Origin of the sequence: Actinoplanes sp. NPDC049316, assembly GCF_040677315.1 — a bacterium.
GTDB lineage: Bacteria > Actinomycetota > Actinomycetes > Mycobacteriales > Micromonosporaceae > Actinoplanes.
In genome coordinates, this window is sequence record NZ_JBFAQM010000041.1 from 1 (window position 1) to 55,798 (window position 55,798).

The 55,798-nt window shown below is 71.8% G+C and carries 51 protein-coding genes, 1 pseudogene and 2 riboswitches; of the genes and pseudogenes, 27 read left to right on the forward strand and 25 right to left on the reverse strand.

What is annotated here, in order from left to right:
• The 6 genes and pseudogenes from AB0K03_RS37475 to AB0K03_RS37500 form a co-directional block, all read right to left on the reverse strand.
• Nucleotides 1-212, reverse strand: a pseudogene (locus AB0K03_RS37475) (RNA polymerase sigma factor SigF); the annotation flags it as partial.
• Nucleotides 213-459: 247 nt separating this feature from the next.
• Nucleotides 460-999 carry a copper resistance CopC family protein gene (locus AB0K03_RS37480; protein WP_364695665.1) on the reverse strand — a complete coding sequence of 180 codons (540 nt, stop codon included), beginning with the start codon at nt 997-999 and terminating at the stop codon, nt 460-462.
• 20 nt (nt 1,000-1,019) lie between these two features.
• A complete protein-coding gene (locus AB0K03_RS37485) occupies nt 1,020-2,183 on the reverse strand; it encodes a Dyp-type peroxidase (RefSeq protein ID WP_364695833.1) in 1,164 nt (387 codons plus the stop codon).
• 2 nt (nt 2,184-2,185) lie between these two features.
• Nucleotides 2,186-2,695, reverse strand: a complete 510-nt coding sequence (locus AB0K03_RS37490; protein WP_364695668.1) for a copper chaperone PCu(A)C — start codon at nt 2,693-2,695, stop codon at nt 2,186-2,188.
• A 68-nt stretch (nt 2,696-2,763) separates the two neighbouring features.
• Nucleotides 2,764-3,261: an LURP-one-related family protein gene (locus AB0K03_RS37495; RefSeq protein ID WP_364695671.1), complete on the reverse strand. Its 498-nt coding sequence runs from the start codon at nt 3,259-3,261 to the stop codon at nt 2,764-2,766.
• A 61-nt stretch (nt 3,262-3,322) separates the two neighbouring features.
• On the reverse strand, nt 3,323-4,507 hold the full coding sequence (locus AB0K03_RS37500) for a zinc-dependent alcohol dehydrogenase (protein ID WP_364695674.1): 1,185 nt from the start codon (nt 4,505-4,507) through the stop codon (nt 3,323-3,325).
• A 125-nt stretch (nt 4,508-4,632) separates the two neighbouring features.
• On the opposite strand from AB0K03_RS37500, the gene AB0K03_RS37505 reads away from it, so the two are divergent.
• The gene (locus tag AB0K03_RS37505; protein WP_364695677.1) at nt 4,633-5,436 is read left to right on the forward strand and encodes an SDR family NAD(P)-dependent oxidoreductase; all 804 of its coding nucleotides are present in this window, start codon (nt 4,633-4,635) and stop codon (nt 5,434-5,436) included.
• Here the strand turns inward: AB0K03_RS37505 and AB0K03_RS37510 are convergent.
• Nucleotides 5,433-6,260 carry a helix-turn-helix transcriptional regulator gene (locus tag AB0K03_RS37510; RefSeq protein ID WP_364695680.1) on the reverse strand — a complete coding sequence of 276 codons (828 nt, stop codon included), beginning with the start codon at nt 6,258-6,260 and terminating at the stop codon, nt 5,433-5,435. The two genes, AB0K03_RS37505 and AB0K03_RS37510, sit on opposite strands and share 4 nt — an antisense overlap.
• 15 nt (nt 6,261-6,275) lie before the next feature.
• Complete coding sequence (locus AB0K03_RS37515) at nt 6,276-7,187, reverse strand: SDR family oxidoreductase (RefSeq protein WP_364695683.1); 912 nt, start codon at nt 7,185-7,187, stop codon at nt 6,276-6,278.
• 226 nt (nt 7,188-7,413) lie between these two features.
• Between AB0K03_RS37515 and AB0K03_RS37520 the strand changes: the two genes are divergently transcribed.
• Nucleotides 7,414-8,370 carry an aldo/keto reductase gene (locus AB0K03_RS37520; RefSeq protein WP_364695836.1) on the forward strand — a complete coding sequence of 319 codons (957 nt, stop codon included), beginning with the start codon at nt 7,414-7,416 and terminating at the stop codon, nt 8,368-8,370.
• 124 nt (nt 8,371-8,494) lie between these two features.
• Entirely contained in the window at nt 8,495-11,461 is a 2,967-nt protein-coding gene (locus tag AB0K03_RS37525; RefSeq protein ID WP_364695686.1) for a discoidin domain-containing protein, read from the forward strand.
• 12 nt (nt 11,462-11,473) lie between these two features.
• Here the strand turns inward: AB0K03_RS37525 and erm are convergent, their stop codons facing one another.
• Both erm and AB0K03_RS37535 read right to left on the reverse strand, forming a co-directional pair.
• Entirely contained in the window at nt 11,474-12,244 is a 771-nt protein-coding gene (gene erm, locus AB0K03_RS37530; protein ID WP_364695689.1) for an ErmE/ErmH/ErmO/ErmR family 23S rRNA (adenine(2058)-N(6))-methyltransferase, read from the reverse strand.
• Between the two features lie 325 nt (nt 12,245-12,569).
• Nucleotides 12,570-12,752, reverse strand: coding sequence for a hypothetical protein (locus AB0K03_RS37535; protein ID WP_364695692.1), 183 nt, complete (start codon nt 12,750-12,752; stop codon nt 12,570-12,572).
• Between the two features lie 77 nt (nt 12,753-12,829).
• Nucleotides 12,830-12,922, forward strand: a riboswitch (ZMP/ZTP riboswitch).
• Nucleotides 12,923-12,941: 19 nt separating this feature from the next.
• Between AB0K03_RS37535 and AB0K03_RS37540 the strand changes: the two genes are divergently transcribed.
• Nucleotides 12,942-14,366, forward strand: a complete 1,425-nt coding sequence (locus AB0K03_RS37540; RefSeq protein WP_364695695.1) for a glycine hydroxymethyltransferase — start codon at nt 12,942-12,944, stop codon at nt 14,364-14,366.
• A gap of 101 nt (nt 14,367-14,467) precedes the next feature.
• On the opposite strand, the gene AB0K03_RS37545 is transcribed toward AB0K03_RS37540, so the two are convergent.
• Nucleotides 14,468-15,487, reverse strand: coding sequence for an NAD(P)-dependent alcohol dehydrogenase (locus AB0K03_RS37545; RefSeq protein ID WP_364695698.1), 1,020 nt, complete (start codon nt 15,485-15,487; stop codon nt 14,468-14,470).
• Nucleotides 15,488-15,593: 106 nt separating this feature from the next.
• Here AB0K03_RS37545 and AB0K03_RS37550 point away from each other — a divergent pair, with 106 nt between their 5' ends.
• Together AB0K03_RS37550 and AB0K03_RS37555 are read left to right on the forward strand one after the other, a co-directional pair.
• A complete protein-coding gene (locus tag AB0K03_RS37550; RefSeq protein ID WP_364695701.1) occupies nt 15,594-16,307 on the forward strand; it encodes a TetR/AcrR family transcriptional regulator C-terminal domain-containing protein in 714 nt (237 codons plus the stop codon).
• Nucleotides 16,308-16,345: 38 nt separating this feature from the next.
• On the forward strand, nt 16,346-17,440 hold the full coding sequence (locus AB0K03_RS37555) for an L-dopachrome tautomerase-related protein (protein WP_364695704.1): 1,095 nt from the start codon (nt 16,346-16,348) through the stop codon (nt 17,438-17,440).
• A 152-nt stretch (nt 17,441-17,592) separates the two neighbouring features.
• On the opposite strand, the gene AB0K03_RS37560 is transcribed toward AB0K03_RS37555, so the two are convergent.
• Entirely contained in the window at nt 17,593-18,315 is a 723-nt protein-coding gene (locus AB0K03_RS37560) for a hypothetical protein (protein WP_364695707.1), read from the reverse strand.
• 93 nt (nt 18,316-18,408) lie between these two features.
• On the reverse strand, nt 18,409-18,909 hold the full coding sequence (locus AB0K03_RS37565; RefSeq protein ID WP_364695709.1) for a metallophosphoesterase: 501 nt from the start codon (nt 18,907-18,909) through the stop codon (nt 18,409-18,411).
• 478 nt (nt 18,910-19,387) lie between these two features.
• On the opposite strand from AB0K03_RS37565, the gene AB0K03_RS37570 reads away from it, so the two are divergent.
• Nucleotides 19,388-21,595, forward strand: a complete 2,208-nt coding sequence (locus AB0K03_RS37570) for a discoidin domain-containing protein (RefSeq protein WP_364695711.1) — start codon at nt 19,388-19,390, stop codon at nt 21,593-21,595.
• Here the strand turns inward: AB0K03_RS37570 and AB0K03_RS37575 are convergent.
• Nucleotides 21,592-22,608, reverse strand: a complete 1,017-nt coding sequence (locus AB0K03_RS37575; protein WP_364695714.1) for a LacI family DNA-binding transcriptional regulator — start codon at nt 22,606-22,608, stop codon at nt 21,592-21,594. The genes AB0K03_RS37570 and AB0K03_RS37575 overlap by 4 nt on opposite strands.
• A 105-nt stretch (nt 22,609-22,713) precedes the next feature.
• On the opposite strand from AB0K03_RS37575, the gene AB0K03_RS37580 reads away from it, so the two are divergent.
• From AB0K03_RS37580 to AB0K03_RS37590, 3 genes are read left to right on the forward strand one after another with little or no spacing between them, the layout of a single operon-like run.
• Nucleotides 22,714-23,772, forward strand: a complete 1,059-nt coding sequence (locus tag AB0K03_RS37580; RefSeq protein ID WP_364695716.1) for a sugar ABC transporter substrate-binding protein — start codon at nt 22,714-22,716, stop codon at nt 23,770-23,772.
• Nucleotides 23,745-24,797 carry an ABC transporter permease gene (locus tag AB0K03_RS37585; RefSeq protein ID WP_364695718.1) on the forward strand — a complete coding sequence of 351 codons (1,053 nt, stop codon included), beginning with the start codon at nt 23,745-23,747 and terminating at the stop codon, nt 24,795-24,797. The genes AB0K03_RS37580 and AB0K03_RS37585 overlap by 28 nt, the downstream gene beginning before the upstream one ends.
• A 55-nt stretch (nt 24,798-24,852) precedes the next feature.
• Entirely contained in the window at nt 24,853-25,629 is a 777-nt protein-coding gene (locus tag AB0K03_RS37590) for an ATP-binding cassette domain-containing protein (RefSeq protein WP_364695720.1), read from the forward strand.
• An 18-nt stretch (nt 25,630-25,647) separates the two neighbouring features.
• Here the strand turns inward: AB0K03_RS37590 and rhaI are convergent, their stop codons facing one another.
• The 6 genes from rhaI to AB0K03_RS37620 are packed head-to-tail and all read right to left on the reverse strand — an operon-like array spanning nt 25,648 to nt 31,726.
• Nucleotides 25,648-26,814 carry an L-rhamnose isomerase gene (gene rhaI / locus AB0K03_RS37595; protein WP_364695722.1) on the reverse strand — a complete coding sequence of 389 codons (1,167 nt, stop codon included), beginning with the start codon at nt 26,812-26,814 and terminating at the stop codon, nt 25,648-25,650.
• Nucleotides 26,811-27,125, reverse strand: a complete 315-nt coding sequence (locus AB0K03_RS37600; protein ID WP_364695725.1) for an L-rhamnose mutarotase — start codon at nt 27,123-27,125, stop codon at nt 26,811-26,813. The genes rhaI and AB0K03_RS37600 overlap by 4 nt, the downstream gene beginning before the upstream one ends.
• A 5-nt stretch (nt 27,126-27,130) precedes the next feature.
• Nucleotides 27,131-28,207, reverse strand: coding sequence for a rhamnose ABC transporter substrate-binding protein (rhaS, locus tag AB0K03_RS37605; protein WP_364695728.1), 1,077 nt, complete (start codon nt 28,205-28,207; stop codon nt 27,131-27,133).
• 27 nt (nt 28,208-28,234) lie between these two features.
• Entirely contained in the window at nt 28,235-29,224 is a 990-nt protein-coding gene (locus AB0K03_RS37610) for an ABC transporter permease (RefSeq protein WP_364695730.1), read from the reverse strand.
• Nucleotides 29,217-30,239, reverse strand: a complete 1,023-nt coding sequence (locus AB0K03_RS37615; protein WP_364695733.1) for an ABC transporter permease — start codon at nt 30,237-30,239, stop codon at nt 29,217-29,219. Before AB0K03_RS37615 ends, AB0K03_RS37610 begins: the two co-directional genes overlap by 8 nt.
• Nucleotides 30,236-31,726, reverse strand: coding sequence for a sugar ABC transporter ATP-binding protein (locus AB0K03_RS37620; RefSeq protein WP_364695735.1), 1,491 nt, complete (start codon nt 31,724-31,726; stop codon nt 30,236-30,238). Before AB0K03_RS37620 ends, AB0K03_RS37615 begins: the two co-directional genes overlap by 4 nt.
• Before the next feature lie 143 nt (nt 31,727-31,869).
• On the opposite strand from AB0K03_RS37620, the gene AB0K03_RS37625 reads away from it, so the two are divergent.
• The 11 genes from AB0K03_RS37625 to AB0K03_RS37675 all read left to right on the forward strand — a co-directional run bounded on the left by AB0K03_RS37625 (nt 31,870) and on the right by AB0K03_RS37675 (nt 43,397).
• Entirely contained in the window at nt 31,870-32,907 is a 1,038-nt protein-coding gene (locus AB0K03_RS37625; RefSeq protein ID WP_364695738.1) for a LacI family DNA-binding transcriptional regulator, read from the forward strand.
• A 105-nt stretch (nt 32,908-33,012) separates the two neighbouring features.
• A complete protein-coding gene (locus tag AB0K03_RS37630; protein WP_364695741.1) occupies nt 33,013-35,043 on the forward strand; it encodes a bifunctional aldolase/short-chain dehydrogenase in 2,031 nt (676 codons plus the stop codon).
• Nucleotides 35,040-36,446: a rhamnulokinase family protein gene (locus tag AB0K03_RS37635; RefSeq protein WP_364695744.1), complete on the forward strand. Its 1,407-nt coding sequence runs from the start codon at nt 35,040-35,042 to the stop codon at nt 36,444-36,446. The genes AB0K03_RS37630 and AB0K03_RS37635 overlap by 4 nt, the downstream gene beginning before the upstream one ends.
• Nucleotide 36,447: 1 nt before the next feature.
• Nucleotides 36,448-37,182, forward strand: a complete 735-nt coding sequence (locus tag AB0K03_RS37640) for a (Fe-S)-binding protein (protein WP_364695747.1) — start codon at nt 36,448-36,450, stop codon at nt 37,180-37,182.
• Nucleotides 37,179-38,594, forward strand: a complete 1,416-nt coding sequence (locus AB0K03_RS37645; protein ID WP_364695750.1) for a LutB/LldF family L-lactate oxidation iron-sulfur protein — start codon at nt 37,179-37,181, stop codon at nt 38,592-38,594. Before AB0K03_RS37640 ends, AB0K03_RS37645 begins: the two co-directional genes overlap by 4 nt.
• A complete protein-coding gene (locus AB0K03_RS37650) occupies nt 38,591-39,160 on the forward strand; it encodes a lactate utilization protein C (RefSeq protein WP_364695753.1) in 570 nt (189 codons plus the stop codon). The genes AB0K03_RS37645 and AB0K03_RS37650 overlap by 4 nt, the downstream gene beginning before the upstream one ends.
• A 101-nt stretch (nt 39,161-39,261) precedes the next feature.
• Nucleotides 39,262-39,597 (forward strand): STAS domain-containing protein, encoded by a 336-nt coding sequence (locus AB0K03_RS37655; protein ID WP_364695756.1) that lies wholly within the window; start codon nt 39,262-39,264, stop codon nt 39,595-39,597.
• Nucleotides 39,598-39,625: 28 nt separating this feature from the next.
• Nucleotides 39,626-40,264, forward strand: coding sequence for an aspartate/glutamate racemase family protein (locus tag AB0K03_RS37660; protein WP_364695759.1), 639 nt, complete (start codon nt 39,626-39,628; stop codon nt 40,262-40,264).
• A gap of 12 nt (nt 40,265-40,276) precedes the next feature.
• The gene (locus AB0K03_RS37665) at nt 40,277-40,906 is read left to right on the forward strand and encodes a TetR family transcriptional regulator (RefSeq protein WP_364695762.1); all 630 of its coding nucleotides are present in this window, start codon (nt 40,277-40,279) and stop codon (nt 40,904-40,906) included.
• Nucleotides 40,906-41,802: an ABC transporter ATP-binding protein gene (locus AB0K03_RS37670; protein ID WP_364695765.1), complete on the forward strand. Its 897-nt coding sequence runs from the start codon at nt 40,906-40,908 to the stop codon at nt 41,800-41,802. The genes AB0K03_RS37665 and AB0K03_RS37670 overlap by 1 nt, the downstream gene beginning before the upstream one ends.
• On the forward strand, nt 41,799-43,397 hold the full coding sequence (locus tag AB0K03_RS37675) for an ABC transporter permease (RefSeq protein ID WP_364695768.1): 1,599 nt from the start codon (nt 41,799-41,801) through the stop codon (nt 43,395-43,397). Before AB0K03_RS37670 ends, AB0K03_RS37675 begins: the two co-directional genes overlap by 4 nt.
• A 3-nt stretch (nt 43,398-43,400) precedes the next feature.
• On the opposite strand, the gene AB0K03_RS37680 is transcribed toward AB0K03_RS37675, so the two are convergent.
• Nucleotides 43,401-45,041 carry a Na+/H+ antiporter gene (locus AB0K03_RS37680; protein ID WP_364695771.1) on the reverse strand — a complete coding sequence of 547 codons (1,641 nt, stop codon included), beginning with the start codon at nt 45,039-45,041 and terminating at the stop codon, nt 43,401-43,403.
• 97 nt (nt 45,042-45,138) lie between these two features.
• Here AB0K03_RS37680 and AB0K03_RS37685 point away from each other — a divergent pair, with 97 nt between their 5' ends.
• Nucleotides 45,139-47,628 carry a glycoside hydrolase family 3 C-terminal domain-containing protein gene (locus AB0K03_RS37685; RefSeq protein WP_364695774.1) on the forward strand — a complete coding sequence of 830 codons (2,490 nt, stop codon included), beginning with the start codon at nt 45,139-45,141 and terminating at the stop codon, nt 47,626-47,628.
• Between the two features lie 10 nt (nt 47,629-47,638).
• Entirely contained in the window at nt 47,639-48,460 is an 822-nt protein-coding gene (locus tag AB0K03_RS37690) for an alpha/beta hydrolase (protein ID WP_364695777.1), read from the forward strand.
• A 19-nt stretch (nt 48,461-48,479) separates the two neighbouring features.
• Here the strand turns inward: AB0K03_RS37690 and ahcY are convergent, their stop codons facing one another.
• Nucleotides 48,480-49,940, reverse strand: a complete 1,461-nt coding sequence (gene ahcY, locus AB0K03_RS37695) for an adenosylhomocysteinase (RefSeq protein ID WP_364695780.1) — start codon at nt 49,938-49,940, stop codon at nt 48,480-48,482.
• A gap of 17 nt (nt 49,941-49,957) precedes the next feature.
• Nucleotides 49,958-50,038, reverse strand: a riboswitch (S-adenosyl-L-homocysteine riboswitch).
• A gap of 61 nt (nt 50,039-50,099) precedes the next feature.
• Nucleotides 50,100-50,543: a phytanoyl-CoA dioxygenase family protein gene (locus tag AB0K03_RS37700; RefSeq protein ID WP_364695783.1), complete on the reverse strand. Its 444-nt coding sequence runs from the start codon at nt 50,541-50,543 to the stop codon at nt 50,100-50,102.
• Between the two features lie 73 nt (nt 50,544-50,616).
• Between AB0K03_RS37700 and AB0K03_RS37705 the strand changes: the two genes are divergently transcribed.
• The 4 genes from AB0K03_RS37705 (at nt 50,617) to AB0K03_RS37720 (ending at nt 53,808) form a co-directional block, all read left to right on the forward strand.
• Complete coding sequence (locus AB0K03_RS37705) at nt 50,617-51,654, forward strand: LacI family DNA-binding transcriptional regulator (RefSeq protein ID WP_364695786.1); 1,038 nt, start codon at nt 50,617-50,619, stop codon at nt 51,652-51,654.
• A gap of 80 nt (nt 51,655-51,734) precedes the next feature.
• Nucleotides 51,735-52,064 (forward strand): YciI family protein, encoded by a 330-nt coding sequence (locus tag AB0K03_RS37710; RefSeq protein WP_364695789.1) that lies wholly within the window; start codon nt 51,735-51,737, stop codon nt 52,062-52,064.
• On the forward strand, nt 52,064-53,311 hold the full coding sequence (locus AB0K03_RS37715) for a sigma-70 family RNA polymerase sigma factor (RefSeq protein ID WP_364695791.1): 1,248 nt from the start codon (nt 52,064-52,066) through the stop codon (nt 53,309-53,311). The genes AB0K03_RS37710 and AB0K03_RS37715 overlap by 1 nt, the downstream gene beginning before the upstream one ends.
• On the forward strand, nt 53,311-53,808 hold the full coding sequence (locus tag AB0K03_RS37720) for a pyridoxamine 5'-phosphate oxidase family protein (RefSeq protein ID WP_364695794.1): 498 nt from the start codon (nt 53,311-53,313) through the stop codon (nt 53,806-53,808). The genes AB0K03_RS37715 and AB0K03_RS37720 overlap by 1 nt, the downstream gene beginning before the upstream one ends.
• Here the strand turns inward: AB0K03_RS37720 and AB0K03_RS37725 are convergent.
• Nucleotides 53,801-54,631, reverse strand: coding sequence for a TIM barrel protein (locus AB0K03_RS37725; RefSeq protein WP_364695797.1), 831 nt, complete (start codon nt 54,629-54,631; stop codon nt 53,801-53,803). The two genes, AB0K03_RS37720 and AB0K03_RS37725, sit on opposite strands and share 8 nt — an antisense overlap.
• Entirely contained in the window at nt 54,628-55,626 is a 999-nt protein-coding gene (locus AB0K03_RS37730; protein ID WP_364695800.1) for a Gfo/Idh/MocA family oxidoreductase, read from the reverse strand. The genes AB0K03_RS37725 and AB0K03_RS37730 overlap by 4 nt, the downstream gene beginning before the upstream one ends.
• Nucleotides 55,627-55,798 lie beyond the last annotated feature (172 nt).

Sequence of the window (55,798 nt, forward strand, 5' to 3'; positions counted from 1 at the left end):
TCGTCGGTGGGTTCGCCGCGGCCGGAGTAGCGGTGCGCGAGGTGGCGGGCCAGCGGCAGCCAGGCCTCGATCGCCCGGTCCCGCAGCGCGGCGCGGGACGGGTGGCCGGCCGGCATCGCGGCCATCGCGTTGAGCAGGTCGGCGGCGCTGTCCGCCGGCGCGGCACTGATCGTGCTCGACGTGTGGGTCGCGGTCGACTGGGTAACAGTCATGTCGTGGTCCTCCCTGGCCCCTGTCCGGAGAGCCGGCCCGGCGGTCGCCGGGCCCGATCGGGTGGGGGGTGTCGCTGTATCGGGTCGACGATGATCGATGAGACCACCGTTGTCCAGGCACGCTTGGCCCGTTCGGTTACAACGACCTTAGCCGAGTGGTCGACTCCTGACTAGCCGAAAGTATGAGTCACTTTAAGTAGCCGTACGACCGCTATCGATGATGCACCGAGCGTGCGGGCATGATCACTCAGTGGCGACGGCGGGCCGCGAGTACCCCTCCCGCCGCCACCAGGACCACCCCGGCGACGGTCGCCGCGACCGGCCACCAGGGCGTACTTTCCTTCTCCTCTTCCGCGAGCGCGGCCGGCACGACAGACGACGGTGACGGTGACGGCGACGAGGGTGACGCGACGGGGGCGGGGTTCTTCACCGAGAAGGCGTACGAGCCCTGGACCGGATGGCCGTCGCGTGACACCACCCGGTAGGCGACGGTGTACTCCCCGTTCGGCAGAGGGCCGGTGAACGCCACCGAACCCATCTGACCGTCGGCTTCCGGCGTACCCGTCGCGATCTTCTGTTTCTCCGGCCCGGTGACGACGATCGTGAGGAACCGGTCGTCCAGCTTCTGCAGGAACCGCAGCTCGACGCCCTTCGGCGGCTTCGTGAGGACGGCGTTCTTCGCCGGCGTGGCCTCGACCAGGGCGTTGTGTGCCCAGGCCGGACCGGCGGCGGTGACGGCGGCGACGGCCGCGGCCAGGCCGGCCGCGAGGAAGCGGAGAAACCGCATGACTGTCCTTTCTGGATTCTTCACGAGAGCACTTCTTCGCCCACCCAGCCGCCGGGCGCGCACCCGGGCGGCACGGCGAAGACGGCCGAGCCCACCGGGGTGATCCACTCGTTGAGCAGGTCCCGTTCGGCGAGCCGGCGCTGGATCGGGACGAACTGCCGGTCCACGTCCGCCTGGTACGACACGAAGATCAGCCCGCTGTCCGCCCGCCCGTCGGCCCCCGGCGCGCCGTCGTAGTTGTACGGCCGGCGCAGGATCCGCAGCGCCTCGTCGCTCACGTGGGCCCGGGTGACGTGCGCGAAGTCCGGCATCACCGGCAGCCCGGCCGCGTCCACCGCGGTGAAGTCCGGCTCGTCCCGCTCGTGCACGCCGGTCAGCGGCGCGCCCGAGTCCAGCCGCCGGCCCACCGCCAGCTCCTTGTCGCGCCGGCCCAGCCGGTCCCAGCGCTCCATCTCGGCGCGGATGCGGCGTACCACCACCGTGCTGCTCCCGTCCGGCCGCCACACCGCGGCGGCGAAGGCGGGGCTGCCGATCTCGGGGTTGCGCGTACCGTCCAGCTGGCCGAGCAGGTTGCGCTGGGTCTGCGTGTCGTCCTGGATGCCGCGTCCGCGGCGGAACCCCTGCTGGACCCACCGGACCGCGGCGAACGGCACGGCATCCTTGATCAGTACGCGCTGAGCATGCGCGACGGTCACCGGATCGTCGGCGCAGATCTGCAGCAGGAGATCCCCGCCCGTCCACCGGGGCAGGAGCCGGTCGATCGAGAACCCCGGCAAGTCCCGCACGGGCGCGGCCAGCCCCGCCGCCCGGTACAGCCCCGGCCCGAACCCGAACGTGACGGTCAGCCGCGCGGGCAGCAGGGAAAGCTCCGCCTCGGTGTCGGCGAGCGCAGGTTCGCCCCGGGTCAGCCGGGCGGCATCGTCGCTGAGCAGGCGCAGGAGCCGGCCGAGCGCCGCGCGGTCGGTGCCCCGGTGCAGGCCGAACGCGACGAACGCGGCGTGCGCCTGCGCGTGCGTCTCGACCCCGGCCTGCCGCGGGCCGTGGAAGGGTTCTGCCGCCGTACCGTCGTGGGGTGGTGCGGCCGCGACGCCGGGAGGCGCGCTGTCCTTCATGGCCGCTGCCGTCGCGAGAGCGCCGGCGGCCGCGGCGGCAGCGCCCACCGAAAGCGCGGCCCGGCGGCCCATCCTCACCGGGGTGCCATGCTCGGGGCGTAGCTCTCCCCGGCGCCGGTGAAGGGCTTCGCGACGGCGCGGACGTCCGTGGTCCTGCCGTCGGCGAACGTCAGCGTGAACGTCACCTCGTCACCGGCGCGTACGGGCCGGGTCAGGTTCATCAGCATGAGGTGGTCGCCGCCGGGCTCGAGCACATGGCTGCCGCCTGCCTTGACGACGAGCCCGCCCTGCTTGGGCCGCATGACCATGGCGCCGTCCTGCATCGCCATCTCGTGCAGCTCCATCGGCGACACCGGCGAGCTCGCGGCCACGACCGTGACATCGGCCGATCCGTCGTTGACGAGCGTGCCGAACGCGGCGGTCATGCCCTTGTCGGCCGCCTTCACCCAGGGGTCCCGGACGGAGAAGCCGCCGCTCGCCGAGGGTTGCGGCGCGTCCGCAGCCTCGGTGGCCGATCCGCAGGCGGCCGGACTCACCGCGAGGACGCCTGCCGCCGCCAGTGCCAGAAACCTCGGTGCCCTCATCGCATCTCCGTCCGCGTTCCGGTATCGGAAGCGTTGGTCGGACGGAGACGTGCGCTGGTTCCGGTGACTTACTCGTCCGCCTTCTTCTTCTCCTCGCGCTCGAGGGCGAGGTCGAGCGCCAGCACCGCGGCGATGATCAGCAGGGCGTCCTCGCCGGCGGCGACCTGGACGGCGTACGTGTCGCGGATGGTCAGCCAGCGCTTGGAGACCGCGGCCACGTCGCGGCCGCCGCGCTCGATGACGTACTCGTGGTCGAGCAGGTCGCCCTTCATCGTGAGGTCGTCCGGGCCCGGCACGTCGATCGTGAACCGGTCCCGGAACGGCGTGAACAGCTTCTTGCGCACCTCGGCGGCCTTCTCGCCGCCGATGCGGATCTCGTAAGTGGGCCGCAACGCCACCAGATGCCGGTGGACGCTGGCGACCTCGACGCCGGCCGGGTCCTCGATCACCATCTTGTCCCGGGCGCTGAACACCTTGCCGTCGACGCGGAACAGCTTGGTGCCGTGCTCGTCCAGCACGTCGAAGTCGTCGCCGAACGCGAAGAACCGCTCCCTGATCACATACATGCGCCGATTCTGCGCGCGAGGGCCGCCCGCCGCACCCTCATCCGGCGGGCGGCCCGGAGCGTCAGGGCTTGAGGACGACCTTGATGCAGCCGTCCTCCTTCTTCTTGAAGATGTCGTACCCGTGCGGCGCCTCCTCGAGCGGCAGCCGGTGGGTGACCAGGTCGTCCACGCCCAGCGGGTCGCCGTCGCCGGTGAGCAGCGGCAGGATGTCGTCGACCCAGTGCTTCACGTGGGCCTGGCCCATGCGCATCGTGATGCCCTTGTCGAACAGGTCGAACATCGGCATGGGGTCGGCCTGGCCGCCGTACACGCCGATGATGGACACCGTGCCGGCCCGCCGAACCGCCGCGAACGCCGTCCGCAGCGCGGCCATCCGGTCCACGCCGGCCTTGTCGATCGCCTTGCGAGCCACCGCGTCCGGCAGCAGGCCCGCGGCCTTCTGGGCGAACTCCTGGAACGGCGTGCCGTGCGCCTCCATGCCGACCGCCTCGACCACGCTGTCGGCGCCACGGCCGTGCGTGAGCTCGAGCACGGCGCCCGGGATGTCGTCGACCTCGTCGAAGTTCAGCGCCTCGATGCCGTTGCGGCGGGCCATCTCGAGGCGCTCCGGCACGTTGTCGGTGGCGATGACGCGTTCCGCGCCGAGGTGCCGGGCGATCCGGGCGGTCATCTGCCCGATCGGGCCGAGACCGGTCACGAAGACCGTGCTGCCGGGCGCGATGTCGGCCCACTTCGCGGCCTGCCAGGAGGTCGTGAGCACGTCGGAGAGGAACAGGTACCGCTCGTCGGGGTGCTGCTCCGGGACCTTGATCGGGCCGAAGTGCGCCTGCGGCACCCGCAGGTACTCGGCCTGGCCGCCGGGGACCTGGCCGTACAGCTTGGTGTAGCCGAACAGAGACGCGCCCTTGCCGTGCTCCTTGACCTGCGTGGTCTCGCACTGGGCGTAGTACCCGCGGCTGCAGAAGAAGCAGTAGCCGCAGGAGATGTTGAACGGGATGACCACCCGGTCGCCGGGGCGGATGTGGGTGACCTCCGGGCCCACCTCCTCCACGATGCCCATGGGTTCGTGGCCGAGCACGTCGCCCTTGTCGAGGTACATGCCGAGCACGTCGTACAGGTGCAGGTCGGAGCCGCAGATCGCGGTGGAGGTGACCTTGATGATCGCGTCCGTGGGTTCCTGGATCTTGGGGTCGGGAACGGTCTCGACGGACACCTTCTCGGTGCCCTGCCAGGTGAGTGCGCGCATGCGGTCCTCCGCGTCTCGGCTGTGGTCGTCACCTTCTGTGGTGCCCGCTGTCCGGGCGGATATGCGTGGGTTAACCGTCCGGTGGGCGGGCACCCCGGACGAAGACAACGAGGAGGGCTGAATCCATGACGACTCCCACCGAGCGGCCGTTCGCGGTGGTCACCGGCGCGTCCAGCGGCATCGGCTACGAGCTGGCCCGGCAGTTCGCCGACCACGGGTACGACCTGCTGCTCGCCGCGGAGGACGCGGACATCGAGCAGGCCGCCGTCGACCTGCGGCGGGACGGGCAGAACCAGGTCACGGCCGTACGCGCCGACCTGGCCACGTACGACGGCGTGGAGAAGCTGTACGCCGAGATCGCCGCGGCCGGCCGGCCGGTCGACGCCGTCGCCCTGAACGCCGGGCGAGGTATGGGCGGCGACTTCACCCGCGAGACCGACCTGGCCCAGGAGCTGAACATCATCGACGTGAACGTCACCTCGACGGTGCACCTGGCGAAGCGGGTACTGCCCGACATGGTGGCCCGCGGCGAGGGCCGGGTTCTGTTCACGTCCTCGATCGCGTCGATGATGCCGGGCACGTACCAGGCGGTCTACAACGCGTCGAAGTCGTTCGTGCAGTCCCTCGCCGAGGCGCTGCGCGAGGAGCTGAAGGACACCGGCGTCACCGTCACCTCACTGATGCCCGGTCCGACCGACACGAACTTCTTCCACCGGGCCGAGATGGACGACACCCGGGTCGGCTCGAGCAAGAAGGACGACCCGGCGCAGGTGGCCGAGCAGGCGTACGAGGCCCTGATGAAGGGCGAGGAGAAGGTGGTGGCCGGGTCCGTCATGACCAAGGTCCAGGCGGCCGCCTCGAAGGTCATGCCGGACAGCGCCAAGGCCAAGATGCACCGCAAGATGGCGGAGCCGGGCTCGGGCGACTAACCCGCCGCCACCGCCGACAGCATCTGGAGCTTCTCGTAGCTCTCCGTGCCCGGTACGGCGGTGAAGACCAGGAGCACCTGCGACACGTCGGCGTCGACCAGCGTCTGGCAGTGCACCTGGATGAGCCCGAGCTCGGGGTGCACGATGCGTTTGAGGTCCGTGTGGGTGGAGCTGATGTCGTGCTCCGCCCACACCGACCGGAACTCGGCGCTGCGCTCGTGCAGTGCGTCGACCACGGCGGCGGCCCGGGAGCCCTTGCCCTCCCGCGTGTACGCGACCCGCAGTTGAGCCGTGAAGATCCGCCCGTGCAGCGGGTGGTCCTCCTCCGGGTAGATCAACCGGGCCGACGGGTCGGTGTACCAGCGGTAGACCATGCTGCGCGCCATTCCGGTCCAGCGCGAGTCGTCACCCAGCAGCGCGATCGCCGGCCGGGTCTGCCGCAGCGTCTCGCCGAGGCTGCTCATCACCTGCGCCGGCGTGTCCTCCAGCCGGTCGAGGATGCGCATGATCCCCGGGTTGAGGTGGTCCGAGCGCAGCACCCGCTGCGGCGCGGCGTGCCCGCCGAGCCGGAACAGGTGGTCGCGCTCGTCGAGGGACAGGTGCAGGCCGCGGGCGATGGCGGCGAGCATCTGCTCGGACGGGTTCGGGCCGCGCTGCTGCTCGATCCGGCTGTAGTAGTCGGCCGACATGCCGCAGAGCGCGGCGACCTCCTCGCGGCGCAGCCCGCCGGTGCGCCGGCGCTGCCCCCGGGGCAGTCCGACGTCCTCCGGCTGCAGCGCTTCCCGGCGCGTACGCAAGAAGTCGGCGAGCTGAGCGCGATCCACGGCACCCATCCTCTCTCAGCCCCGGGCCGGTACGCGGCTCGTGAGCTCCTCCGACACGCGCCAGAGCCGCTCGGCGTCGTCCCGGCTGCGCGCCGACGGATAGATCGCCTGCTCGGCGGGCGCGCCGGTGAAGTGCCCGAACCCGCCCGGCCCGTAGAAGCGGCCACCCTGGGCTTCGGGCCCGGTGGCGGCGTGCAGGGCGGGACGCAGGCCCTGCTCGGCGGTCTGGACGAGCACGCCGAGCCGCGCGAGTCGCCGGAACAGCGCCTTCATCGGCTTGGGCCCGTTGCCCTGCAGGTTCGTCGAGGCGAGGCCGGGGTGCGCGACGTTGCTGCTCACGCCCCACCCGCCGGCCCTGCTGCGCCGGTCCAGCTCCAGCGCGAACAGCATGACGGCCAGCTTCGAGCGGTTGTACGCGCGCATGGGCCCGTACCGTTTCTCGCTCTGCAGGTCGGTCCAGTCGAAGCGGCCGGAGCGCGCGCCGAAGCTGGTCTGCGTGGTGACCCGGGCGTGGCCCGCGCGCAGCAGCGGCAGGAGCCGCGTGACCAGCAGGAAGTGGCTCAGGTAGTTGGTCGCGAACTGCAGTTCGAGGCCGTCCGGCGTGCCGATCCGGGCCGGCGGGGCCATCACCGCCGCGTTGTTGATCAGGATGTGGATCGGCCGTCCCTCGGTGAGCAGGGTGTCGGCCAGCGCCGCGGCGGAGCCCAGCGAGGCGAGATCGACGGTACGGGTGGAGACCGCCGCGCGCGGCGCAGTGGCGCGGATGCGGTCGAGTGCGGCGCGGCCCTTGGCGGCGTTGCGGACCGGGAGGACCACCTCGGCGCCGGCCGCGGCCAGGCGGGCCGCCAACCCCAGGCCCAGGCCGTCGCTGCCGCCGGTGACCACGGCCAGCCGGCCGGTCAGATCGGGTACGGGAACGTCTGTCATGCCCTGAAGCGTGGCCCGCGCCGGCGCCCGGAGGAATGCCACGTCGATCCCCGGACGATCGGTCCCTGGATACGCCGGGGCGCCGGCCTCGAGAGTGTCGGCCGGCGCCTCGGAACGGGGGACGTGCAGGTGCTGGGGACGGTCCAGACAGTCTCATCGATGCATTAGTTAACAAGCAAGTAATCCTGGTTCCGGAATCGCGGAGGGGGCACACACGTCCGTCAGGATCATCCACCGGGCCCTCGACGCCGGCATCAACTTCATCGACACCGCCGACGTCTACTCGCAGGGCGAGAGCGAAATCATCGTCGGCAAGGCGCTTGCGGACGGCCGCCGCGACGACGTCATCCTCGCCACCAAGTTCCACGGCCAGATGGGCGTCCCGGCGGACGCCCCCGCCGGAACGAAGGGCGACCCCAACAGCCAGGGCAACTCCCGCCGCTGGATCATCCGCGAGGTCGAGAACAGCCTGCGCCGGCTCGGCACCGACTGGATCGACCTCTACCAGGTGCACCGGCCGTCGCCCGGCACCGACGTCGAGGAGACCCTGTCGGCCCTGACCGACCTGCAGCGCCAGGGCAAGATCCGCGCGTTCGGCTCCTCGACCTTCCCGCCGCACGAGATCGTCGAGGCGCAGTGGGTGGCCCAGCGACGCGGCCTCGGACGGTTCGTCACCGAGCAGCCCCCGTACTCGATGCTCGTCCGCGGCATCGAGGCCGACCTCCTGCCGGTGGCGCAGCAGTACGGCATGGGCGTCATCCCGTGGAGCCCGCTCGCGGGCGGCTGGCTGAGCGGCAAGTACCGCAAGGGCCAGGACGCGCCGGGCTCGACCCGCGCCAACCGGCTCCCGCAGCGCTACGACCTGTCCCTGCCGGAGAACCAGCGCAAGCTGGACGCGGCCGACCAACTGGGGCAGCTCGCGGACGAGGCCGGCATCCCGCTGGTGCACATGGCGATCGCCTTCGTGCTGCAGCACCCGGCGGTGACCTCACCCATCATCGGCCCGCGCACGATGGAGCACCTGGAGTCGCAGATCGGCGCCCTGGACGTGACCTTGAGCACGGACATCCTGGACCGCATCGACGAGATCGTCCCGCCGGGCACCACCTTCAGCCGCGCGGACGCGGGCTACGTCCCACCCGCCCTGACCGACCCCTTCGCCCGCCGCCGCCGTACCGCCTGAGGACCGTCCACCGTGGAAATCCGCCCCATCGGGCACGCTGATGGTGGCCGAAGTGTGATTTGACAGTCTTTGGGGCTGAAGCGAAGGGTATGCAGGACATCGGCGTCCCGCCCGGAGGTCCCCCTTGGTCGCACTGTCCCGTCGTCAGCTGTTCGCGCTGGCCGGCATCGGCGGCGTGAGCAGCGTGTTCGCCGGTGTGCCCGCCGCGGTGGCCGCGGCGCGGGCGGTCGGGCCGGTTGCCGCTGCTTACCGTGAGGCGCTGCATGTGCACACGCGGTGGGTGGAGGAGCAGTGGGACGAGGCGATCGGGGCATACCGGGCGGGGGAGTTCCGGTTCGTCTCGGTCCTCGGTAACGCCGTGCTGCTCGGCATGGACGACTACGACGCCGGGCTCGCAGGTGTCGATGCGGCGACGCTGAAAGCCCGGACGGTCGCGACGATCAAGCGGTTCGCCGCCGGCAACCGGCTCGCGGGCGGGGACGAGTGGGGGCGGCTGCTCTTCTGGGACTCCACTTTCGAGCTGTACTTCGTGCTCGCCGCCCGGCTGATGTGGGCCGACCTCGACCCGGCCACCCGGGTGAACGTGCAGCGCATCGCCGAGGGGCAGGCCGCGTACGCGTACGAGCTGAACACCCGGGACGACCCGATGAGCCCCGGCTGGACGCCCGGCGGGACCGCCGGCGGGTGGAAGGGCGACAGCAGGCTGGCGGAGATGGGGGCGTACGCGCAGGCCATCGCCCCCGGGCTGGCCTGGACCGCGGACCCCGAGTCGGCCGAGGCGTGGCGGGAGCGTTTCCTCTTCTGGGCGAGCAACGCCAGCGCCCTGCCCGTCGCCGACCGGGCGAATCCCGCGGTGGTGGACGGGGATCGCATCGATCAGCGGACCACCGCGCACAACATCCATGACTCGTTCATCGTCGAGAGTCAGGGCTCCGCGAGCCCCGATCACCAGGCGGAGCTGTGGCGTACGGCCGGCCGCGCGGCGATCCACTTCATGGTGGCCGGGCAGCCCGTGCCCGAGATCCTGACCCGCCGGCCCAGCGGGGAACAGCTGTGGCGGACGCTGCGGTTGCTGGCGAGCGACGCCGGTGAGCCGGTCATGCCGATGGCCGCCGACCGCTACCACTTGTACGGCCGGGACGTCCTCCCGCTCGCGTTCCTGGCCCAGGTAGCCGGGGACAGGGACGCGGCCCGCGCCGAGGCCGACCTCGCCACGCGGCTCATGCCGTACGTGTGGCACGAGCCCGAGTTCCGGCTCGTGAAGTTCGGTGGCGAGGAGAGCGAGGAGCCGATGGCCCGCGCCGAGGTCGCCATCGCCTACCTGTTCCACCGCCTGCGCAAGACGCCGGTGACGCCGGTGTCGAAGGCGGAGTTCTTCCGTTCCGCCGCGGGCACCCGCGATTTCGGCCGGGACGTCGGGCTCACGGTCCAGCAGTCCCCGGCGGCGTTCGCGGCGGCGGTCACCAAGCCCGAGTTCGTCGGCTTCCTCTGGCAGCCCGGCCATGACAACTGGCTGGTCGACACCCGGGTCCCGGCGTTCCTGCCCGCCGGTGCCGGCTCCACCGGGCGCTGGACGAAGGCGTACCGGAAGAACCGTGACGGGGTCGACGCCACCGCGACCGTCCTCGCGGTCAACGGCGGCTACGCCGGCTTCACCACGCTGCCCACCGGCACGGTCGTGTACGCCAGCACGGGTTTGCCGGGGGAGGGCGGCCTCGCGCTGTTCACGATGGCGATGCCGGGCGTGCCCGGGCTCACCGGCAGCCGCACGTTCACCTTCGAGGGCGGTCGAGCCGAGCTCGCCGACCAGCTGACCGGCAACATCACGTTCAGCCCGCGCAAAGCCCGCTACGTACGGATGCTCGGCCGCGAGCCCGCGACGAAGTTCGGCTACTCGATCTACACCTTCGAGGTGCTCGACGTCCGCGGCGCCGACCTGGCCCAGGGCGCGATGCCCACCGCGTCGTCCGAGGACGTCTGGTATCCGGCCCGCAACACCACCGACGGCAACCCGCTGACCCGCTGGACGGTGGCCGCGGAGGAGCGTGGCCGGGCGGACAGCTGGCTCGCCGTGGACCTCGGTCTGGCGGTGCGGGTCGCCGGGGTCCGGATCCACTGGGAGACCGCGTACGCCAAGAAGTTCGCGATCCAGACGTCGACCGACGGTCTCACCTGGACCGATGCCGTGGTCGTGCCGGAGACCCGCACGGCCGAGCGGTGGGTCGGCATCGACGGGCGCGCCGGCGTCGTCACCCACGGCGGCAAGAGGAAGATCACTGTGACCGCGGCGGGCATCAGCGCGCCGGCGCCCCTGATCGAGGGGTACGCCGGCGGGCGCCGCGACCTCGCCGCCGCCGCGGCCCGCGCGCTACCCACCGCCGAAGGGCTGTCGGTCAGCGACGCCGACGGCTACCTGAGCGTCTTCAACCTCGCGCCCGACCCGGTCCGCGACGTGACCGTCCGCATACCGTCGCAGGCCCGGCTGTATAGGGGCACCCAGGTCACGACCGGTAAGGGGCTGGAGTGGGAGGTCAGCCTCGACGGCGGCGCCGCCCGGGTCGAGCCGCCCCGCTTCACCGTCGAGGGCGCGGCGCCGGCCGGCACCCGCTACGAGGTCCACGACTCGCACCACGTCACGGTGACGGCCCCGCAGGACCATCGGGTGCGGATCACGCTGCGGTGCGGGTCCTGGTCCGCGGTCGTACGCCTGGCCGCCGGCAAGTCGCGCCGCGTGACGGTGCCCGGCGCCCCCGTGACACCGACCGCCGATCTGGCCCGCGGCCGGACGACGTTCCCGACCTCGCCGCTGCCCGAGGGCATGACCTCGCCGGACCGCGCGGTCGACGGCGACCCGCGGACGTCGTGGCGGCCCGGTGCGGCGGGCCGCATGGTGGTCGACCTCGGCGCGGTCACCGCGATCCGGGACGTCGGCGTGCGCTGGGGCCCGGGGAACCGCCGTCCGCACCGCGTCGAGGCGTCGCTGGACGGTCTGACGTACGGCGCCCTCGGCGCGCGGGCCCGTTACGTGGCAGTCGTGGTGGACGGCTGGCAGCCGGGCGACGCCGAGCTGGTGGAGCTCGCCGTCCACTGACCGGTCCTCGCGTCAGCACCGGCTGAGCAGGCGGTAGAGGGTCAGCCACTGTTCCGGCCACACGCGGCCCACCGGAACGTCGGGTGCGAGCCGGACCGCCCGGAACGCGGCGGCGGTACGCCGTACGCCGTAGCGGCCGGTCAGGGTGGCCTGCAGCGATCCGCCCAGCCCGGTGAACCCGAGGTCCACGAAGCGCTGCCAGTCCGCCGGGTCCGGCACCAACGGCACCGGGCGGCGCCGCAACCGGAGGATGCCGCCGTCCACGCGGGGGACCGGGCGGAACGCCGTACGCGGCAGCCGTCCGGCGAGGTCCCAGGCGTACGCCGGCCAGGTGCGAATCGTCAGCCGGCTCCAGCGGCCGTAGTCGCCGGTGCGCTTGCGGGCGTACTCCAGTTGGGTGACCAGGGTGGCGGCCGTCAGCGCCGGGGCGTGCAGGCACCACTCGACGACCGCTGCGGTGAGCGCGTACGGGATGTTGCCCACCACGGCGAACGGCTCGCCCGGGGGCAGCGCCCGCAGGAAGTCCCCGGCCCGTACGGTCACCCCGGGCCGGTCGAGGAGTGCGGCAGCCATCTCGGGGTCCACCTCGTACGCGACGAGGCGCCGCGTACGCCGGGCCAGCTCGGCGGTGAGGTGGCCGCGGCCGGCGCCCACCTCGTACACGAGCTCGCCGGGACGTAGCTCCGCGGCCGCGGCCACCTGCCGAAGCGAGCGGGGATCGGTGAGGAGATTCTGTCCGTACGCCCGCCGCGCGCGGGCGTGTTCGTGCCGGTGTTGCGCCATGACCGAGGTCCTGTCTGCCGCCGGTGGGGCGGCGAACGCGGACAGGCGTCAGCGCGGCCGGTCCGCGGTCCGGCACCGGCGTGGTGGCGGACGCGGGCAGGCGTCAGCGAGGCCCGTCCGTGGGGAAGAGGACACGAAGGGCCCTGGCGGCAGCGCTCAGCTCGGCGGTCGGGTTCGGGTGCGGCTCAGCGGCGGCGCAGGGCGCGGCGCCGGTCACGCAGGCGGGACGAGTGCAGGGACCCGCGCGCGACAGACGTCGTGGCCCGCGCGAGAAGGGCGTGCGGCGTTGGCATGGCGCCGACCGTACCGCCGGACGGCGGCCGGCTCACCGCATTTTCCCGGCGACCGCGCGGCGGACCGTGGTGCCCTGGATCAGCAGCGTGCCGAGCGTGACGACCAGCGCGATCACCTGGATGGCGTCCCGGCCGGGCTGGATCCCGCGGCGGTGGGCGAGCGCGGAGATCGCGATGCCGGCCCCGATGACCAGGAGAATCTGGACGCCGTTCACGGGGCCAGGCTAGTGATCACCGCAACGCCTCGTCCCGCTTCTCGGTTGTGATTGCACGGCCGTACGCCGGTATGCTTCCCCCGGGCCGTGACTGGCGCGTTCGGATGGATCCACCATCGGGGAGCGGTCCCACCCACCGGGGTGACCTGCCGTGCGCCTGGGCCTCTTCACCTGTGATAGGGAGGTCCGATGTCTGAGCTGAACGCCGAGTCGACCGCGTTTCGCGCCGCCCTGGAGGCCGTGCGCGCCGTCGAGCCCCGCATCGCCGACGCCATCGCCAAGGAGCTGCACGACCAGCGCGAGTCGCTCAAGCTGATCGCGTCCGAGAACTACGCGTCCCCCGCCGTGCTGCTCGCCATGGGCAACTGGCTCTCCGACAAGTACGCCGAGGGCACCATCGGCCGCCGCTTCTACGCCGGCTGCCAGAACGTCGACACAGTCGAGCAGGTCGCCGTCGAGCACGCCAAGGCCCTGTTCGGCGCGCCGTACGCGTACGTCCAGCCGCACTCCGGCATCGACGCCAACCTGGTCGCGTACTGGGCGGTGCTCGCCGACCGGGTGGAGGCGCCGGCGCTGGCCAAGGCGCAGAAGCGCAACGTCAACGATCTCACCGACGCCGAGTGGGCCGAGCTGCGGCAGGCCTTCGGCAACCAGCGGATGCTCGGCATGTCGCTGGACGCGGGCGGCCACCTCACCCACGGCTTCCGCCCCAACATCTCCGGCAAGATGTTCGACCAGCGCAGCTACGGCGTCGACCCGGCCACCGGCCAGATCGACTACGCCGCCCTGCGCGAGTCGGCGCGCGAGTTCAAGCCGCTGATCATTGTCGGTGGCTACTCGGCGTACCCCCGCAAGGTGAACTTCCGCATCATGCGGGAGATCGCCGACGAGGTCGGCGCGACCTTCATGGTCGACATGGCGCACTTCGCGGGCCTGGTCGCGGGCAAGGTCTTCACCGGCGACTTCAACCCGATCGAGCACGCGCACATCGTCACGACGACGACCCACAAGAGCCTGCGCGGCCCTCGCGGCGGCGCGGTGTTCTGCCAGCCGGAGCTCGCCGACCAGGTCGACCGCGGCTGCCCGATGGTGCTCGGCGGCCCGCTCGCACACGTCATGGCCGCCAAGGCGATCGCGTTCGCGGAGGCCCGCCGCCCCGAGTTCGCCGACTACGCCCAGCGCATCGTCGACAACAGCCAGGCGCTCGCCGAGGGTCTGCTGCGCCGCGGCGCGACCCTGGTCAGCGGCGGCACCGACAACCACCTCGTGCTGGTCGACGTCGACAAGTACGGCCTCACCGGCCGCCAGGCCGAGCAGGCCCTGCTGGACAGCGGCATCGTCACCAACCGCAACGCGATCCCGCAGGACCCGAACGGCGCCTGGTACACCTCCGGCATCCGCATCGGCACGCCGGCGCTGACCACCCGCGGCCTCGGCACGGCGGAGATGGACCAGATCGCCGAGCTGATGCACACGGTCCTGTCGCAGACCAAGGCCGGCGCGTCGAAGGCGAAGTTCGACCTCGACCCCGCGGTTGCCGACGGGATCAGCAAGCAGGCGACGGAGCTGCTCGGCGCCTTCCCGCTCTACCCGAGCGTCGACCTGGGGATCTAGATCAAAGTCAACTTCTTGATGTCGTAGCTCGGTGGGTGGTGCAGACCGCAACTCCCGTCGAGGCCGGGGCCGGGGCCCAGCATTCGCTGGCCCTGGCCCCTTCATTCTGCGTGAGTGGGGAGAATCGAGATCACGACCTTCGCGCGGGCGTGCTCGGTCTCGAGATAGCGAATGGCCTCGGGCACTTCGTGAAGCTCGAAGCTGCGGTCGATCACCGGGACGAGGCCGTCCTTCTCGGCGTGGGTGCGCAGCATGTCCAGGTGGGAGCGGCTGGGGGCCGTCGTGAGGACGACGATGCGCTGCCGTCGGAGGAACGGCGCCAGCAGCCGGCCGCGGGCGATCAGCCAGACCGGGCCGATGACGCTGCCGCCGCGGTAGACCCCGCCGCCGGAGAGGACGAGGGTGCCCGTCGGCGTCACTGACCGCCGCAACGCCCGCAGCGTGCGGTTGCCGACCAGGTCGAGGACGAGGTCGTGGCGGGGGCCGAGGCGGGTGAAGTCGTCGCGCGTGTAGTCGACGACGTGGTCGGCGCCGAGGGAACGGACCAGGTCGGCGTTGCGGGTGCTGCACACGGCGGTCACGGTCGCGCCGAGCAGCTTGGCGAGCTGCACCGCCAGCGTGCCGACCCCGCCGGAGGCGCCGTTGACGAGCACGTGCTGACCGGGCTGCAGCTCTCCCGCGTCGCACAGTCCCATGAGGGCGGTCACGCCGGCCAGGGGCAGGGCCGCCGCCTGCTCCGGAGTGAGATTCGCGGGCATCGGCGCGACCAGCTCCTCGGGCACCCGTACGTACTCGGCGAACGCGCCGTTGTCATCCCCGAGGTCGCCGAACACCGCATCGCCGGGCCGGAACCCGCCGCCCCCGGCCGCGCCGCCCCCGGCCCCGACGGCTTCGACCCGGCCGGCGAAGTCGCGGCCTCGGATCCGCGCCTTGGGGCGTGACCGGCCCAGGGCCAGCCGTGCCATCCGCGGATCGCCCCGCATCACGTGCCAGTCGTACGCGTTGAGCGCCGCCGCCTCCACCCGGACCAGCACCTCGCCGGGCCCGGGAACCGGCCTGTCGACGTCCGCGAGCGTGAGCGTCTCCGGTGGTCCGTACCTGTCCTGAACGATTGCCTTCACCGCAACCTCCCCTGGTGGTGTACGCCGTACACCCAGTCTGGGGTGTACGGCGTACACCCGTCAAGCCGGATATCGTTTCCCCTGCCCCGTGACACCCGAGGACGGCATGGCTGAGCAGACCGAAACCCTGCGGCGCGCACCGCTGAGCCGGGAGCGCGTGCTGCACGCCGCCGTCGCCCTGGCCGACGAGGCGGGGATCGCGTCGCTGAGCATGCGCAACCTGGCCCAGGAGCTGGGCGTCGTGCCGATGGCCCTCTACAAGCACGTGGCCAACAAGGAGGAGCTGCTCGAGGGCATGATCGACGCGGTCGTCGCCGAGATCGACCCGCCCGCGGCCGGCGCCGGGTGGAAGCAGGCCGTCCGCCGGCGCATCCTCTCGGCGCGGCAGGTGCTGCAGCGCCACCCCTGGGCGCCGATCGCCATCGAGTCACGCACCGCGGCGACGCCGGGCGTCCTCGCGTACCTGGACTCGATGGTCGGCACGCTCACGGCCGGCGGCTTCTCGGCCGACCTCGCCCACCACGTGATGCACGCGATGGGCAGCCGGATGCTCGGCTTCAGCCAGGAGCTCTTCGACGCGTCCCGGAACGCCGGCCGCTCGGGAGCCGCCGCGGCCGCCGAGCCGCCGGCCGCCCCGCCGCCGGAGTTCGCCGACCGGTTCCCGCACCTGGCCACCATCGCGGCGGCGGCCGCCCACGACGACGCGTCGGTCGTCGGCCCGGGCTGCGACGACCAGTTCGAATTCGAGTTCGCTCTCGACCTGCTGCTGGACGGCGTCGAGCGGCTGCACCGCCAGGGCTGGACGTCGCACCCGGGCTAGCCCGTTTTGCGGCCACGCCCCGCGGGTAAGCGCCGAGAATGACGGATCATCCTGTCGACCAGCCCCTCGGCGAGCTGGAGACGGTGCACACGTTCGACAGCGGGCCCATGCCGACGGGCGTCAGCGTCTCCACGCGCGGCCGCATCTTCGTGAACTTCCCGAAGTGGGGCGACGACGTGGAGTTCACCGTCGGGGAGATCCGCGACGGGGCCGTGGTCCCGTACCCGAACCAGGCCTGGAACAGCCCGTCCGCCGACGACGACCCCAAGGCGTTCGTCTCGGTGCAGAGTGTGGTCGTGGACCCCGCCGACCGGCTGTGGGTGCTCGACACCGGCTCGCCCATGTTCAAGGAGACGCAGGTCGGCGGCCCCAAGCTCGTCTGCATCGACCTCGCGAACGACGCCGTGCTGCGGACCATCGTCTTCGACCGCAGCGCCGCGCTGCCCACCACGTACCTCAACGACATGCGCTTCGACCTGCGGCGCGACGTCGCGTACATCACCGACTCGTCGGACCAGGGCCCGAACGCCATCATCGTGGTCCACCTCGGCAGCGGCACCGCCTGGCGGCGGCTGCACGACCACCCGTCCACCAAGGCGGAGGTCCCGCCGGCCCTGCTGCCCGTGGTCGAGGGCGAGCCGTTCCTGGAACGCCCCGGGGACAGCGTCCCGGAGCCGGTCACGATGGGCGCCGACGGCATCGCGATCTCGGCCGACGGCTCCCGCGTCTTCTACTGCCCGCTGATGTCCCGCCGCTGGTACAGCGTCTCCACCGACGCCCTCCTCGACCGCGACCTGAGCGACGACGAGGTGGCGGCGACGGTCGTCGACGAGGGCGACAAGGGCGGCGTCGCCGACGGCCTGGAAACCGACGACCAGGGCCGGGTCTACGTCACGAACACCGAGCACAACGCAATCCTCCGCCGCCTGCCCGACGGCACGATGGAGACCGTGGCACACGACCCCCGCCTGCTGTGGCCGGACACCATGTCGGTCGCCGAGGACGGCTACCTCTACGTGACGGCCAACCAGCTGCACCGCCAGGCCACGTACCGCCGAGGCCAGGACCAGCGGCGCTACCCGTACCAGCTCTTCCGCGTCCACATCGGCGCCGGTCCGGTCCGTCTCGTCTGAGGCGGCGCGCTCACCACGGCCAATGCTCCGCCGCCACGGCGAGCTCGCAGACCACCTTGAGCACCGCCGCTGGTTGCGGCTTGCGGAAGCTCATCCCGTCGACCTCGGAGTCGGCCGTCAGGCGTGCGGTGGAGTCGCGAGGAGCGACCAGCTCACGTGCGGGGCGTCAACTCTGACCCGGGCCACAGATCCGGTGGAGGCTCACATGTGCAACGGCCCCCGGTCCACTCCCGCAGCCGACGGTCCAGCGTGCCCGTGTCGACGCCGTTGCAGAGCCGCAGGTTGATCACCAAGGGTGTGCCGAAGTGGAAGATGTTCGCCAGGGTCGCGTCGTCCATCCCGGCTGCGGCCGGTTCGTCCCGGCGAACCAGGCGGACCCACTCCAGCGCGCCGGTGAGGTTTCGGGTGAGGGCGGGGGACGGCGCTCGGCGAGGCCCCGGCGGAAACCGTCCGTCCGTGTCGACGCAGAAGATCGGCGCCGGCCCCAGCCCCGGCCGGAACGCCGTGCCGGTCACCTCCGACCAGGGGACGAAAATGTCGAACCCGGTCCCGCGCCACGCGGGTGAGTAATCCACGCCCCGCTCGGTCAGCCGCATGGCCGCGTCCGGGCCGCGGTGCATGCCCCACCAGACGATCAGATCGGTGATGCCGTCGATCAGCCACCAGGCGCCCCGGTACATCAGGACGGCCATGGCGGCCAGGAACACCGCAAGCGCCGCGTTCCATGCCTGCCTGTCGTCGTTCACCAGCAGCAGCACGAAGCTCCCGACGGCCGCCAGCAGCGGCCCGAGCCCGTAGAGGGTCTTGCGGATCCCCGGCGCCGGCGACTTCCGCCGATGTGCCAGCACGATCCCGTCGTCGTCCGATGTGCTCACGCGCCTCCCCGTCCCCGTCGTCCGCGGCTCTATTCTGCGGCACTTCCGTGGCCCCGCGGCTCCGCGATGTGCGGCAGGCGTTGCCGTGCCCTGTCAACGCAGCGGCAGCCGGTGCAGCGTGACGGCCCCGAGCCGACCGGAGGATACGGCGGCGGTCATGTAGGTGCAGGCCGGCTGCCGCCGCCGGTCCGTCGGGCTGCCCGGGTTGAGCAGGCGCAGGCCGCCCGTGGTCGTCGTGTCCCACGGGATGTGGGAGTGGCCGAAGACGAGCACGTCCGTTTCCGGGAAAGCGGTCTCGCAGCGCTGCTCGCGGCCCTTGGCGTCGCCGGTTTCGTGGATGACGGCCAGGCGGAGGCCGTCGAGCGTGACCCGGGCGATCTCCGGCAGGCGGGCGCGCAGCGCGGGGCCGTCGTTGTTGCCGTAGCAGGCGATCAGCCGCCGCGACCGGGATTCGAGCGCGTCCAGCATCGGTACGTCGACCCAGTCGCCGGCGTGCACGACGACGTCGGCCGCGTCGATCGCCGCCCAGAGCTCGGCGGGCAGGTCCCGGGCGCGTTTGGGGACGTGGGTGTCGGTCGTCAGGACCAGGCGCATGGAGTCACTGTAGGGTCCCGCGGACCGGGAAGCGCTTCCCGGAGATCGCCGGGCATGTCCGGTATGAACCATAGGACCGTCCTGCTGGCCGCAGCTCATTTGGACGCGTCGATGGTCGACGAAAAGCGTTATCCGGCAGTCGCCGCTGCCTCGTGCCGGACGGCCCGCTCTCGTGGCCCAAAGGGGCATAGCTGCAGCTAGCGGCCGGTGTCGCCGGGCCGCGATGGCAACCGGGGGAGATCGGTGTACCGGGACCGGCCGTCCAGTCCTGTCCGATCGGCGGAACCGGTTCCGGGACGGCCTCTGTAACCGGTACGCCGACCCTTTGACACATCGACGTAACGAACTTAGCGTCCACAGCACACGGGTGAGCGCTCTCCCGAGATCGTCCCGCCCGTTCCGGAGCTTTCCCCGGCTCCTGCCTCATCCGGACGCGAACCCCGCGCGTCCGTACCTCCGTACGAGGAGAAGCGAAGCCATGACCGTCCCCCAAGCCATCCCCCGATCTCGCAGCCGGTGGCGCCTCGGCGCCGCCGGCGGCCTGGTCGTCGCGGTCGTCGCGGCGTTCGGCGCGTTCACCACGCTGACCGCGCACGCCGCCGAGACGCTGCTCTCGCAGGGCAAGCCCGCCACGGCCTCGTCCTCGGAGAACCCGGGCCCGTATCCGGCGTCCGCCGCCGTCGACGGCAACACCGGCACCCGCTGGTCGTCGGCGTTCTCCGACCCCCAGTGGCTGCAGGTCGACCTCGGCGCCAGCTCGGCGATCAACCGGGTCGAGCTGAACTGGGAGGCCGCGTACGCGAAGACCTTCAAGATCCAGACTTCGGCCAACGGATCGACGTGGACGGACGCCGGCCCGGCCACCGCCGGCGTCGTGGGCGTCCAGAGCGTGACGGTCAACGCCACCGCCCGGTACGTGCGCATGTACGGCACCGAGCGCGCCACCGGCTACGGCTACTCGCTGTGGGAGTTCAAGGTCTTCGGCGGCACCTCGACGGACCCGACGACCCCGCCGCCCACCGGCCCGACCGTCCCCGGCGGCGGCAGCCTCGGCGCGAACGTGATCGTCTTCGACCCCTCCATGTCGAGCGCCTCGATCCAGAGCCAGGCCGACACGATCTTCAAGCAGCAGGAGTCGAACCAGTTCGGCCTGCAGCGCTACGTGCTCGCGTTCAAGCCCGGCACCTACAACGGCCTCAACATCCAGGTCGGCTTCTACACCTCGGTGCTCGGCCTCGGCCAGAACCCGCAGGACGTCCGGATCAACGGTGACATCACCGTGGACGCCGGCTGGTTCCAGGGCAACGCCACCCAGAACTTCTGGCGCTCGGTCGAGAACGTCTCGGTCTACCCGGTCAGCGGCGCCAACCGCTGGGCCGTCTCGCAGGCCGCGCCGTTCCGCCGCATGGACATCCACGGCGACCTCAACCTGGCCCCGAACGGGTACGGCTGGGCCTCCGGCGGCTACATCGCCGACTCGCGGATCAGCGGCTCGGAGCAGCAGTACTCGCAGCAGCAGTGGTTCACCCGCAACAGCCAGATCGGCTCCAGCCTGAACGCGGTATGGAACCAGGCCTTCGTCGGTGTGCAGGGCGCCCCGGCGTCGAGCTTCCCGAACCCGCCGTACACGACGATCGGCACCGCCCCGGTGATCCGGGAGAAGCCGTACCTCTACCAGGCCGGCGGCCAGTACGCGGTCTTCGTGCCGAACCTGCAGCAGAACGCGTCCGGCGTGACCTGGGCGAACGGCAACACGCCGGGCACCAGCCTCCCGCTGAGCCAGTTCTACGTCGCCAAGCCCGGCGACTCCGCCGCGACGATCAACCAGGCGCTCGCGCAGGGCCTGAACCTGATCTTCCAGCCGGGCGTCTACCACGTGAACCAGACGATCAACGTGACCCGTGCCAACACGGTCGTGCTCGGCCTGGGCTACGCGACGATCATCCCGGACAACGGCGTCACGCCGATGCAGGTGGCCGATGTGGACGGCGTGAAGGTGGCCGGCCTGCTCTTCGACGCGGGCACCACCAACTCGGCGAACCTGCTGGTCATCGGCCCGAACGGGTCCTCGGCCAACCACGCCGGCAACCCGACGACCGTCCAGGACGTCTTCTTCCGGATCGGCGGCTCGATCGCCGGCAAGGCCACCAACAGCCTGCTGATCAACAGCAACAACACGATCATCGACCACATCTGGGCGTGGCGCGCCGACCACGGCAACGCCGGCACGTACGGCTGGACCGTCAACACCGCCGACAGCGGCCTGATCGTCAACGGTCAGAACGTCACGGCGTACGGCCTCTTCGTCGAGCACTACCAGAAGTACGAGGTCATCTGGAACGGCAACGGCGGCCGCACGTACTTCCTGCAGAACGAGCAGCCGTACGACCCGCCGTCGAACGCGGCCTGGCGCAGCGGCGCCAACGGGTACGCGGCGTACAAGGTGGCCGACAACGTCACCAGCCACGAGGCGTGGGCGATGGGCAGCTACTGCTACTTCAACGTCAACCCGTCGGTGCACTCGGACCGTGGCTTCGAGGTCCCGGTGAACGGCGGCGTGAAGCTGCACAACATCTTCACGGTGTCGCTGGGTGGCAACGGGGTCATCGACCACGTCGTCAACAACACCGGCGGCCCGGCGCAGGGCACGGCGACCGTACCGGTCAACGTCACCAACTTCCCCTAAGCCGGTAGCAGTTCTCCCGAGCCGCGCGGGATCAGCATCGTCCGGATGCTGATCTCGCGCGGTTCTTCGTCGTAGCCGTCGATCCGCTCGAACAGCGCCTCCGCCGCGGCCCGGCCCATCGCCGCCGGGTCCTGAGCCACCACGGTGATCGGCGGATCGAGCAGATCGGCCAGCGGGAAGTCGTCGAAGCCCACGAGCGCGACGCGGTGCTGCAGGCCGAGCCGGCGCAGGGCGCGCAGCGCGCCGACGGTGATCAGGTTCTGCGCGGTGAACAGGGCCGTCGGGCGGGCCGGCAACGTGAGCAGGGCCAGCGCGGCCGCCTCCGCGCCGCGGTCCGGGGCGGCGGCCTCACAGGTGGGCAGCCCGGCCTCGCGCATGGCGTCGCGGTAACCCTGCCGCCGGCTGCGGGCGGTCGCGATGCGCGGGGCGTCGCCGAGGAACGCGATCCTGCGGTGCCCCCGGGCGATCAGGTGCCGGACCGCGTCGGCCGTACCGCTGCGGTTGGTGGCCAGCACGGTGTCGCCGCGGTACCCGGTCGCGGGCCGGTCGACGAACACCACGGGTGCGCCGGGCTGCCAGTCGGTGCCCAGATAACCCTGATCCGGAGCGGTCGGGGCGAGGATGAGCCCGTCCGCGTGCCGCCGGGCGAAGGCGCCCGCGAGGTCGCGCTCGCGGACCGGGTCCTCGTCGAGGCTGCCGGTCAGCACGTGGACGCCCCGGCCGTGCGCCTCGTCTTCGACGGCCCGGTTCACCGCGGCGGAGAACGGGTTGCTCACGTCCTCGAGCAGGACGCCGATGGTCCGCGTACGCAGGTCGTTGCGCCGCAGCATGGTGGCGCCCAGATTCGGCCGGTACCCCAGCGAGGCGACCGCCGCCCGGACTCGCGCGACCAGGGCAGGGTCCACGGTGGCCTCGCCGTTCACCACCCGCGAGACGGTCTTGAGGCTGACGCCCGCGCTGCGGGCCACGTCGTTCATGGTGGGCCGCCCCATCCGCATCCCCCTGTTGATCACCGTACGCAACGATCCGGAAACTAATTGTTGACAGTCGATGGTCCGAGTCGTCTACTGCAAGACAACGTTGTCTCTCGATTCCTGCTAAATCGATTTGGAGGAGACATGCGTGGATCAACGCTGATCAGGCTAGGCCGGGTGGGACCCGCCCTCGCCGCCACGACGCTGCTGCTCGGCACGGCGGCGTGCGGCGGCGACGGCGGCGGGTCCGGGGGCGGTGAGATCGTCGGGCTCATCACCAAGACCGACACGAACCCCTTCTTCGTGAAGATGAAGGAGGGCGCGCAGCAGGCGGCGACGCAGCAGGGGCTGAAGCTCCAGTCGTTCGCCGGCAAGCAGGACGGTGACAACGAGGCCCAGGTGCAGGCCATCGAGAACCTGATGTCGTCGGGCGCCAAGGGCTTCCTCATCACCCCGAGCGACTCGAAGGCGATCGTGCCGTCCATCGACAAGGCGAAGCAGCAGGGCATGCTCGTCATCGCCCTGGACACGCCGACCGACCCGGCGGACGCCGTCGACGCGACCTTCGCCACCGACAACTACCAGGCCGGCAAGCTCATCGGGCAGTGGGCGAAGGCCAAGTTCGCCAAGGACGGCAAGCAGGCGAAGATCGCGATGCTCGACCTCAACGCCAACCAGGTGTCCGTGGACGTCAAGCGGGACCAGGGCTTCCTCGACGGCTTCGGCATCCCGGTCGGCGACCCGAACCGCATCGGCGACGAGAACGACCCGCGCATCGCCGGCCACGACGTCACCGACGGCGCCGAGGACGGCGGCCGTACGGCGATGGAGAACCTGCTGCAGAAGGACCCGTCGATCAACCTCGTCTACACCATCAACGAGCCCGCGGCGGCCGGGGCGTACCAGGCGCTCAAGGCGGCCGGCAAGGACAAGACCGTCACCATCGTCTCCATCGACGGCGGCTGCCCGGGCGTCGACAACGTCGCGAAGGGCGTCATCGGGGCGACCTCCATGCAGTTCCCGCTGAAGATGGCGTCGCTCGGCATCGAGGCCGTCGCCAAGTTCGCGAAGGACGGCACCAAGCCGGAGGCCACCGCCGGCAAGGACTTCGTCGACACCGGCGCCCAGCTGATCACCGACCAACCGCAAGCCGGCGTGGAGGCCAAGGACTCCGCGTGGGGCAAGCAGAACTGCTGGGGCTGACGATGGCGACCGCAACCGAGAGCGCCACCGACTTCGAGGTCAGCCGGCACGACTCGTTCGGCCTGCGCGTCCAGCACGTCCTGCACGGCAACCCGGTCCTCGGCCCGCTCGCCGTCCTGGTCGTCGCGATCATCGCCTTCTCGCTCGTCAACACCCGCTTCTTCTCGGCGGCGAACCTGTCGCTGGTGCTGGCCCAGGTCACGGTCATCGCGACCCTGGCGCTCGGTCAGACGCTGGTCATCCTCACCGCCGGCATCGACCTGGCGGCCGGCGCCATCGCGGTCTTCTCCTCGGTCCTGATGGCGAACTTCTGCACCAAGCTGGGCATGCCCGGGGTCCTCGCGCTGCTGCTCGGCTTCGCCTGCGGTACGGCCATGGGCGCGCTGAACGGCTTCCTCGTCACCCGGATCAAGCTCCCGCCGTTCATCGTCACGCTGGGCACGCTGACCATCTTCTTCTCGCTCAACTCGGTCGTCTCCAAGAGCGAGACGGTCCGCGGCTCGGACATGCCGTCGCTCATGACCTGGACTGGGACGACGATCCCCATCGGCGGCTTCCGGCTCACGTACGGCTCGATCATCATGCTGGCGCTGTTCGCGTACTTCTTCTACGCACTGCGTTCCACCGCCTGGGGCAAGCACGTGTACGCCACCGGCGACGACATCGAGGCGGCCCGGCTCGCGGGTATCCGCACCAACCGCGTGCTCTTCTCCGTCTACACGATCGCCGGCCTGCTGTACGCCATCGGCGGCTGGATCCTCATCGGCCGGCTCGCGTCGGCCAGCCCCAACGTGGGCACCGACTACAACCTCGACTCCATCACCGCCGTCGTGCTCGGCGGCACCAGCCTCTTCGGCGGCCGCGGCGGCGTCCTCGGCACCCTGATCGGCGCGCTGATCGTCGGCGTCTTCCGCAACGGCCTGCAGCTCGGCGGCGTCGAGGTGGTCTGGCAGGGCTTTGCCATCGGCCTGCTGGTCCTGGTCGCCGTGTCCCTCGACCAGTGGATCAGGAAGGTCAAGTCATGACCGACTGCACCGCAGCGAAGCCAGGGCCAGGAGGGCATGACAAGGAGGCGCCAGCATGACTACTCCGGTTCTGCAGGCCAAAGGCCTCACGAAACGTTACGGCCGGGTCGTGGCGATCGACGGCAGCGATCTCGAGCTCTACCCCGGCGAGATCCTCGCGGTCATCGGCGACAACGGGGCCGGCAAGTCCAGCCTGATCAAGGCGCTGTCCGGGGCGCTGATCCCGGACAGCGGGGAGATCTACCTCGACGGCAAGCGGGTGCACTTCCGCAACCCGATGGAGGCGCGCGAGGCCGGCATCGAGACCGTGTACCAGACCCTCGCGGTCGCACCCGGCCTCGACATCGCCGACAACCTGTTCCTGGGCCGCGAGCAGCGGCGCGCGGGCGTCCTCGGCTCGGTCTTCCGGATGCTGGACCGCGGCCACATGCGCTCGGAGGCCCGGCGGCACATGTCCGAGCTCGGCATCGGCACGCTGCAGAACATCGGCCAGGCGGTGGAGTCGCTCTCCGGCGGCCAGCGCCAGGCGGTGGCGGTGGCCCGGTCGGCGGCGTTCGGCAGCAAGGTGGTCATCCTCGACGAGCCCACGGCCGCGCTGGGCGTCAAGGAGGGCAACCGCGTCCTCCAGCTGATCCGCGACGTCCGCGACCGGGGCCTGCCGGTGATCCTGATCAGCCACAACATGCCGCACGTCTTCGAGGTGGCGGACCGCATCCACATCCAGCGCCTCGGCCGGCGCGCGACGGTCATCACCCCGAAGTCGCACTCCATGTCGGAGGCGGTCGCCATCATGACCGGCGCCGCCCCGCCGCCCCCGCAGGCGGCCGCCTGAGACCGGGTCGCGGGCCGGTCAGGCGCCCCATCCCGCCTGCCGGCCCCCGACTCGCTCGGCCACGATCTTCTCCTGGTAGCCGCTGCGCTTGTACGCCGCGACCGGGTCCGGGTCGAGGCCCATGTCCGTACGGACCTCGGCGAGCAGCGGCCGCACGTCGGTGTTGTACGCGTCCATCAGCACCGCGTTGGCCTCGAGCACGTCGCCGTCGGTCTGTGCCTTGGCCAGCGCCTCGCGGTCGACGAGCAGAGCCTTGGCGGTGGCTTCCTGGATGTTGAGCACCGAGCGGATGATGGCAGGTATCTTAGTCTCGATGTTGTGACATTGATCGAGCATGAAGGTGATGCCGTACGCCGGGTCGAGCGCGTCGCCGCGGACGATCTCGTACATGATGCGGAAGAGCTGGAACGGGTCCGCGGCGCCGGCCATCAGGTCGTCGTCGGCGTAGAAGCGGCTGTTGAAGTCGAAGGCGCCGAGTTTCCTCTGCCGCAGCAGGAACGCCACGATGAACTCGATGTTCGTGCCCGGCGCGTGGTGGCCGGTGTCGATGCAGACCGTGGCCTTCTCGCCGAGCTCGACGCAGTGGGCGTACGACGTGCCCCAGTCGGGGATGTCGGTGGCGTAGAAGGCCGGCTCGAAAAGCTTGTACTCCAGCAGGATGCGCTGGTCGCCGCCGAGCCGGTCGTACGTCTCGCGCAGCGCCGCGGCCAGCCGGTCCTGGCGGTTGCGCAGGTCGTCCTGGCCGGGGTAGTTGATGCCGTCGGAGAACCACAGTTTGAGGTCGCGTGAGCCGGTCGCGTCCATGATGTCGATGGCCTCGAGCAGGTGGTCGGTGGCTTTGCGCCGTACGCCCGGATCGGGGTTGGTGACCGACCCCAGCTTGTAGTCGTCGTCCTGGAAGACGTTGGTGTTGACGGCTCCGATGCCGACGCCCAGCGAGCCGGCGTACTCGGCGAGCGCGTGGTAGTCGTCCACCTTGTCCCACGGGATGTGCAGGGCGACCGTGGGCGCGACGCCGGTGAACCGGTGCACGGCCGCGGCGTCGGCGATCTTCTCCTCGGGGCTGCGCGGGACGCCGGGCTGGGTGAAGACCTTGAAGCGGGTGCCCGAGTTGCCGAACGCCCAGGAGGGTGTCTCGATGCGCTGGGCGGCGAGCGCGCGTTTGACGGCGGACGTGTCAGTCATGACGACTCCAAGTGAAAGACTTCGGTGAGCTGCGGAAAGTCCTCCGACGGGGTGGTGCCGGAGAAGAATGCCGCCATCTCGGCCTGCCAGCGGGCGTTGACGTCCAGCGCCTCCATCGCCGCTCGCGACGCCGCGAGGTCGTCCGCTTCGACATAGCCGATGAGCAGCCCGTCCTCGCGGAGGAAGAGGGAGTAGTTGCGCCAGCCGGTGGCCCGGAGTGCGTCCTGCATCTCGGGCCACACGGCCTTGTGGCGCTCCACGTACTCGTCGATCCGATCGGGACGGATCTGGAGCTGGAAGCAGTAGCGCATGGCTTCTAGAAGTTGAACTGGTCGATGTTCTGGGCGGTGAACTCGGTCGGCGGGCCGAGCACGATCTCGCCGTCGGCGCCGATCGTGTACTCGCCGAGTCTGCCGGCGGTGAACTTCTCGCCCTGCTTGCCGGTGATCTGCCCGGAGGCGAGCGCGGCGCCGGCGTACGCGGCCAGGTAGCCGATGTCGGCCGGGTTCCACAGCGCGAACTTCTTCACCGTGCCGTCCTTGACGTACTCGCGCATCTGGTTGGGCAGGCCCAGTCCGGTGATCGCCACCTTGCCCTTGTAGTTCGACGAGCTGACGTACCGCGAGGCCGCGGCGATGCCCACGGTGGTGGGGGAGACGATGACCTTGAGCTTCGGGTACGACTGCAGCAGGCCCTGCGCCTCCTGGAACGACTTCTGGTCGTCGTCGTTGCCGTACGCGGTCTTGACCAGCTTGAGTTTCGCGTACTCGGGCTTGGCCAGCTCCTTCTTCATCACCTCGATCCAGGCGTTCTGGTTCGTGGCGTTCGGGGTGGCCGAGAGGATCGCGATCTCGCCCTCGCCGCCGGCCAGCTCGTTCGCCATCTTCACCAGGCTCTCGCCGATGCCCTGGGTGGTGGCCTGGTTGATGAACGCGTCCCGGCAGTCCTTGGAGGCGTCGGAGTCGAACGAGACGACCTTGATCTTCGCCTGGCGGGCCTGGTTGAGCGAGGGACAGACCGCGTTCGGGTCGTTGGCCGCCACCACGATCACGTCCTGCTGCTGCTGGATCAGCGTGTTGATATAGCTGACCTGGGAGGACGCGCTGGCGTCGTTCGGGCCGACCAGCTTGTACTCGCCTTTGAGCTCGCCGACAGCCACCTTCCCGCCGCCGGTCTCCACGTCCGAGTACGGGTTGTTCAGCTGCTTGGGCAGGAAGGCGATCTTCAGACCCTCCTTCGTCTTGGCGTTGGGGTCGGCCGAGGCGCCGGGCTGGGCGGCCGCGCCGCCGTTCGAGGACGCGCTGTCCTTCGTGGTGCCGCCGCACGCGGCGAGGCCCAGGACGAGAAGTGAGGCGCTGGTAGCGGTCAGTAGCCGGCGAGGGGTGCGAAGCATGACGGACTCCTATGCGAGCGGGGGAACTCAGTGGGCGGCGGCCTGGCGGAGTCTCCGCCGGTGCCAGGTGGCGCGGATCGAGGAGGCGACGTTGGGCAGGAGGACCGAGAGCACCAGCAGGGCCCCGGTGACGATGTTGAGAGCCTGACCGGAGACGTCCTGCAACCGCAGGGCGTTCTGGAGCGCGGCGAGCAGCACCACGCCGGCGAGGACGCCGGGCAGGGAGCCCTTGCCACCGAAGATGGAGACGCCGCCGAGCAGCACCGCGGCGACCACGGCCAGCTCGAGCCCCGAGCCGTTGTCGGCGCGGGCGCTGGAGTACCGCAGCGTCCACAGCACACCCACGAGGCCGGCGATCGCTCCGCTGGCGACGTACAGCCAGAATTTGGTGCGGGCCACCCGGATGCCGGAGAAATGCGCGGTCTGGGCGTTCGCGCCGATCGCGTACAGCGATCGGCCGAACGGCGTCGCATGCAGGACCACCCCGAAAACCAGGGCGAGCGCGATGATGAGCAGAAGCACGTTCGGTACGGCGCCGTCGCCGATCGTGCCGGTGACCCAGCCGGTGTAGTTCCACGGGAAGTCGGCGACCGCCCCGTCGCCCAGCACCACGAACGCGAGGCCGCGGTAGAGCGCGAGCGTGCCGATCGTGACCGCCAGCGAGGGCAGGCCGAGACCGGTGACCAGGAAGCCGTTGAACGCCCCGAGCGCCGCGCCGGCCAGCACGCAGAGCGGGATGATCATCTCGATCGACAGGCCGTTGTTCCAGCACCAGCCCATCAGCGAGCTGGTCAGGCCCAGCGTGCTCGCGACCGAGAGGTCGATCTCGCCGGTCACGATGATGAACGTCATCGGCAGCGCGACCAGCACGATCGGCATCAGGTCCAGGATCAGGAAGGTGAAGTTCCGGCTGGTGCCGAAGTTGGGTACGCCCAGCGACGCGATCACCAGCACGAGCACCGTCAGGGCGATGATGATGCTGTCCCAGCTCGCCAGGCGACGTCTCAGCTCAGACATGGCTGTCCCTCTTCCTCAGCGAGCGGGCGATGCGGACGGCGACCAGGCGGTCGGCGCAGATGGCGAAGAGGATCAGCGCGCCGACGATGGCCTGCTGCCAGAACTGGTTGATGTCGAGGACGGCCAGGGCGCTGCCGATCACCGTGAGCAGCAGCGCGCCCAGGCCCGCACCCCACACGGTGCCGCTGCCGCCGAAGACCGCGACCCCGCCGACCACGACCGCGGCGACGACGTTGAGCTCGTAGCCGGTGCCGGCCGAGGCGTCGACCGTGCCGAAGCGGGCGGCGAAGAGGACGCCGGCCAGCCCGGCCAGGGCGCCGCTGAGCAGGAACGCGCCGAGCAGGTTGCGGGCGACCCGGATGCCGGCGAGCTCCGCGGCCTGGGGGCTGGAGCCCATCGCGTACAGCTCGCGGCCGACCCGGTAGTTGCGCATGAGCACCGAGACCCCGCCGACCACCACCACGGCGATCAGCACCAGCCACGGGATCCCCAGCACCGAGGCGTTGGCGAACCGCAGGAAGTGCCGGGGCAGCTCGTCGGCGTTGACCTGCTGACCCCCGGCCCACGAGTACGTGATCCCGCGGAACATGTAGAGCGTGCCGAGCGTGACCACGAGGGCGGGGACCCGGCCGTACCGGACCAGCACGCCGTTGACCAGGCCGGCCACGGCGCCGACCGCGAGCCCCGCCAGCAGCGCCACGATCATCGGCAGGCCGGGGTTCGCGCTCATCATCGTGGCCACGGTGAAGGCGCTCAGGCCGAGCACCGAGCCGACGGAGAGGTCGATGTTGCGGGTGATGACGACGACGGCCTGGCCGGCCGCCATCACCGCCAGGATCGCGGTGTTGAGCAGGATGTCGCGGATGCTCTGGCCGGACAGGAAGCGGGGATGGTTGACGGTGGTGAAGACGACGAGGATCGCCAGCGCCAGGATGATTCCCAGCTCCCGCGTCTTCACCAGCCCGTTCAGCGACAGGCCGGGACGCTTCGTCTTCGTGACGAGAGCGGCCGTCATGACGTCTGTCCCATGGCCGCGTACATGACGGACTCCTCGGTGGCTTCTGCGCGGGTCAGCTCGGCGGCGACGTGCCCCTCCCGCAGGACGACGATGCGGTCGGCCATGCCGAGCACCTCGGGCAGCTCGGACGAGACCATGACGACGGCGAGCCCGCGCGCCGCCAGACCGGACAGGAGGCGGTGCACCTCGGCCTTGGTGCCGACGTCGATGCCGCGGGTCGGCTCGTCGACGATGAGCAGCCGGGGCCCGGTCGCCAGCCACTTGGCCAGCACGACCTTCTGCTGGTTGCCGCCGGACAGCGTGCCGACCGGATCGGAGAGCCGGCCCAGCTTGGTCTGCAGCTGCTGCGTCCAGCCCGCGGCCTCACGCCGCTCCGCGCCGCCGAGCAGGAGACCCAGCTTCGCCAGCGCCCGCGAGCGGGGGAGCGTCACATTGCGTTCGATCGAGAGCTCCATGATCAACCCCTGCTGGCGGCGGTCCTCGGGCACGAGGCCCATACCCGCGGCCATCGCGGCCCGCGGTGAGCCCGGCTTGAGCCGTCTGCCGAGGAAGCGCACCGAGCCGGAGTCGTACCGGTCGACGCCGAACACCGCCTGCATCACCTCAGAGCGGCCGGCGCCGACGAGCCCGGCCAGCGCGACGATCTCCCCGGCCTTGACGGTGAAGCTGACATCGCGGAAGACGCCCTCGCGGCTCAGCCCCTCGACCTCGAGCACGGTCTCGCCGATCGTCGCTTCCTGTTTGGGGTACAGCGCGCTGAGGTCGCGGCCGACCATGCGGCGGATCATGTCGTCGACGCTCAGACCGGCGACCGGCTCGGTGCAGACGTGCCGGCCGTCGCGCAGGATCGTGACGCGCTGGCAGAGCGCGGTGATCTCTTCGAACCGGTGCGAGATGAACATGATCGCCGCGCCCTCGTCGCGCAGCGCCCGGGTGACCGCGAAGAGCCGGTCCACCTCGACGCCGCTGAGCGCGGCGGTGGGCTCGTCCATGACGAGCACGCGCGCCTCGCTGGACAGCGCCTTGGCGATCTCGACGAGCTGCTGGTCGGCGATGGACAGTCCCCGGGCGGGTCGGGCCGGGTCGATGTGCACGCCCAGCCGCGTGAACAGCCGTTCCGCGGTCGCCTTCATCGCCTTGCGGTCGATCTGCCGCAGCCGGGTCAGCGGCTGGTTGCCCATCGCGATGTTCTCCGCGACGGACAGGTCCGGGAAGAGCGTGGGCTCCTGGTAGATGACCGCGATCCCGGCGGCCTTGGCATCGGCGGGCCCGGCGAAGTCGACGTCCCTGCCGTTGACGGCCAGCGTGCCGGTGTCCGGCCGGTGCACCCCGGCGAGCATCTTGACGATCGTGGACTTGCCGGCGCCGTTCTCGCCGACCAGGGCGTGCGCCTCGCCGGCGTGCAGGGCGAAGCTGACCCCCTGGACGGCCGCCACGGCGCCGAACGACTTGGTCACGTCGCGCACCTCGAGCACCGCGCCCATGGTCACCTCCGTACGCGTGTTTGAAATGTTTCAGACGCCGTGGGACGAACGTAGGTGGCCCCGATCACAGGTGTCAAGCGTTCGATCGAAACCCGGGCGGCCGGATACCGTAGGATGTCGCTTCAACGTTTCAAGGGGGCGCAGTGGTCGGGAACGGCAGGACCCCGTCCGTCAAGGACGTCGCGGCCGCCGCGGGTGTCTCCCTCGGCACGGTCTCGAACGTGATGAACCGGCCCGAGGTGGTCAGCCCGGCCACCCGCGAGCGCGTCGAGCGGGCGATGACCGAGCTCGGCTTCGTCCGCAACGAGTCGGCGCGGCAGCTGCGCGCGGGGACCAGCCGCACCCTGGCGTACGTGATGCTCGACGGCAGCAACCCGTTCTTCCACGACGTCGCGCAGGGCATCGAGCTCGCCGCCGAGGAGGCCGATCTGTCGCTGTTCATCTGCACCAGCAACGGGCGCGCCGACCGGGAGGCGGTGCACCTCGACCGGCTGATGCAGCAGCGGGTCCAGGGCGTCCTGATCACGCCGGTGAACCCGGACGCCCCGCATCTGGCCGAGATCTCCCGGCGGGGGATCCCGGTGGTCATCGTCGACCGGGTCGCCGCGGGCGGCGCCTTCTGCTCGGTCGCGGTGGACGACGTGCTGGGCGGCCGCATCGCCGTCGAGCACCTGGCCGAGCAGGGCCACACCCGGGTCGCGGTGGTCGGTGGTCCGGAGTCGCTCGGTCAGGTCCGCGAGCGGCTCGAGGGCGCGCGCCAGATCTGGGCGGAGCTCGGGCTGCCCGCCGAGGACCTCAGCTATCTGCCGACCGCCGCGCTCAGCGTCGCCGAGGGCCGCTCGGCGGGCGAGCGGCTCGCCGGCATCCCGGCCCGGCGCCGGCCCACCGCGGCGTTCTGTGCGAACGACCTGCTCGCGCTAGGGCTGCTGCAGCAGAGCATCGGCGCCGGCCTGCGCGTCCCGGAGGACCTCGCGATCGTCGGCTTCGACGACATCGAGTTCGCGGCGGCGGCGGCCGTGCCGCTCAGCTCGGTGCGCCAGCCGCGCCAGGAGCTGGGCCGGGCGGCCGCGCAACTGGTGCTGGAGGAGGCCGCCGGTGGGCGGCACCAGCACCAGCAGCTTTCGTTCGTGCCCGAGCTGGTGGCCCGGGCGTCGACGGTGCTGCGCCCCAAGGTCTTCTGACAACGTTTCAGATCCAGCCGTTTCCCCGTCGGTCTCTTGACCGGCGTTGGGCAAGCCCCGTAGCCTTATCGATATCTATGAAACGTTTCATCTTAAGGAGCGTTGATGACCAACTCGGTGGTCGCCGATCTGCTCGGCCGCAGCAACCGTCTCGGCGCCGACCCGCGCACCACCAACTACGCGGGCGGCAACACCTCGGCGAAGGGGTCGCAGACCGATCCGGTCACCGGTGCCCCCGTCGACCTGCTGTGGGTCAAGGGATCCGGCGGCGACCTCGGCACGCTGACCGAGGCCGGCCTCGCGGTGCTGCGCCTCGACCGGCTGCGGGCGCTCACCGGGGTGTACCCGGGCGTCGAGCGCGAGGACGAGATGGTGGCCGCGTTCGACTACTGCCTGCACGGCCGGGGCGGCGCCGCGCCGTCCATCGACACCGCCATGCACGGCCTGGTCGAGGCCCCGCACGTCGACCATCTGCATCCCGACGCCGGCATCGCGCTCGCCACCGCCGCCGACGGCCCGGCGCTCACCAAGGAGATCTTCGGCGATCGGGTGCTCTGGGTGCCGTGGCGCCGGCCCGGCTTCCAGCTCGGGCTCGACATCGCCGCCGTGCAGCGGGCCAACCCGCAGGCCATCGGCGTCATCCTCGGCGGACACGGCATCACCGCCTGGGGCGCGACCAGCGACGAGTGCGAGGCGCGCTCCCTGGAGATCATCGGTACGGCGGCGGCGTACCTGGCCGAGCACGGGCGTGCCGAGCCGTTCGGCGCGCTGGTGTACGAGCCGCTGCCCGAGGCCGCCCGCCGGGAACGGGCCGCGGCGCTGTTCCCGCTGATCCGAGGCCTTGCCTCGACCGACCGGGCGCAGGTGGGCCATTACACCGACGCCGCGGTCGTGCTCGACTTCGTGGGCCGCGAACGGATGCCCGCGCTCGCCGCGCTCGGCACGTCCTGCCCGGACCACTTCTTGCGTACGAAGGTGAAGCCGCTGGTCGTGGACATCGCGCCCGGCGCGCCGCTGGAGCAGGTGGAGGCGCGGCTGCGGGAGCTGCACGCGGCGTACCGCGAGGACTACCGCGCCTACTACCAGCGGCACGCCACCCCGGACAGCCCGGCCATGCGCGGCGCGGACCCGGCGATCGTCCTCGTCCCCGGCGTCGGCATGTTCAGCTTCGGCGCCACCAAGCAGACCGCCCGGGTCGCCGGCGAGTTCTACGTCAACGCCGTCAACGTGATGCGCGGTGCCGAGTCGGTGTCCACGTACGCGCCGATCGACGAGTCGGAGAAGTTCCGCATCGAGTACTGGGCCCTGGAGGAGGCGAAGCTGCGGCGCCTGCCGAAGCCGAAGCCGCTCGCCACCCGGGTCGCCTTCGTGACCGGAGGGGGTTCCGGCATCGGGCGGGCCGTCGCGCTGCGGCTCGCGGCCGAGGGGGCCTGCGTCGTGGTCGCCGACCGTGACCTCGAGTCGGCCACCGGGGTCGCCGGCGAGATCGGTGGTCCGGACCAGGCGGTGGCCGTCGGGGCGGACGTGACCTCCGCCGACGCGGTGGAGCAGGCGATGCGCGCGGCCGTGCTCGCCTTCGGCGGCGTGGACCTGGTCGTCAACAACGCCGGGCTCTCCATCTCCAAGCCGTTGCTGGAGACCACCGAGGCCGACTGGGACCTGCAGCACGACGTGATGGCCAAGGGGTCGTTCCTGGTGTCCCGCGCCGCGGCCGCCGTGCTGATCGCGCAGGGCAGGGGCGGCGACATCGTCTACATCTCGAGCAAGAACTCGCTGTTCGCCGGGCCGAACAACGTCGCGTACGGCGCCGCGAAAGCCGATCAAGCCCACCAGGTGCGCCTGCTCGCCGCGGAGCTCGGCGGGCACGGCATCCGGGTCAACGGCGTCAACCCCGACGGCGTGGTCCGCGGCTCCGGCATCTTCGCCGGCGGCTGGGGCGCCCAGCGCGCCGCCGTGTACGGCGTACCGGAGGAGAAGCTCGGCGAGTTCTACGCCCAGCGCACCCTGCTCAAGCGCGAGGTCCTGCCCGAGCACGTCGCGAACGCGGTGTTCGTGCTCACCGGCGGCGAGCTGTCGCACACGACGGGCCTGCACGTCCCGGTGGACGCCGGCGTCGCGGCTGCGTTCCTGCGGTGACGACGTTCGCGGCGGTCGACCTCGGCGCGTCCAGCGGGCGGGTCATGGCCGGCCGGGTCGGTCCCGGCGTCCTCCAGCTGACGCCGGTGCACCGGTTCCCCAACGAGCCGGTACGGGCCGCCGGCACCCTGCATTGGGACATCCTCGCGCTCCACCGCGGCGTCCTCGAAGGACTGCGCAGGGCCGGCCCGGTCGACGGCATCGGCATCGACTCGTGGGCGGTCGACTACGGCCTGCTGGACGCGAGCGGGGCGCTGCTGGGCAACCCGGTGCACTACCGGGACTCGCGGACCGACGGGGTGGCGGCCAAGGTCGCCGCGACGATCCCCGAGGACCGGCTGTACGCGCGTACCGGCCTGCAGAAGTTGCCCTTCAACACGATCTATCAGCTCGTGGCGGCCGCGGGGACGCCGCAGCTGGAGGCCGCGCGGCAGCTGCTGATGATCCCGGATCTGCTCGCGTACTGGCTGACGGGCGAGCGCGGGGCCGAGGTCACCAACGCCTCGACGACGCAGCTGCTCGACGTGCGGACCGGGGAATGGGCCACGGATCTGATGGCCACGCTCGGCATCCGGCCGGGGCTCTTCGCGCGGCTGCGGCAGCCCGGCACGGTGATCGGGCCGGTCCTGCCCGAGGCGGGCGTGGGTACGCCCGACGTCATCGCCGTCGGGTCCCACGACACCGCGTCGGCGGTGGTGGGCGTGCCAGCCGGGTCGCCGGATTTCGCGTACATCTCGTGCGGGACGTGGTCGCTGGTCGGGGTGGAGCTGGACGCCCCGGTGCTGACCGAGGCGTCGCGGCTGGCGAACTTCACCAACGAGGCCGGTGTCGACGGGACGGTTCGCTATCTGCGTAACGTGATGGGTCTCTGGCCGCTGCAGGAGTGCCTGCGCGAGTGGGGCGACCCGGACCTGCCCGGACTGCTGCGCGCGGCGGAGGCCGTACCCGCGTTCCAGGCCGTGGTCGACCTCGACGACCCGGTCTTCCTGCCGCCCGGCGGCATGCAACGCCGGATCTGCGAGCGTCTCGGGCGCGAGCCGGGGCGGGCCGAGATCGTCCGCTGCATCATGGACAGTCTCGCGCTGGCCCACCGCCGGGCGGTCCGCCAGGCGGAGGAGCTCTCCGGCCGGCGCGTCGACGTGGTGCACATCGTCGGCGGCGGCGCCCGCAACGAGCTGCTCTGCCGCCTCACCGCGGACGCGTGCGGGCGGCCGGTGCTGGCGGGTCCGGTCGAGGCCACCGCGCTGGGCAACGTTCTCGTGCAGGCGCGGGCCGCCGGAACGATCGGCGGCGACCTCTCGGCAATGCGGGCCCTCCTGCGGGAGACTCAGCACATCGCGCGCTACGAGCCACGCGGCGACGAGGCGGCGTGGCAGGCGGTCGAGCGGCGGCTGGGAGGCTGATGTGCGGATCGCGTTGTTCGTGACGTGCCTGGCCGACACCATGTTCCCGGCGGCGGCCAAGGCGACGGTCACGCTGTTGGAGCGCCTGGGCCACGAGGTGGTCTTCCCGCCGGGGCAGACCTGCTGCGGGCAGATGCACATCAACACCGGCTACCAGAAGGACGCGCTTTCCCTGGTACGCCGCCACGTGCGCACGTTCGCCCCGTACGACGTGATCGTCGCGCCCTCGGGCTCGTGCGTGGGCTCGGTGCGCCACCAGCACGCGATGGTCGCGAAGGGCGCGGGTGACCTGTCGCTGGCCGCCCGCGCCGAGGACGTGGCGGGCCACACGTACGAGCTGTCCGAGCTGCTGGTGGACGTGCTCGGGGTGGAGGACGTGGGCGCGTCCTACCCGCACCGGGTCACGTACCACCCCACCTGCCACTCGCTGCGCATGATCCGGGTCGGCGACAAACCGCTGCGGCTGCTGCGCCACGTCCGTGGCCTGGAGCTGGTCGACCTGCCCGCCGCGGAGCAGTGCTGCGGGTTCGGCGGCACGTTCGCGCTCAAGAACGCGGACACCTCGGCGGCGATGCTCGCCGACAAGATGCGCCACGTGCTCCAGACCGGCGCCGAGGTCTGCACGGCCAGCGACGCCTCCTGTCTCATGCACATCGGCGGCGGCCTGTCCCGGCTCGGGTCGAAGGTGCGGACGGTCCACCTGGCGGAAATCCTCGCAGCGACGGAGCCGGCATGAGCACATTCCTCGGGATGCCCGCGACCGCGCCCCGCGGCGTCGGTCACCTGCGCGGCGACGAGTCCTTCCCCGACGCGGCCCGCAAGGCGCTCGGCAACGAGCAGCTGCGCCGCAACCTGGCCCACGCCACCACCACGATCCGCGGCAAGTCCGGCGCGGTCGTCGCCGAGCTGCCCGACTGGCAGGAGCTGCGGTCCGCCGGCTCCGCGCTGAAGGCCGCGACCATGGCGCGCCTGCCCGAGCTGCTCGAACAGCTCGAGGAGAAGGTCACCGCGGCCGGCGGCGTGGTGCACTGGGCGGCCGACGCCACCGAGGCCAACCGGATCGTCACCGGCCTGGTCCGGGCCACCGGGCACCGCCGGGTCATCAAGGTCAAGTCGATGGCCACCCAGGAGATCGGGCTCAACGAGGCGCTCGAGGAGGCGGGGATCGCCCCGGTCGAGACCGACCTGGCCGAGCTCATCGTCCAGCTCGGCCACGACAAGCCCAGCCACATCCTGGTCCCGGCCATCCACCGCAACCGTACGGAGATCCGCGACATCTTCCTGCGCGAGATGCCCGGCGTGGACCCCGCGCTCACCGACGACCCGGCGACGCTCGCCGCGGCCGCCCGGCGCTACCTGCGCGAGACGTTCCTGAGCACCAAGGTGGCGGTCTCGGGAGCCAACTTCGCGGTCGCCGAGACGGGCACCCTCGTCGTGCTGGAGTCCGAGGGCAACGGGCGGATGTGCCTCACGTTGCCCGACACGCTGATCACCGTGATGGGCATCGAGAAGGTGGTGCCCACGTGGCGCGACCTCGAGGTGTTCCTCCAGCTGCTGCCTCGCGCGTCGACGGGGGAGCGGATGAACCCGTACACGTCGATGTGGACCGGGGTGACGCCGGGCGACGGACCGCAGGAGTTCCACCTGGTGCTGCTGGACAACGGGCGCACCGCGGTGCTCGCCGACGAGGTGGGACGCCAGGCGCTGCACTGCATCCGCTGCTCCGCCTGCCTGAACGTGTGCCCGGTCTACGAGCGGACCGGCGGGCACGCGTACGGGTCGGTCTACCCCGGCCCGATCGGCGCGGTGCTGTCGCCGCAGCTCACCGGGGTGGCCGACAACGCGTCGCTGCCGTACGCCTCCTCGCTCTGCGGGGCCTGCTTCGACGCCTGCCCGGTGAAGATCGACATCCCGTCGGTCCTCGTGCACCTGCGCAACGAGGCGCCGCACCCGCGCGCCGAGCGGATCGCGATGGCCGCCGCGGCGTACACGATGGACCACCCCGCCCTGTACGCCCGCGCGCAGCACGCCGCCAGGCTCAGCCGGCACGTCAAGCGGCTGCCCCCGCCGCTGAACGGCTGGACCGCCGGCCGGGACCTCCCGCAGCCGCCACCCGAGACGTTCCGCGATTGGTGGGCCGGGCGATGAGCAGCAAGGACCTCATCCTCGGCCGGATCCGGGCGGCGCTCGGCGACACCGCCACGCCGGACGTGCCGCGCGCCTACCGCCGGGCCGGCACGGAGAAGGCGGACGTCGAGCGGCTCGTCGACCGTCTCGTCGACTACAAGGCCGTGGTCCACCGCAGCTCCGACGTCGCCGGGATCGTCGCCTCGCTCGAGCCCGGGCGGCTCGTCGTGCCGCCGGGACTCGACCCGGCATGGCTGCCGCCGGGCGTGCCGACGGTCGATGACGAGCACGATGCCGACGCGGTGCTCACCGCCGCCACGGTCGCCGTCGCCGAGACCGGCACGATCGTGCTCGACGGGTCGCCCGATCAGGGGCGGCGGGTGATCTCGCTCCTGCCGGACCTGCACATCTGCGTCGTACGCCCGGATCAGGTCGTCGCCTCGGTGCCGGACGCCATCGCCCGTCTGGACCCGCGCCGCCCGCTGACCTGGATCAGCGGGCCTTCCGCCACCAGCGACATCGAGCTCAACCGGGTCGAGGGCGTGCACGGTCCGCGGCGTCTCCACGTGATCCTCGCCGAGCGCTGACCCGTGCAGCGTGCCACGATGGTGACTATCCGTTCCGCGATGCTGCCGTCCGGCCGTCCAGGTGTATAGGCTGGCCATCGACCCTCGTCGTGGAGGTCCCGATGGCCGACCGTCTGACGCACGAACCGCTCACCGTGCCGGAGCAGCTGCTGACCGTCACCGCGGTGCAGGCGACCGATGACTACGCGCGCCTGCGCTGCGCGGGCGAGATCGACCAGGCCACCGCGCCGCTCTTCGCCGATGCGCTGGCCGAGGCCGTGCCCGGCCGGCGCCGGGTCGAGGTGGATCTGTCGGAGGTCAGCTTCCTCGACTCGTCCGGCATCAACGCGCTGGTTCAGCATCGCAAACCGGGCTGCGCGCTGGTCGTCGTCAACGTCCCGCCGCACATCCGGCGCGTCTTCGACATCACCGGCCTGACCGCCATCCTCTGCGCCTGACCCCGGCCCTCTCGGGCAAGCTGGGCCGATGACCACCATCGGGTTCCTGCACACCGCCGAGGTGCACGTCGCCACCTTCCGTGAGCTGCTCCGGGAGCTCGGCCCGGCCTGCGCCGACGTGCATGTCGTCGACGAGAGCCTGCTCGCCGACGCACGCGAGCGGGGCTTGGACGACGACCTCGAGCGCCGGCTGCTGGCACGGCTGCGGGAGGTGGCCGCGCTCGGCCCGGACGTCATCGTGTGCACGTGCTCCACGCTGGGTGGTCACGCCGAGCGGATGGGCTCGGCTGTCGGCGTACCCGTGCTCCGGGTGGACCGGCCGATGGCAGAGGCGGCCGTCGCGGCCGGCACCCGGATCGGCGTGGTGGCCAGCACCGCGTCCACGCTGGGGCCGACGTGCGAGCTGCTCGCCTCCTGCGCGCGACCGGACACCGAGATCGTCCGGGCCCCCTGCCTCGACGCCTGGCCGCTCTTCGAGGCGGGCGATCACCACGCGTACGCCCGGCGGGTGGCCGAGCACGCCCGCACGCTCGACGTGGACGTCATCGTGCTCGCCCAGGCCAGCATGGCCGCCGCCGAACAGATGCTCTCGGATCTCGGCAAGCCGGTGTTCTGCAGCCCACGCATCGCCGTCCTTCGCACCCTGGAGGACTACACAACTGTGTAGTAATCTGCACGCGTGAGTAGTACGGGGGACCTGACCGCCCGCGCCCGCATCCGGGACGCCGCCATCGACCTCTTCGCCGAGCGCGGCATCGGCGGGGCCACCGTCCGCGACATCGCGCAGGCCGCCGGCGTCTCGTCCGGGCTGCTGCGCCACCACTTCGGGTCCAAGGAGGGCCTGCGCGACGCCTGCGACGAGTACGCGATGGCCGAGATCGCCCGGATCCGCGCCCCCTACGTCGAGGCGGGGGCGAGCAACGAGCGCCTGATCTACGACGCGATCCGCGCGGCCCCGCTGCGGCTGCAGAGCTACCTCATCCGCTCCACCCTGGACGGCTCGGCCAGCGGCGCCAACCTCTTCCAGCGCATGGTCGACGAGGCCGAGCAGTGGTACGAGAAGGCCCCCGTCAAGTCCGCCGACCCGCGGACGTACGCGGCGGTCCTCTGCGCGCTGCAGATGGGCATGTTCATGATGCGCGACCAGATATCGGTGGCGATCGGCGAGGACACCCGGCAGCCCCACGGGCATCTGCGCATGCTCCGGGCCGCGGTCGAGGTCTTCTCCCAGCCGCTGCTCCCGCCCGAGCAGGCCGAGCAGGCGTACGCCGCCCTTGACCGGCTCATGAGTACTCCTGAGGAGTCATGATGACCGAGGCGATCAGCGTCGCGGGGCTCAGCAAGAGCTTCGGGCGTACCCAGGCCCTGCAGGGTCTCGACCTGAGCGTCGGGACGGGCGAGGTGCACGGCTTCCTGGGCCCCAACGGCGCCGGGAAGACCACGACGATCCGCATCCTGCTCGGGCTGATCCGCCCCGACGCCGGGACCGCCCGGCTGCTCGGCGGGGACCCGTGGTCCGACGCGACGGCGCTGCACCGGCGGCTCGCGTACGTGCCCGGCGACGTCACGCTGTGGCCCAACCTCTCCGGCGGCGAGGTGATCGACCTGCTCGGCCGGCTGCGCGGCGGGCTCGACCCCAAGCGCCGCGCCGACCTGCTGGAACGCTTCGACCTGGACCCGCGCAAGAAGGCCCGGACCTACTCCAAGGGCAACCGGCAGAAGGTGGCCCTCGTCGCGGCGCTGGCCTCCGATGTGGAGCTGCTGATCCTCGACGAGCCGACCTCCGGGCTGGACCCGCTGATGGAGGCGGCGTTCCGCGACGTCGTCCGGGAGGAACGCCGGCGCGGCGACCGTACGGTGCTGCTCTCCAGCCACGTCCTCAGCGAGGTGGAGGCGCTCTGCGACCGGATCACGATCATCCGCGAGGGCCGTACGGTCGAGAGCGGCACCCTGGCCGACCTGCGGCACCTGACCCGCACCACCATCCAGGCCGAGCTGGCCGGCCCGGTCGACGGCCTCGCCACGCTGCCCGGCATCCACGCGCTGCGCGCCGAGAACCACAGCGTCACCTTCGACGTGGACACCGACGCGCTCGAGCCCGCACTGCGCACGCTGGTCGGCGTCGGGGTCCGCAGCCTCACCAGCCATCCGCCCACCCTGGAGGAGCTGTTCCTGCGCCAATACCGCAAGGAGCAGCCGCGATGACCGGGACGTGGCAGCTCATCCGCCTGATCGTGCGGCGCGACCGGGCGCTGCTGCCGCTGTGGGCGGTGGTGCTCGGCTGCGTCCCGGCAATCTACGTCTCCTCCTTCGACAGCCTGTTCCCGACCGCCGCCGATCGCCTCGAGTACGCCCGGGTCAGCGCGGGCAACGCCGGCTTCGTCGGGCTGTACGGGCCCCTGCACGGCAGCAGCCTCGGCGAGCTGGTCGCCTGGCGCGGCGGCTTCATCCCGGTGATGATCGCGCTGTTCAGCCTGCTCACGGTCGTCCGGCACACGCGTACGGAGGAGGAGGCGGGCCGCACCGAGCTGATCGGTTCCGGCGTCGTCGGCCGGCACGCGGGGCTGGCGGCCGCGGTGATCACCACGCTCGGCGCCAACGTGGTGCTCGCGCTGATCCTGGCCTCCCTGATGACCGCCCAGGGCCTGCCGGCCGCCGGGTCGGCCGTGCTGGCCGCGGAGTTCGGCCTCGCCGGCTGGATCTTCACCGGAGTCGGCGCGGTCGCCGCGCAACTGGCCGGGGGTGCCCGGACCGCCCGCTCGATCGCCGTGATCGCGCTCGGCGTCGCGTACGTGCTGCGCCTCGCCGGCGACGTGAGCGACACGGGCAGCGGCACGCTGGGCTGGCTGGCGTGGCTCTCGCCGATCGGTTGGCTGCAGCGCATGTATCCGTACGGTGAGAACCGATGGTGGCCCGCCGCCCTCGCGATCGTCCTCACCGGACTGCTGGTGGCCGGGGCGGCAGCCCTGGCGGCCCGGCGCGACGTCGGCGCCGGTCTGATCGCTCCCCGGCTGGGTCCGGCGGCCGCCTCGCCCGCCCTCGGCGGCCCGTTCGCGCTGGCGTGGCGGCTGCACCGCGGGCTGCTGGTGGGCTGGATCGCCGGGTTCGCCGCGCTCGGGCTGGTCTTCGGCGGCGTGGCGCAGAGCGTGGCCGAGCTGACCGACGACAACGCGGACATGGCCGAGGTCTTCGCCCGGATGGGCGGCGCGTCCGGCGCGGTGGACAACTTCTTCGTCGCGACGAGCGGCATCCTGGGGCTCATCGCCGCGGCGTACGCCGTGCAGGCCACCCTGCGGCTGCGCGACGAGGAGAGCACCGGCCACGCGGAGGTGGTGCTCGCCACGGCGACCGCCCGGCTGCGCTGGATCGGCAGCCACCTGGTGTTCGCCCTGGCCGGGCCGGCCCTCGCGCTGGCCGCCGCCGGGGTGGTCTCCGGCCTGACCGCCGGCATGAGCCTGGGCGACGTCGCCGGCGAGTTTCCGGGCGTCCTCGGCGGCGCGCTGGCCCAGGTGCCCGCGGTGTGGGTGCTGGCCGCGCTGACCGTCCTGCTCTTCGGGCTGCTGCCGCGGCTGGCGCCGGCCGCGTGGGGCGTGGTGGCGGCCTGCTTCCTGCTGCTGCTCCTCGGGGCGGCGCTGAATCTCGACCAGTGGGTGCTCGACATCTCGCCGTTCACCCACGTGCCGCGCCTGCCCGGCGGGAACGTCGCCGCGCCGCCGCTCGTGGCGCTGACGCTGGTCGCGGCGGCGATGACCGCGGCCGGGCTGGCCGGCTTCCGCCGCCGCGACGTGCCCGTCCTGTAGAGATCAGGAAGCGGACCGGTCCGGAAGCAGGCGCTCCTCGTGGTCCAGCTCGCGTTCGAGGACGCGCAGACCCTCGTCCGAGAGCCGTCCCACGTCCCGCCAGCGCAGCAGCTCCTCGCGCTGGGCGTCGATCACCGAGCGGCGCACCCGCAGCGCCGCCTCGTACTGCGGGGAGACCGGGACCTCGTCGGAGTCCGCCTGGTCGAGCATGTCGAGGCGGCGGCGGTAGCGCTCGAGGCGGTGGCCGAGCTGCCGGCGCATCACCTCGATCGCCTGGTCCTCCACGTGGTCGTGGCGCTGGTGCTTGATCTCGTCGAGCCGGTCGAGGGCGGCCTGGACCGACGCCGAGCGGGCCTCGTTGCGCAACCGGATGAGGTCGGCCTGGTTGGCCTTCAGCCCGAGCCTGCGCACCAGCGGCGCGAACGTGACGCCCTGGCCCACGAGCGTGACGAGCACGACCACGAACGCGCAGAACAGCAGCAGGTCCAGGTCGGGGAACGGGTTGCCGTCGTCGGTACGCGCCGGGATGGTGAAGACCGCGGCGAGCGTGATGACGCCGCGGGTGCCCGACCAGCTCAGCGCGGTGATCTCCCGGCCGTTCAGCCGGCGGTTCGTGTCGTCGGCGTCCGGTTCGCCGCCCAGCCGGGAGTGCATCCAGCGCGGCAGGCTCTGCGTGACGATGAGGAACAGCGGGCGCAGCAGCAGCACCACGCCGACCGAGACCGCCACCGCGATGACGATCGTGGAGGTGCTGAACTCCGAGAGCCCCTTGATGACGCGCGGGAGCTGCTGGCCGATCAGGAGGAAGACCAGCCCTTCGAGGACGAAGTCGACGAGCCGCCACACCGCGGAGACCTGCAGCCTGCTCGCGCCGGAGACCAGCCGGGGAGCGTCGTGCCCGACGATGAGGCCGGCGACCACCACCGCGAGCACGCCCGAGACGTGCACCCGCTCCGCCAGCAGGTACGCCACGAACGGCGTCGCCAGCGAGACGGCGTTCGCGATGATCGGGTCCTGGCACAGCGGACGGGTGGCGCGGTTCGCGTACGCGACCACGATGCCGCCGATCACGCCACCCGCCGCGGAGATGACGAACTCGCCCACGGCGGCGGAGAACGAGAACGTCCCGCCCACGGCCGCGGACACGGCGACGCTGAGCAGGGTCAGCGCGGTGGCGTCGTTGAGCAGCCCTTCGCCCTGCACCAGCGTGACGATGTTGCGGGGCAGCCCGACCTTCTTGCCGACCGCCAGCGCGGCGACCGGGTCCGGCGGGGCCACCGCGGCGCCCAGCGCCACGCCGGCGGCGAGCGTCGCCCCGGCCACGAAGAAGTGGAAGCCGACGCCGATGAGCAGCGCGGTGAGGAGCACGAGGACGACCGAGAGGCTGACCACGGTCCGCAGGTTGTGGCGGATGTCCAGCAGCGAGGAGTCGAGCGCGGCCGAGTAGAGCAGCGGCGGCAGCACGAGGGTCAGGACGAGTTCCGGTTCGAGCTCGACGTTGGGCCCCGGCAGGACGGCGTACGCGATGCCGAGCACAGTGAGCAGCGCGGCCGCGGGTATGCCCGTCCGGTCGCCGAACCACCGCGCGGCGACGATGACCGCGATTCCCGCCAGGATGAACAGCAGTGTCGCCTCGATATGCACCGTCCCATTCTCCCGGACCGCGGACGATCTCGCGATCATGGCCGGGTCGGCCGCGGTTAGGCTGCGCGCTGGTGTGATCGGAAGGCGGGGAGGGTCCATGCGGCTGGCGCGTACGGCCGTGGTGGTGGGCCTGCTGCTCTGCGCGGTGCCGGCCGGGCTGGGCGGCCGCGAACCGTCGGCGACGCCGGAGCAGCGGGCCGAGGCGCTGCTGAGGCGGATGACCCTGGCCGAGAAGCTGACGATGATGCACGGCGGCGCCGAGTGCGGCTACATCGGGTGCGTGGACGGCAACCCCCGGCTGGGTATCCCGGCGCTGCACCTGCAGGACGGACCGGCAGGCGTCGGCAACGACACCACCGGGGTCACCCAGCTGCCCGCGCCGGTCGCCGCCGCGGCAGCCTGGGACCCGGCTCTGCTGCACGAGTACGGCCGGGTCATCGGCGCCGAGCAGTGGGGCAAGGGTACGAACGTCGCCCTCGCGCCCACCGTCAACATCGTGCGGGACCCGCGCTGGGGCCGGGCCTTCGAGTCCCTGGGCGAGGACCCGTACCTCGCGGGGCGGGCGGCGGCCGCGGAGCTCGGGGGCATCCGCGCCGAGGGCCCGATGGCGCAGGTCAAGCATTTCGCGGTCTACAACCAGGAGACCGCCCGCAACACGATGGGCAGCGACGCGCGGATCGACGAGCGGACGCTGCGGGAGATCTACCTGCCCGCGTTCGAGGCGTCGATCGCGGCCGGCGTCGACTCGGTCATGTGCGGTTACAACCCGGTCAACGGCGCGTACGCCTGCGAGAACGGCGACCTGCTGCACCGCATCCTCCGCGACGAGCTGGGGTTCACGGGCTTCGTCACCTCCGACTGGGGCGGCACCCACTCGACGCTGCCGGCCGTGGCCAACGGCCTCGACATGGAGATGCCCGACAGCCGGTACTTCGGCGCACCGCTCACCGTGGCCGCCGAGGCGGGACTGGCCGACGTCGACGAGCATGTCCGGCGCATCCTCACGGCGATGATCCGCAAGGGCCTGTTCGACCGGAAGCAGACCGGCGATCTGACCGCGGTGGTCACGAACGAGGCGCACGCCGCGGTCGCGCGCCGGGTGGCCGAGCAGGGCAGCGTGCTGCTGAAGAACGACGGCGCGCTGCTGCCGGCCGGGCCGGGCGTACGGTCGATCGCCGTGCTCGGCAGCGGCGGCGGGGCGAGCGTGCTGAGCCAGGGCGGCGGCAGCGCCCGGGTGAACCCGCCGTACGTCGTGTCGCCGTACCAGGGGATCAAGGAGCGGGCCGGTGCGGGCGCCGAGGTGACCTACCAGCCGGGCACCGTCCGCGCCGACGGCGCGCTGCCGCCGGTCGAGGCGGAGGTGCTCGGCGCCGGGCTGCGGGCGGAGTTCTTCCGCGGTACGACGCTGAGCGGCCCACCGGTCGCCACGCGCACCGACGCGGCGCTCGACGCGGAGTGGCGCGCCGGGAACGCCGGCATCGGGATCAAGGAGAACTGGTCCGCGCGCTGGACCGGCACCCTGACCCCGCCGGCCACCGGCACGTACACGTTCTCGCTGACCAGCAGTGACGGCGGCCGGCTGCGGATCGGCGGCCGGACGGTCGTCGACAACGGCTGGGCCGAGGCGGGGCGGCGTACCCGTACCGGCACGGTCACGCTCACCGCGGGCCGGCCGGTGCCGGTGGAGATCGAGTACGCGCAGTTCACCGGCAACGCCGTCCTCGCGCTCGGCTGGACCCGGCCCGGCCAGCGGCTGCACGACGACGCGGTGGCGGCCGCGGCGCGGACGGACCTGGCCGTGGTGGTGGTCGGGAAGTTCGGCACCGAGGGCGCCGACCTGCGGGACATCAGCCTCTCCGCCGACCAGGACCGCCTGGTCCGCGACGTGGCCGCGGTCAACCGCAACACGGTCGTGGTGGTCAACACCGGCTCCGCGGTCGCCATGCCGTGGGCGGGCTCGGTCCGCGCGGTGATCCAGGCCTGGTATCCGGGCCAGGAGTACGGGCACGCGCTGGCCGCCCTGCTCTTCGGCGACGTCGACTTCTCCGGCAAGCTCCCGGTCACGTTCCCGCGCACCCTGGCCGACGTGCCGGCGGCAGCCCCGCGACGGTGGCCCGGCGGCGAGTACTCCGAGGGGCTGCGGGTCGGCTACCGCTGGTACGACGCGCAGGGCGTGACGCCGCTGTTCCCCTTCGGCCACGGGCTGTCGTACACGACGTTCGCGTACGCGGACCTCAGCGTCGGCGCGCCCCGCCCGGACGGCTCGGTGCCGGTCTCGTACACGATCACCAACACCGGCGGCCGGGCCGGCGCCGAGACCGCCCAGGTGTACGTCGGGCAGCCCGCGGCCACCGGGGAACCACCGAACAACCTGCGCGGCTTCGACCGGGTGACGCTGGCGCCCGGGCAGTCCCGCCGGATCACCACCACCCTGGACGCGCGCAGCTTCCAGCACTGGGACGGCGGGTGGGTGACGGCCGGGGGCGCGTACCGGATCTCGGTGGGCTCGTCGTCGCGGGATCTGCGACTCACCGGCCAGGTGTCGCTGCCGCCGAATCCGGTTGCCGGGGTCACGAGCGGCCGGTAGACCTCACGGCATGGACCTCACTGTGCTGCCCGTGCCGGACGGCGCCGCCGTGCCCGGCTTCGCCGGCCTGTCCTTCGACATCCCGGTCGAGCCGGTGCCGGTGCCGTCGGGCGTGGTGGTCCGCGCCGAGAACGCCTCCGACGAGGCGGGACACCTGATCTACGTGCACGGCGGCGGCTTCGAGCACCGGCATGCGCCGCTGATGAACCGGGCCGCGTACGAGTTCTCCCGGGCCACCGGCCGCCCGGTGCTGGTGGTGCACTACCGCCTCGCGCCGGCGCATCCGTACCCGCAGCCGCTCGACGACGTGCTGGCGGCGTACCGGGCGCTGGTGGGCTCCGGGGTGCCGGCAGCGAAGATCATCATGCTGGGGGAGTCGTCCGGGGCCACGCTGACGCTCTCGATGCTGCTGCGGCTCAAGGAGACGGGCGAGCAACTGCCGGCGGGAGTGCTGACCTGGTCCGCGGTCACCGACCTGGCGGTGACCGGTGCGTCGGTGGACGACTCGCCGAACGATCCGGTGACCAGGGAGCTGCTGACCCGGCTGATCGGGCGGTATCTCGGCGGCGCGCCGGGCGACCGGGCCCCGCAGTCCCCGCTGTACGGCGACCTGGCCGAGCTGCCGCCGCTGGTGATGGTGGTCGGCGGGGCGGAGGCGCTGCGGGACGACACCCTGCGCTTCGCGGAGAAGGCGTCCACCGCCGGTACGAAGGTCGAGGTCGACGTCTACGAGCAGATGCCGCACGTCTTCCAGACCGCGATCCTGGAGCCGGGCAACGCGCTGGGGCGCAGCCTCCTCGACAGGATCGCCCGGTGGGGCCGCGCCGGATGACGCGGCCCCCGGGAGTGGCTCAGTAGCGGTAGTGGTCGGGCTTGTACGGCCCCTCGACCGCCACGCCCAGGTACTCCGCCTGCTTCTTGGTGAGCTCGGTGAGCCGGACGCCGAGCGCGTCCAGGTGCAGCCGGGCGACCTTCTCGTCGAGGTGCTTCGGCAGGACGTAGACCTGCTTCTCGTACTCGTCCGGCTTGGTCCAGAGCTCGATCTGGGCCATCACCTGGTTGGTGAACGAGTTCGACATCACGAAGCTCGGGTGACCGGTGGCGTTGCCCAGGTTCATGAGCCGGCCCTCGGAGAGCACGAGGATCGCGTGCCCGTCCGGGAAGCGCCACTCGTGCACCTGCGGCTTGACCTCGACCTTCTCGATACCCGGCACCTTGGCGAGGCCGGCCATGTCGATCTCGTCGTCGAAGTGGCCGACGTTGCCGACGATCGCGTTGTGCTTCATCGCGGCCATGTGCTCGACCGTGATGATGTCGGTGCCGCCGGTCGTGGTGATGAAGATGTCGGCCTCGGAGACCACGTCCTCGATCCGGACGACCTGCATGCCGTCCATGGCCGCCTGCAGCGCGCAGATCGGGTCGACCTCGGTCACCACGACGCGGGCGCCCTGGCCGCGCAGCGTCTCGGCGGAGCCCTTGCCGACGTCGCCGTAGCCGCAGACCACGGCCAGCTTGCCGCCGAGCATCACGTCGGTGGCCCGGTTGAGGCCGTCGACCAGCGAGTGGCGGATGCCGTACTTGTTGTCGAACTTGCTCTTGGTGACCGAGTCGTTGACGTTGATCGCCGGGAACAGCAGCTCGCCGGTCTTGGCGAACTTGTAGAGCCGCGCCACGCCGGTGGTGGTCTCCTCGGTGACACCCTTGATCTCAGCGGCGATCTTGGTGAACCGCTGCGGGTCGGACGCCAGGCTGCGGCGCAGCGTGTCGAGGATGACCGTGTACTCGTGGCTGTCCTCGGCGGTGGTCGCGGGGACCGCGCCGGCCAGCTCGAACTCCCGGCCCTTGTGCACGAGCAGGGTGGCGTCGCCGCCGTCGTCGAGGATCATGTTCGGGCCGAGGCCGTCGCCGAAGTCGAACAGCTGCTCGGTGCACCACCAGTACTCCTCCAGCGTCTCGCCCTTCCAGGCGAAGACCGGCGTGCCGGAGGGGGCCTCGACCGTGCCCTCGGGGCCGACGACGATGGCCGCGGCGGCCTCGTCCTGGGTCGAGAAGATGTTGCAGGAGACCCAGCGGACCTGCGCGCCGAGCGCGACCAGGGTCTCGATCAGCACGGCCGTCTGGATGGTCATGTGCAGCGAGCCGGCGATGCGGGCGCCGCGCAGCGGCTGGGCCTCGCGGTACTCCTCGCGGATCGACATGAGGCCGGGCATCTCGTGCTCGGCGAGGCGCATCTGGTGCCGGCCGAACGGGGCCAGCGAGAGGTCGGCCACGGCGAAGTCGATGCCGTTGAGCTGCTGGAGCTGTGGTGACATGGAGAAGGGCACCCCCTCTTCAGGAGGCGCCCTTTCGACAGTGGCCCACGGGCCGAGCGTGGCGGACCGGCAGGTCCGTCGCAGCGCCTCTCGGCCAGGGGCAGCGCCGCTGGAGGGCGCCCGTCCACCATAGCGCCGTCGCTTCAAGATCGGGAATCGTCAGCCGCCGACGTGCCGCCGTTCGCGCTGGTCGTGCAGGGCCTTCTCGAACTGTGACGTGTCCCACTGCTCGGCCAGCGCCTGATGCATCAATTCGGCCTGTGTCTGCGGAGCCAGGCCGCCGATGGGCTGGTCACGGTCCAGGTCGGTGGGGAGGTTGGCCATGCGCTTGACGTCCGTGCTGCGGTTCGTACCCGCGCCGTGGAACACCGCCGGGTTGAAGAACGCGGCGTCGCCCTTCGTGAGCGGCAGCTGCACGTGGTTGCCCTCGGCCAGTTCGGCCGCCGCGGCCCGCCGGTCGGCCGCCAGGATCGTCCGGTCGTAGATCAGCACGTTGTGGTCGACGGCGGCGGCGAGCGGGTAGCCGGCCGCGTCCGTCGTCTGCTCCACCAGGACCCGCAGGTCCGCGAGGCGGCAGCCGGCCGCCGGCAACCAGGTCGTCATCTCGTCAGGCTAGGGGCTGAAACGCCATCAAAGACCCTTGAAACAACCTCAAAAACCCCTCATCGTGTACGGCGTGAAGCACCCGTACCGGATCCGCGAGATCGCCGCCCAGTCCGGCCTCAGCCCGGCCACTGTGGACCGGGTGCTGCACCGGCGCGGCGGGGTGCGCGAGAGCACCGTCCGGGAGGTCGAGCAGGCGATCGCTGATCTCGACCGGCAGCGGTCGCAGCTGCGCCTCGGCGGCCGCACGTTCATGATCGACGTGATCGTGCAGGCGCCGTCGCGGTTCTCGACCGGTGTCCGTGCCGCGCTCGAGGCCGAACTGCCCGGGCTGCGACCCGCCGTGATCCGGTCACGGTTCCACTTCCTCGACAGCGCGGGGGTGGGCGATCTGCTGGCGATGCTGGACAAGGTGGGGCGTACCAAGTCGCACGGGGTGATCCTCAAGGCGCCGGACGTGCCGGAGATCGTCGCCTCCGTCGCCCGCCTGGCGCGGCAGGGGACTCCCGTGGTGACGCTGGTGACGGACCTGCCGACCAGCGCGCGGGCCGCGTACGTCGGCATCGACAACCGGGCCGCGGGCGCCACCGCCGCGTACCTCATGCAGGAATGGCTGGCGGAGCGCTCCGGGGACGTGCTCGTGGTCCGCGGGCACGGCTCGTTCCGCGGCGAGGACGAGCGGGAGATGGGCTTCCGCGCGGAGATGCGCGCCCGGGCCGCGGGCCGGCGGCTGCTGGAGGTCGTCGACGAGGAGGACCGCGCCGACGCCGTCCACATCGGAATCCGCGAGGTGCTCGCCGGCAACCCTGCGGTCCGAGCCGTCTACTCCATGTACGCGGGCGCCGGCGGCAACGCGGCCGTGATCGACGCCTTCGACCGCTCCGGCCGACGCTACGACGTCTTCGTGGCGCACGACCTCGACGGCGAGAACACCGCCCTGCTGCGGCAGCGCCGCCTCTCCGCGGTGCTCCACCACGACCTGCGGCAGGACCTGCGCCGCGCCTGCCACGTGATCATGCAAGCCCAGGGCGCGCTGCCCGGACCCGTACGGTCGAACCCGTCGGCGATCCAGGTGATCACCCCGCACAACGCTCCGCCGGCAGAATTCTGAGATCGTCCGGCCGGACCTGTCCGATCGCGCCGCCGCCGTTCGTCACCGGGGTAGATCACCGATCGAGAAGAGGACGCGAGATGAAGTACATGATGTTCGTCTGCACCGACACCGAGCCCGAGACCGACGAGTCGCAGGTGCCCGACATCGAGCAGTGGGTCGCCGAGAACGACGCGGCCGGGCGGCGGCTCGAGGGCGACCGGCTCGCTCCGCCGTCGGCCGCCACCACCGTCCGGGTCCGCGGCGGGCAGCTGCTGCTCTCCGACGGCCCGTTCGCCGAGACCAAGGAGGTCATCGTGGGCTACGACATCCTCGAGTGCGCCGACCTGGACGAGGCGATCGAGGTCGCCCGCGCCCACCCGATGGCCTGGGGTGGCCGGATCGAGCTGCGGCCCTTCCCCGGCGCCTGATGGATCCGGCCGCCGGGTGCCCGTCCCCGGCCGCGACCTCCCCGGCCGCCGGGGCCGCGGCCGGGGTCCGGGTCGCCGTCGCCGAGGCCGTGGCGGACAGCCACGGCCGGATCGTGGCCGCGCTGATCCGGATCACCGGCGACTGGGACCTCGCCGAGGACTGCGCCCAGGAGGCGGTCACGGTCGCGCTGGAGCGGTGGCCGGCCGACGGCGTACCGGCCAACCCGGGCGGCTGGCTGATGACGGTCGCGCGCAACCGTGCGATCGACGTGCTGCGGCGCGCGACCGTCGAACGCCGCAAGCTCGCGGACCTCGCGGTGCTCACCGACCCGGCTCCCGAGCCGGCACCCGCGACCGACGACCGGCTGCGGCTGATCTTCACCTGCTGCCATCCCGCGCTGCCGCTGGAGGCCCGGGTCGCGCTGACTCTGCGTACGGTCGCCGGCGTGCCGACCGCGGACATCGCCCGGGCGTTCCTGGTCACCGAATCGACGATGACGCGGCGGCTCACCCGCGCCAAGGCGAAGATCGCGCAGGCGCGGATCCCGTACCGGGTGCCGTCCGGGCCCGCGCTGGCCGAGCGGCTGCCCGGCGTGCTCGCCGTGCTGTACCTGCTGTTCACGCGCGGCTACGACAGCGACGGCGAGCCGGCGTTCGCCGCGGAGGCGGTGCGGCTGGCCCGGCTCCTCGCCACGCTCATGCCCGGCGAACCCGAGGTCGTCGGGCTGCTGGCGCTCCTGCTGCTGCAGCACTCCCGCCGCGACGCGCGCCGCGACGACGAGGGCAACCTGCTCACGCTGGACCGGCAGGACCGCACCCGCTGGGACCACGACGCGATCGCCGAGGCGCTGCGGCTCCTGCCGGCGACCGACGGGCCGTACGCGCTGCAGGCCCGCATCGCCGCCTGCCACGCCGCCGGGACCACCGACTGGCCCCGCATCGCTCAGCTCTACGACCGGCTCGCGGAGCACCTGCCGTCACCGGTCGTGCGGCTCAACCGGGCCGTCGCGCACGGCTACGCGTACGGGCCGGCGGCCGGGCTCGAGCTGCTCGCGGCGGCGCGGGCCGGCGGCGGCCTGGACGACTACCCGCTGGCGGTGGCCGCCGAGGCCGATCTCACCGCACGCGCCGGCGACCGGGAGCGGGCCGTCGCACTTTTCGAACGGGCCGCCGCGGCCGCCCACTCCTACCCTGAGCGGCGGGCCCTGCTGACCCGCGCCGAGGAACTGTCCCGGAAGGACGATTGATGGAACCCACCGCCGAACTCAACGAGCAATTCAGCGAGCCGGGTGCCGCAGCGGTGCCGTGGAACAGGATCGAGCGGCTGCTCACGGATTCGGAGATGTTCTGGCTGTCGACCGTGCGCCCCGACGGCCGCCCGCACGTCACCCCGCTGCCCGCCGTCTGGTGGGAGGGCGTGCTGCACTTCTGCACCGGCGACCGGGAGCAGAAGTCGGCGAACCTGGTCCGCAACCCGGCGGTCGTGCTGACCACCGGGGTCAACCGGCTGCGCGAGGGCGTCGACGTCGTCGTCGAGGGCACGGCCGTACGGATCACCGACCGGCACCGGCTCACCGCGCTCGCCGGGCTGTGGAAGGCGAAGCTGGACTGGGACTACGAGGTCGGCTCCGACGCGTTCCGGGACCCCGACGGGCGCACCGGCTGGGTGTTCGGGGTCGCGCCGAAGAAGGTGCTGTCGTTCGCCAAGGCCCCGTATGCCCAGACCCGCTACCGGTTCAGCTAGCGAGGATCTCCCGCAGCCGTTCGGCGCTGCGGCGTACGTCCGCGACCGGCCCCTCGTCCTCCGGCTCGCGGTCCAGGATCGTGTCCTGTTCCAGCACCCACCAGCCGTCGTACCCGTGCCGCCGCAACGCCGCCGCGACCCGGGGGAAGTCGACGTCGCCGTCGCCGATCGGCCGGTACATGCCGGCGGCGACCGCCTCGGTGTACGTGAGCCGCCCGGCGCGCACCCGCTCGGCCAGCCCGGCGTCCACGTCCTTGGCGTGCACGTGTGCGATCCGGGCGCCGGCCCGCTCGGCCAGCTCGACCGGGTCCGTGCCGCCGATCAGCAGGTGGCCGGTGTCCAGGCACAGGGCGATCCGCGAACCGTCGAGCACCCGCCGGACGTCTTCCGGCGTCTCGACCATCGTGCCGACGTGTGGGTGCAGGACGGCGGTCAGGCCCCTCGCCCGTGCCGCCGCGGCGAGCCGGTCGAGGTTCGTCAGCACCCGCTTCCAGCCGTCGTCGTCCAGGCCCGGACGGTCGTCGTAGCCCTCGCCTCCGGTGGCCGCGGCGAGCACCACGGTGTCCGCGCCCGCGGCCACGAACCGGGCCAGATCCACCACCGGCTCGCCCTCGTGCAGCACCACCGGAACGAAGCCGCCGACCGCGGCGAGCCCGATCTCGCGCAGGATGTCGTCGGAGGGCAGGAAGCCGTCCGGGCCGAACTCGGTCGCGGTCAGCCCGATCTCCCGCATCTCCCGCAGCACCCGGCCGGCGGGCAACTGGTAGCCCCAGCCGGGCACCTCGCACACACCCCACGAGATGGGCGCTCCGGCGATCCTCATGCCGCACTCCTCACTTCGGTCATCCGTACGGGCCGGTGCTCCCGCAGCGACAAGGTGCACGCCTCGGCGATCCAGCCCGCCGCCACCGCGTCCGCGACCGTGCACGGGCTCTCCCGCGTACCGGCCACGACCTCGGTGAACGCCTCCAGTTCCCGCCGGTACGCCGCCGCGAAGCGGTCCATGAAGAACGAGTGCGGCGGGCCGGCCGGGAAGGACGTGCCCGGTTCCACCGAGCGCAGCGGCAGCCGGTCCTCCAGGCCCACCGCAATGCTGTCCTCGGTGCCGTGCAGCTCGAGGCGTACGTCGTACCCCCGGCCGTTGTAGCGGGTGTTGGACACCACCGCGAGCGTCTCGTCGTCGAGCGTGAGCACCGCGGCCGCCGTGGCGGCGTCGCCGCAGTCCGTGAACATGTCGTCGCCGCGGGCGCTGCCGGTCGCGTACACCTCGACGACCTCGCGGCCGGTCACGAACCGGATGATGTCGAAGTCGTGCACGCTGCAGTCGCGGAAGATGCCGCCGGAGGCGGCGAGGTAGGCGGCGGGCGGCGGCGAAGGGTCCAGCGTCGTCGACCGTACGGTGTGCAGCCGGCCCAGCTCTCCGGCGGCGACCGCCTCCCGTGCCGCGACGAAACCGGGATCGAACCGCCGGTTGTACCCGATCTGTACGGCCTTCCCGGCGCAGTGCCGCAGCACCTCCTCGGCCTCCGCGGCGCCCCGGGCCACCGGCTTCTCGCAGAAGACGGGCAACCCCGACTCGACCGCCGCGAGGATCAGCTGCGGATGCGCATCGGTCGCGGTGGCGATGACCACACCGTCCACATCGCTGCGTAGCAGGTCGGCGGGGCCGGCGGCGGCCTCGGCGCCGACCTTGGCGGCGATCCGTTCGGTGGTGGCGGGCAGAACATCCGTCACGACCAGTTCGACGCCGGACAGCGAGCTCAGCGTCTCGGCATGGAACGCGCCGATCCGGCCCAGCCCGATCAGTCCGATGCGCATCGGTCCATCCCTCCGCCGAGCGGCGTGCTCACGTTCGAGGATGCGAGCGGACCCGCGAGGTCACAAGCGCCCGTGCCCATCAAAAACACCTCAGTCTGAGGGTTTGTCCGGCCTGCGGCGGATCGGCCGAAAGTCGCAGGGGGACCGGGGGAGATCCGGCTCGGAGCCGATG

Bases quoted from the DNA above. Each gene is read 5' to 3' on its own strand.
- AB0K03_RS37480 (WP_364695665.1), bottom strand. From the start codon at position 999: ATGCGGTTTCTCCGCTTCCTCGCGGCCGGCCTGGCCGCGGCCGTCGCC.
- AB0K03_RS37485 (WP_364695833.1), bottom strand. From the start codon at position 2,183: ATGGGCCGCCGGGCCGCGCTTTCGGTGGGCGCTGCCGCCGCGGCCGCC.
- AB0K03_RS37490 (WP_364695668.1), bottom strand. From the start codon at position 2,695: ATGAGGGCACCGAGGTTTCTGGCACTGGCGGCGGCAGGCGTCCTCGCG.
- AB0K03_RS37495 (WP_364695671.1), bottom strand. From the start codon at position 3,261: ATGTATGTGATCAGGGAGCGGTTCTTCGCGTTCGGCGACGACTTCGAC.
- AB0K03_RS37500 (WP_364695674.1), bottom strand. From the start codon at position 4,507: ATGCGCGCACTCACCTGGCAGGGCACCGAGAAGGTGTCCGTCGAGACC.
- AB0K03_RS37505 (WP_364695677.1), top strand. From the start codon at position 4,633: ATGACGACTCCCACCGAGCGGCCGTTCGCGGTGGTCACCGGCGCGTCC.
- AB0K03_RS37515 (WP_364695683.1), bottom strand. From the start codon at position 7,187: ATGACAGACGTTCCCGTACCCGATCTGACCGGCCGGCTGGCCGTGGTC.
- erm (WP_364695689.1), bottom strand. From the start codon at position 12,244: ATGGCGCAACACCGGCACGAACACGCCCGCGCGCGGCGGGCGTACGGA.
- AB0K03_RS37540 (WP_364695695.1), top strand. From the start codon at position 12,942: ATGTCTGAGCTGAACGCCGAGTCGACCGCGTTTCGCGCCGCCCTGGAG.
- AB0K03_RS37550 (WP_364695701.1), top strand. From the start codon at position 15,594: ATGGCTGAGCAGACCGAAACCCTGCGGCGCGCACCGCTGAGCCGGGAG.
- AB0K03_RS37555 (WP_364695704.1), top strand. From the start codon at position 16,346: ATGACGGATCATCCTGTCGACCAGCCCCTCGGCGAGCTGGAGACGGTG.
- AB0K03_RS37565 (WP_364695709.1), bottom strand. From the start codon at position 18,909: ATGCGCCTGGTCCTGACGACCGACACCCACGTCCCCAAACGCGCCCGG.
- AB0K03_RS37570 (WP_364695711.1), top strand. From the start codon at position 19,388: ATGACCGTCCCCCAAGCCATCCCCCGATCTCGCAGCCGGTGGCGCCTC.
- AB0K03_RS37580 (WP_364695716.1), top strand. From the start codon at position 22,714: ATGCGTGGATCAACGCTGATCAGGCTAGGCCGGGTGGGACCCGCCCTC.
- AB0K03_RS37590 (WP_364695720.1), top strand. From the start codon at position 24,853: ATGACTACTCCGGTTCTGCAGGCCAAAGGCCTCACGAAACGTTACGGC.
- rhaI (WP_364695722.1), bottom strand. From the start codon at position 26,814: ATGACTGACACGTCCGCCGTCAAACGCGCGCTCGCCGCCCAGCGCATC.
- AB0K03_RS37600 (WP_364695725.1), bottom strand. From the start codon at position 27,125: ATGCGCTACTGCTTCCAGCTCCAGATCCGTCCCGATCGGATCGACGAG.
- rhaS (WP_364695728.1), bottom strand. From the start codon at position 28,207: ATGCTTCGCACCCCTCGCCGGCTACTGACCGCTACCAGCGCCTCACTT.
- AB0K03_RS37610 (WP_364695730.1), bottom strand. From the start codon at position 29,224: ATGTCTGAGCTGAGACGTCGCCTGGCGAGCTGGGACAGCATCATCATC.
- AB0K03_RS37615 (WP_364695733.1), bottom strand. From the start codon at position 30,239: ATGACGGCCGCTCTCGTCACGAAGACGAAGCGTCCCGGCCTGTCGCTG.
- AB0K03_RS37620 (WP_364695735.1), bottom strand. From the start codon at position 31,726: ATGGGCGCGGTGCTCGAGGTGCGCGACGTGACCAAGTCGTTCGGCGCC.
- AB0K03_RS37630 (WP_364695741.1), top strand. From the start codon at position 33,013: ATGACCAACTCGGTGGTCGCCGATCTGCTCGGCCGCAGCAACCGTCTC.
- AB0K03_RS37645 (WP_364695750.1), top strand. From the start codon at position 37,179: ATGAGCACATTCCTCGGGATGCCCGCGACCGCGCCCCGCGGCGTCGGT.
- AB0K03_RS37650 (WP_364695753.1), top strand. From the start codon at position 38,591: ATGAGCAGCAAGGACCTCATCCTCGGCCGGATCCGGGCGGCGCTCGGC.
- AB0K03_RS37655 (WP_364695756.1), top strand. From the start codon at position 39,262: ATGGCCGACCGTCTGACGCACGAACCGCTCACCGTGCCGGAGCAGCTG.
- AB0K03_RS37660 (WP_364695759.1), top strand. From the start codon at position 39,626: ATGACCACCATCGGGTTCCTGCACACCGCCGAGGTGCACGTCGCCACC.
- AB0K03_RS37670 (WP_364695765.1), top strand. From the start codon at position 40,906: ATGACCGAGGCGATCAGCGTCGCGGGGCTCAGCAAGAGCTTCGGGCGT.
- AB0K03_RS37675 (WP_364695768.1), top strand. From the start codon at position 41,799: ATGACCGGGACGTGGCAGCTCATCCGCCTGATCGTGCGGCGCGACCGG.
- AB0K03_RS37685 (WP_364695774.1), top strand. From the start codon at position 45,139: ATGCGGCTGGCGCGTACGGCCGTGGTGGTGGGCCTGCTGCTCTGCGCG.
- AB0K03_RS37690 (WP_364695777.1), top strand. From the start codon at position 47,639: ATGGACCTCACTGTGCTGCCCGTGCCGGACGGCGCCGCCGTGCCCGGC.
- ahcY (WP_364695780.1), bottom strand. From the start codon at position 49,940: ATGTCACCACAGCTCCAGCAGCTCAACGGCATCGACTTCGCCGTGGCC.
- AB0K03_RS37700 (WP_364695783.1), bottom strand. From the start codon at position 50,543: ATGACGACCTGGTTGCCGGCGGCCGGCTGCCGCCTCGCGGACCTGCGG.
- AB0K03_RS37710 (WP_364695789.1), top strand. From the start codon at position 51,735: ATGAAGTACATGATGTTCGTCTGCACCGACACCGAGCCCGAGACCGAC.
- AB0K03_RS37715 (WP_364695791.1), top strand. From the start codon at position 52,064: ATGGATCCGGCCGCCGGGTGCCCGTCCCCGGCCGCGACCTCCCCGGCC.
- AB0K03_RS37720 (WP_364695794.1), top strand. From the start codon at position 53,311: ATGGAACCCACCGCCGAACTCAACGAGCAATTCAGCGAGCCGGGTGCC.
- AB0K03_RS37725 (WP_364695797.1), bottom strand. From the start codon at position 54,631: ATGAGGATCGCCGGAGCGCCCATCTCGTGGGGTGTGTGCGAGGTGCCC.
- AB0K03_RS37730 (WP_364695800.1), bottom strand. From the start codon at position 55,626: ATGCGCATCGGACTGATCGGGCTGGGCCGGATCGGCGCGTTCCATGCC.